46 protein-coding genes, 1 tRNA gene and 2 pseudogenes are annotated in these 43,840 nt (G+C 34.5%); 26 read left to right on the forward strand and 23 right to left on the reverse strand.

The window, feature by feature from the left end:
* Positions 1 to 344 precede the first annotated feature (344 nt).
* Together G3567_RS12490 and G3567_RS12495 are read left to right on the forward strand one after the other, a co-directional pair.
* Positions 345 to 426 (forward strand) — tRNA-Leu (locus tag G3567_RS12490).
* 344 nt (positions 427 to 770) lie between these two features.
* Positions 771 to 1,604, forward strand: a complete 834-nt coding sequence (locus G3567_RS12495; RefSeq protein WP_164005657.1) for a universal stress protein — start codon at positions 771 to 773, stop codon at positions 1,602 to 1,604.
* Positions 1,605 to 1,615: 11 nt separating this feature from the next.
* Here the strand turns inward: G3567_RS12495 and G3567_RS12500 are convergent, their stop codons facing one another.
* The 18 genes from G3567_RS12500 to G3567_RS12580 form a co-directional block, all read right to left on the reverse strand.
* Positions 1,616 to 2,272: a hypothetical protein gene (locus G3567_RS12500; protein ID WP_164005658.1), complete on the reverse strand. Its 657-nt coding sequence runs from the start codon at positions 2,270 to 2,272 to the stop codon at positions 1,616 to 1,618.
* Positions 2,273 to 2,274: 2 nt separating this feature from the next.
* Positions 2,275 to 2,721, reverse strand: a complete 447-nt coding sequence (locus G3567_RS12505; RefSeq protein ID WP_164005659.1) for a hypothetical protein — start codon at positions 2,719 to 2,721, stop codon at positions 2,275 to 2,277.
* Between the two features lie 63 nt (positions 2,722 to 2,784).
* The gene (locus tag G3567_RS12510) at positions 2,785 to 3,237 is read right to left on the reverse strand and encodes an Hsp20/alpha crystallin family protein (protein ID WP_164005660.1); all 453 of its coding nucleotides are present in this window, start codon (positions 3,235 to 3,237) and stop codon (positions 2,785 to 2,787) included.
* A gap of 106 nt (positions 3,238 to 3,343) precedes the next feature.
* Entirely contained in the window at positions 3,344 to 3,763 is a 420-nt protein-coding gene (locus G3567_RS12515; RefSeq protein ID WP_164005661.1) for a hypothetical protein, read from the reverse strand.
* 11 nt (positions 3,764 to 3,774) lie between these two features.
* Positions 3,775 to 5,148, reverse strand: coding sequence for an MBL fold metallo-hydrolase RNA specificity domain-containing protein (locus G3567_RS12520; RefSeq protein ID WP_164005662.1), 1,374 nt, complete (start codon positions 5,146 to 5,148; stop codon positions 3,775 to 3,777).
* A 9-nt stretch (positions 5,149 to 5,157) separates the two neighbouring features.
* Positions 5,158 to 6,000 (reverse strand): ATP cone domain-containing protein, encoded by an 843-nt coding sequence (locus G3567_RS12525; RefSeq protein WP_164005663.1) that lies wholly within the window; start codon positions 5,998 to 6,000, stop codon positions 5,158 to 5,160.
* A 41-nt stretch (positions 6,001 to 6,041) separates the two neighbouring features.
* Positions 6,042 to 6,407 carry a hypothetical protein gene (locus G3567_RS12530; protein WP_205521232.1) on the reverse strand — a complete coding sequence of 122 codons (366 nt, stop codon included), beginning with the start codon at positions 6,405 to 6,407 and terminating at the stop codon, positions 6,042 to 6,044.
* A gap of 51 nt (positions 6,408 to 6,458) precedes the next feature.
* On the reverse strand, positions 6,459 to 6,686 hold the full coding sequence (locus G3567_RS13495; protein WP_235923594.1) for a hypothetical protein: 228 nt from the start codon (positions 6,684 to 6,686) through the stop codon (positions 6,459 to 6,461).
* A 78-nt stretch (positions 6,687 to 6,764) separates the two neighbouring features.
* Positions 6,765 to 7,295: a universal stress protein gene (locus tag G3567_RS13500; protein WP_317164184.1), complete on the reverse strand. Its 531-nt coding sequence runs from the start codon at positions 7,293 to 7,295 to the stop codon at positions 6,765 to 6,767.
* Between the two features lie 83 nt (positions 7,296 to 7,378).
* Positions 7,379 to 8,212: a universal stress protein gene (locus G3567_RS12540; RefSeq protein WP_164005664.1), complete on the reverse strand. Its 834-nt coding sequence runs from the start codon at positions 8,210 to 8,212 to the stop codon at positions 7,379 to 7,381.
* 68 nt (positions 8,213 to 8,280) lie between these two features.
* Positions 8,281 to 9,126 carry a universal stress protein gene (locus tag G3567_RS12545; RefSeq protein ID WP_164005665.1) on the reverse strand — a complete coding sequence of 282 codons (846 nt, stop codon included), beginning with the start codon at positions 9,124 to 9,126 and terminating at the stop codon, positions 8,281 to 8,283.
* A 19-nt stretch (positions 9,127 to 9,145) separates the two neighbouring features.
* Complete coding sequence (locus tag G3567_RS12550; protein ID WP_164005666.1) at positions 9,146 to 9,994, reverse strand: universal stress protein; 849 nt, start codon at positions 9,992 to 9,994, stop codon at positions 9,146 to 9,148.
* A gap of 78 nt (positions 9,995 to 10,072) precedes the next feature.
* Entirely contained in the window at positions 10,073 to 11,788 is a 1,716-nt protein-coding gene (locus G3567_RS12555) for an adenosylcobalamin-dependent ribonucleoside-diphosphate reductase (RefSeq protein ID WP_164005667.1), read from the reverse strand.
* 13 nt (positions 11,789 to 11,801) lie between these two features.
* Positions 11,802 to 12,008 carry an HPF/RaiA family ribosome-associated protein gene (locus G3567_RS12560; RefSeq protein WP_317164182.1) on the reverse strand — a complete coding sequence of 69 codons (207 nt, stop codon included), beginning with the start codon at positions 12,006 to 12,008 and terminating at the stop codon, positions 11,802 to 11,804.
* Positions 12,009 to 13,099: 1,091 nt separating this feature from the next.
* The gene (locus tag G3567_RS12565) at positions 13,100 to 13,486 is read right to left on the reverse strand and encodes a hypothetical protein (protein WP_164005668.1); all 387 of its coding nucleotides are present in this window, start codon (positions 13,484 to 13,486) and stop codon (positions 13,100 to 13,102) included.
* Positions 13,487 to 13,498: 12 nt separating this feature from the next.
* A complete protein-coding gene (locus G3567_RS12570; protein ID WP_205521233.1) occupies positions 13,499 to 14,341 on the reverse strand; it encodes a universal stress protein in 843 nt (280 codons plus the stop codon).
* An 84-nt stretch (positions 14,342 to 14,425) separates the two neighbouring features.
* A complete protein-coding gene (locus G3567_RS12575; protein WP_164005669.1) occupies positions 14,426 to 15,478 on the reverse strand; it encodes a response regulator in 1,053 nt (350 codons plus the stop codon).
* A complete protein-coding gene (locus G3567_RS12580; RefSeq protein WP_164005670.1) occupies positions 15,475 to 16,980 on the reverse strand; it encodes a sensor histidine kinase in 1,506 nt (501 codons plus the stop codon). Before G3567_RS12580 ends, G3567_RS12575 begins: the two co-directional genes overlap by 4 nt.
* A 150-nt stretch (positions 16,981 to 17,130) precedes the next feature.
* Between G3567_RS12580 and G3567_RS12585 the strand changes: the two genes are divergently transcribed.
* The 13 genes and pseudogenes from G3567_RS12585 (at position 17,131) to G3567_RS12645 (ending at position 24,817) form a co-directional block, all read left to right on the forward strand.
* The gene (locus G3567_RS12585) at positions 17,131 to 17,541 is read left to right on the forward strand and encodes a hypothetical protein (protein WP_164005671.1); all 411 of its coding nucleotides are present in this window, start codon (positions 17,131 to 17,133) and stop codon (positions 17,539 to 17,541) included.
* A gap of 1 nt (position 17,542) precedes the next feature.
* Entirely contained in the window at positions 17,543 to 17,941 is a 399-nt protein-coding gene (locus tag G3567_RS12590; protein WP_164005672.1) for a DUF302 domain-containing protein, read from the forward strand.
* Positions 17,931 to 18,227 (forward strand): thioredoxin, encoded by a 297-nt coding sequence (gene trxA / locus G3567_RS12595; RefSeq protein ID WP_164005673.1) that lies wholly within the window; start codon positions 17,931 to 17,933, stop codon positions 18,225 to 18,227. The genes G3567_RS12590 and trxA overlap by 11 nt, the downstream gene beginning before the upstream one ends.
* Before the next feature lie 9 nt (positions 18,228 to 18,236).
* A complete protein-coding gene (gene deoD / locus G3567_RS12600) occupies positions 18,237 to 18,935 on the forward strand; it encodes a purine-nucleoside phosphorylase (protein ID WP_164005674.1) in 699 nt (232 codons plus the stop codon).
* 108 nt (positions 18,936 to 19,043) lie between these two features.
* A complete protein-coding gene (locus tag G3567_RS12605; protein WP_164005675.1) occupies positions 19,044 to 19,658 on the forward strand; it encodes a WG repeat-containing protein in 615 nt (204 codons plus the stop codon).
* 20 nt (positions 19,659 to 19,678) lie between these two features.
* Positions 19,679 to 20,764, forward strand: coding sequence for a site-2 protease family protein (locus G3567_RS12610; RefSeq protein WP_164005676.1), 1,086 nt, complete (start codon positions 19,679 to 19,681; stop codon positions 20,762 to 20,764).
* 2 nt (positions 20,765 to 20,766) lie between these two features.
* On the forward strand, positions 20,767 to 21,849 hold the full coding sequence (locus G3567_RS12615; RefSeq protein ID WP_164005677.1) for an efflux RND transporter periplasmic adaptor subunit: 1,083 nt from the start codon (positions 20,767 to 20,769) through the stop codon (positions 21,847 to 21,849).
* Positions 21,846 to 23,108 carry an ABC transporter permease gene (locus G3567_RS12620; RefSeq protein ID WP_164005678.1) on the forward strand — a complete coding sequence of 421 codons (1,263 nt, stop codon included), beginning with the start codon at positions 21,846 to 21,848 and terminating at the stop codon, positions 23,106 to 23,108. The genes G3567_RS12615 and G3567_RS12620 overlap by 4 nt, the downstream gene beginning before the upstream one ends.
* A gap of 1 nt (position 23,109) precedes the next feature.
* Complete coding sequence (locus G3567_RS12625) at positions 23,110 to 23,784, forward strand: ABC transporter ATP-binding protein (RefSeq protein ID WP_164005679.1); 675 nt, start codon at positions 23,110 to 23,112, stop codon at positions 23,782 to 23,784.
* Positions 23,785 to 23,862: 78 nt separating this feature from the next.
* Positions 23,863 to 24,075 carry a YgaP family membrane protein gene (locus tag G3567_RS12630; RefSeq protein WP_164005680.1) on the forward strand — a complete coding sequence of 71 codons (213 nt, stop codon included), beginning with the start codon at positions 23,863 to 23,865 and terminating at the stop codon, positions 24,073 to 24,075.
* Positions 24,076 to 24,205: 130 nt separating this feature from the next.
* Positions 24,206 to 24,382, forward strand: a pseudogene (locus tag G3567_RS12635) (DnaJ domain-containing protein); the annotation flags it as partial.
* A gap of 6 nt (positions 24,383 to 24,388) precedes the next feature.
* Positions 24,389 to 24,634, forward strand: a complete 246-nt coding sequence (locus tag G3567_RS12640; RefSeq protein ID WP_164005655.1) for a hypothetical protein — start codon at positions 24,389 to 24,391, stop codon at positions 24,632 to 24,634.
* A 45-nt stretch (positions 24,635 to 24,679) separates the two neighbouring features.
* The gene (locus tag G3567_RS12645; RefSeq protein WP_164005656.1) at positions 24,680 to 24,817 is read left to right on the forward strand and encodes a hypothetical protein; all 138 of its coding nucleotides are present in this window, start codon (positions 24,680 to 24,682) and stop codon (positions 24,815 to 24,817) included.
* Positions 24,818 to 24,831: 14 nt separating this feature from the next.
* Here G3567_RS12645 and G3567_RS12650 read toward each other — a convergent pair whose 3' ends face one another.
* A complete protein-coding gene (locus tag G3567_RS12650; RefSeq protein WP_164005681.1) occupies positions 24,832 to 25,464 on the reverse strand; it encodes a DUF4136 domain-containing protein in 633 nt (210 codons plus the stop codon).
* A 116-nt stretch (positions 25,465 to 25,580) separates the two neighbouring features.
* On the opposite strand from G3567_RS12650, the gene G3567_RS12655 reads away from it, so the two are divergent.
* A complete protein-coding gene (locus G3567_RS12655; protein ID WP_164005682.1) occupies positions 25,581 to 27,545 on the forward strand; it encodes a heavy metal translocating P-type ATPase in 1,965 nt (654 codons plus the stop codon).
* A gap of 126 nt (positions 27,546 to 27,671) precedes the next feature.
* Positions 27,672 to 28,115: an RsiV family protein gene (locus tag G3567_RS12660; protein ID WP_164005683.1), complete on the forward strand. Its 444-nt coding sequence runs from the start codon at positions 27,672 to 27,674 to the stop codon at positions 28,113 to 28,115.
* A 308-nt stretch (positions 28,116 to 28,423) separates the two neighbouring features.
* On the opposite strand, the gene G3567_RS12665 is transcribed toward G3567_RS12660, so the two are convergent.
* The 3 genes from G3567_RS12665 to G3567_RS12675 are packed head-to-tail and all read right to left on the reverse strand — an operon-like array spanning position 28,424 to position 30,962.
* Entirely contained in the window at positions 28,424 to 29,416 is a 993-nt protein-coding gene (locus tag G3567_RS12665; protein ID WP_164005684.1) for an MlaD family protein, read from the reverse strand.
* A 5-nt stretch (positions 29,417 to 29,421) separates the two neighbouring features.
* Complete coding sequence (locus tag G3567_RS12670) at positions 29,422 to 30,183, reverse strand: ABC transporter ATP-binding protein (RefSeq protein ID WP_164005685.1); 762 nt, start codon at positions 30,181 to 30,183, stop codon at positions 29,422 to 29,424.
* Entirely contained in the window at positions 30,180 to 30,962 is a 783-nt protein-coding gene (locus G3567_RS12675; protein ID WP_164005686.1) for an MlaE family ABC transporter permease, read from the reverse strand. The genes G3567_RS12670 and G3567_RS12675 overlap by 4 nt, the downstream gene beginning before the upstream one ends.
* Before the next feature lie 142 nt (positions 30,963 to 31,104).
* Between G3567_RS12675 and G3567_RS12680 the strand changes: the two genes are divergently transcribed.
* Genes G3567_RS12680 through G3567_RS12695 form a run of 4 tightly spaced genes read left to right on the forward strand, consistent with a single transcriptional unit; the run spans position 31,105 to position 33,902 of the window.
* Positions 31,105 to 31,896, forward strand: coding sequence for a patatin-like phospholipase family protein (locus G3567_RS12680; RefSeq protein ID WP_164005687.1), 792 nt, complete (start codon positions 31,105 to 31,107; stop codon positions 31,894 to 31,896).
* Positions 31,897 to 31,948: 52 nt separating this feature from the next.
* Positions 31,949 to 32,218: a heavy-metal-associated domain-containing protein gene (locus G3567_RS12685; RefSeq protein ID WP_164005688.1), complete on the forward strand. Its 270-nt coding sequence runs from the start codon at positions 31,949 to 31,951 to the stop codon at positions 32,216 to 32,218.
* Between the two features lie 5 nt (positions 32,219 to 32,223).
* Positions 32,224 to 32,961, forward strand: coding sequence for a peroxiredoxin (locus G3567_RS12690; protein ID WP_164005689.1), 738 nt, complete (start codon positions 32,224 to 32,226; stop codon positions 32,959 to 32,961).
* Positions 32,958 to 33,902 (forward strand): L,D-transpeptidase, encoded by a 945-nt coding sequence (locus G3567_RS12695; protein ID WP_317164183.1) that lies wholly within the window; start codon positions 32,958 to 32,960, stop codon positions 33,900 to 33,902. The genes G3567_RS12690 and G3567_RS12695 overlap by 4 nt, the downstream gene beginning before the upstream one ends.
* 7 nt (positions 33,903 to 33,909) lie before the next feature.
* Here G3567_RS12695 and G3567_RS12700 read toward each other — a convergent pair whose 3' ends face one another.
* Positions 33,910 to 34,401, reverse strand: coding sequence for an NAD(P)-dependent oxidoreductase (locus tag G3567_RS12700; protein ID WP_164005690.1), 492 nt, complete (start codon positions 34,399 to 34,401; stop codon positions 33,910 to 33,912).
* Here G3567_RS12700 and G3567_RS12705 point away from each other — a divergent pair.
* The 5 genes and pseudogenes from G3567_RS12705 to G3567_RS13605 form a co-directional block, all read left to right on the forward strand.
* A complete protein-coding gene (locus tag G3567_RS12705; protein WP_164005691.1) occupies positions 34,359 to 37,382 on the forward strand; it encodes a histidine kinase dimerization/phosphoacceptor domain -containing protein in 3,024 nt (1,007 codons plus the stop codon). The genes G3567_RS12700 and G3567_RS12705 overlap by 43 nt on opposite strands.
* Entirely contained in the window at positions 37,375 to 38,043 is a 669-nt protein-coding gene (locus tag G3567_RS12710) for a response regulator transcription factor (protein WP_164005692.1), read from the forward strand. The genes G3567_RS12705 and G3567_RS12710 overlap by 8 nt, the downstream gene beginning before the upstream one ends.
* Before the next feature lie 500 nt (positions 38,044 to 38,543).
* A partial coding sequence (locus G3567_RS12715) for a putative Ig domain-containing protein (RefSeq protein WP_205521234.1) occupies positions 38,544 to 40,877 on the forward strand: 2,334 nt, incomplete at its 3' end.
* Between the two features lie 41 nt (positions 40,878 to 40,918).
* Positions 40,919 to 41,621: pseudogene (locus G3567_RS13600) on the forward strand (hypothetical protein); the annotation flags it as partial.
* A 2-nt stretch (positions 41,622 to 41,623) separates the two neighbouring features.
* On the forward strand, positions 41,624 to 43,840 hold a 2,217-nt coding region (locus G3567_RS13605; RefSeq protein WP_394351410.1), incomplete at its 3' end, for a YDG domain-containing protein.

The raw sequence follows: 43,840 nt of genomic DNA on the forward strand, positions 1-43,840 counted from the left end.
TAACCCGAAGGTCACTGGTTCGAGTCCAGTCCCCGCTACTAGTAAAGACAAGCCTTTCAAGAAATTGAAGGGCTTTTTTTATTTTAGCTAGTACAGAATAAGTACAGAATTCTCGGAATTTTAGCATCAAATAAGTTTTTAGCTTAATTGAGTTTGTTTATTGTCAAAATATATTAAATACTCATTTTTTTGATCGTTATTTATACACACTGAAACTTTTAGTACTCATCAAGCTTCGGATTTAATCAAGTAAGGTTTCAACTTTTTTAATAGTGATATGCTGTAATTTTTAATCACACTAGACTTAGGACTTATGCAAGTAAAAGTCTAAAAAAAATAAAAATGCAGGTGTGGTGAAATTGGTAGACATGCCAGACTTAGGATCTAATGCCGCGAGGTGTGTGAGTTCGAGTCTCGCCGCCTGTACTTATTTAAATCGCATTTGTTGCGTACAAGAGCTTCTCTTTTTGAGAGGCTTTTTTGTTTAGGTACAACAAATGGCTTTTCTAGGTAGTCAAATTTGGTTTGGTCAGAAATGGACCCAAAGAGCTTCATTTCTACTGTAATTAAACTGTTTTTCTTGTATTTAATAAAATTTGTTTCGGTTTAGTACATTTTGTTAGGAATAAAAATATTTGATAATATTAGTAAGTGTATTGTTTATTTTTATTCTAAAAGAAGTTTTAAAGATCCACTAAGTTTAATGGGATGATCAATATCAGTTTTTTTTAGAATAACTTATTCTATTTTCATAATCTTAAATCATTATTATGAAAAATATACTCTTGTTAACGGACTTCTCTGAAAATGCTTTAAACGCAATTGAATATTCAATGAATTTATTCGAAGGCGATAGATGTCATTTTTTTATACTTCACGTTAAAAGTCCTGCTGCATACACAACTGATGATATTATGGCATCAGGAAACGAAAGTATCTATAATATCATTGTTAAAAATCCAAAGGAAGAATTAGAAAGTATGGTATTAGACTTGAAAGCATATTTTAAAACTGAAACTTTTGAGTTTGAAACTATCGTAGACTATGATAATTTAACTGCTGCTATAAATCAAGCTGTAAATGTCAAATCAATAGATTTGATTGTTATGGGTACAAACGGCGTTACTGGTGCAAAAGAAGTCATTTTTGGCAGTAATACTGTCAATGTCATTAGAAATATCAATTGCCCTACTCTCGTAATTCCCGAAGATTTTGTTTTTAGGAATACAAATGAAATTCTATTGCCATTAGATGTTCAAGATGCTTTAAGTGGCAAAGCATTTAGTAATACTTCAAAATTTGCTGAAAGGTTTAGTAAAAAAATACATGTGCTAAGGATTAAACCCAATAGTGAAAATTCACCAGAAGAGAAAAAGGATATAAAACAATTGAGCTATTTTCTTAAAAAAATAAATTCTGAATACCATATAGTTAGCGATATACCTATGAACTATGTCGTGGATTGTTATATACAGACACACAAGATTGATCTCATAGTTTTGTTGGTGCAAAAAGAAACGCTTTTAGAGCGCTTTTTTATAGGCTCACCAACAACTAAAATCAGTAATTCGATTAGGGTTCCGCTTTTAGTATTCCATGCCTAATTTTACCAAGACTAATCAAGCTGAAATTGCTCTCTAGGTTTCTTTGAAATAAACCCTTCTTTTTCCAGAGATTTTATAACCACTTTTACATAATTATTAATGGATTTATTGATGTCTTTTGGATTTACCAAGTCATAAGTCATATACCATATTCTAGGGATGTCTGAGTCATTTTTAAGACTGTATAATGAGGTTTCTATGGTATATACGTTGTATCTGTCATAGAAATTTTGCTTAAAATAAGCATCTTGGTACGCCAGGAAATAACCAATAAATTTCCGTAAACGGTAGTCTAGCTTGGAAGACTTTCCGCTATAAGATATATTGTTCTCTATACCTTTTACTACGGAAATAAGAATGGCATCATACCCAACTTCTATTAATTTATCAATTTGTGCTTCAATTTCCAGCTCGGTTTTTTTTGAATCTTGAAACGATTTCTCAAAAACAACATGACTTTGCAGTGCGTTAACACTTCTGGTATTCAGTTCTTTAATAGTTCTAAATTCGAAAGCTTTACGAGTTTCTGTGTCTGGTGTAACACCAATTACTAGTATGTTTTTAGGAACAAAAGTGGGATATTCTGGGTTTTTACAACTTTTAATGAGTGAAGTTGAAACACAGTTAAAAAATAATGGGATTAATAATATGGGAATAAAGACTCTCATACTTATTCCTTTCTATCTAACAAGTGCCTGTTTTTGTCTTCTTTCTTAATATTTTTAATAATATCGAAAAGTTGTGTCTTGAGTGATTTATATTCTTTTAAGAATTCTGTAATAGCAACGATTAAATCACTATGTTCTTTGGTATAAGCCTTCTCTTCTTCTAACTGATCAATTCCATCGACCATAATTTGCAACTCATTTTCATGAATTTTAACAGCCTCAATAAGTGTGTTGTTTTGTTTTTGTGATCTGTTGATGGCATCAATAATTTCCTTGTTGCTAGAGAATTTACCATAGGCGATTAATTGGGGTGTAAATTTTGTTACCAAATCTTCAAAGAATACGTGTTCATCTTTAATAAAATTCAATTCAGATAACCATTCTTTTGAAGCCTCATGCATTTCCTCAGCGTCTAACCATTCTACGTATTTTAATTGAGATGTTTTCATGATAATTTTATTTAATAAAAAGGCAGAATATATTCCCTCATAATTATATTCTGCCTTTCTTAATTACAAGACTTCAATAACTTTTTTTGGTTTTGCTTTAGCTTCCTCTTTTTTCTGAAGATTTAGCTTAAGGATACCATCTTTGTAAGTTGCTTTTATATTTTGATCAGTATTAACTGATTTAGGCAGTTGCAATGATCTTTTAAAAGAATTGTAACTAAATTCTTTACGAGTGTAATCTTCTTGCTTTTCTTCAGTTTCTTTCTTTTTTTCACCGCAAACATTTAGTATGTTTTCATTGATGCTAACTTCAAAATCTTTTTTTGAAAAACCAGGTGCCGCAAATTCAATTTCAAAGTCTTTTTCATGTTCTTTTACATTCATTGCTGGCATTAAGCTATCTTCTTCAAAAAAATCATTGTTGAAAAAATCGTCGTTACTTAAAAAATTTTTTAAGCTGTCATTATTCCAAGAAGGGAATAGTCTGTTTCTGTTGTTAAATTTAATGAGTGACATAATTTTATAATTTTGGATTAAACATTATTACTGTCACTAAATTACTTACTCAGGCGCTATATTAAAATGATAATTATCAGTTTAATAGAAAATTATATATAACCAATCAGGTATGTTTAATTGTACTTTGTAGATACTGAAATAACTGCGATTTAAAATTGCTTATTTCTGTTAAAAAATCAAAGGCACGTTGTTCTAACTTATCTTGTTTTTTTGTAAAAAATACATCACAATCTAAATCATCACATTCTATTTTATTTGAAATATCATTGTAGTGGCTAATTAGATCGACTAATAAGCTTTCTAGAGTGTCAATATATAAATCAATTTTTTTATCATAGACCATTAACGTTTCGAATAGATTTATGACTTTAGGCTTAAAATTGTTTGTTTCAATTAAGAATTTACAGAACCTCAATTCGTCACGTAATTCTTTGAGCCTGATCTTGTACAGGTCAATATTGTAAAGTAGCTCATCAATATTTTTATCATTGTTAAAGCTGATGTATTCTATATTTGCTTCCATAATTATATGTATTAAACAAGTTCTTTAATTGCATCCGTTAGCTTAGGAATTTTAGCATCCCAATTGTAGGTATCTTTCAGTTTAACTCTAAAGGCGTCAAGTGCTGTGGGTTCGCCATGAATGAGATATACATTTTCTGGTACGTTTTTAATATGGCTAACCCAATCCAATAAATCCTGTTGGTCCGCATGAGCCGACAGACTTTCAATATGTTTAATAGTGGCTCTTACAGGATAATACTTACCGAAAAAACGAATTTCGTGCGCACCTTCTTGAAGTTGCCTGCCGCGAGTGCCTTCTGCTTGATAGCCAACTAATAAAACTGTGGTCGATGGCTCATCAATAAGTTGCTGTAAATAGGTTAAAACTCTTCCGCCTGTAACCATGCCACTTCCGGCAATTACAATTTTAGACCGCTTGTCGTCAATAGTTTCCCAAGTTTCTTTGTAAGATTGAATGATATTAACATGTTTACACATGGCATTATAGTCTTGAACTGATAATTTATGCCATTTCGGAAAACGTTTAAAGACATCCAAAACATTATTGCCCATTGGACTATCTACAAATATTGGTATGTTTGGAATTCTGTTTTTTTGATACAATTTCCATAAAATAAACATTAGTGTTTGTAATCGCTCAACAGCAAAGCTCGGAATAATGAGGTTGCCCTTTTTATGTATAGTTTCTAAAATAATTTCCGTTAGTATATCTTCAATATTTTCTACTGGATGTAATTTATTACCATAAGTACTCTCAATAAATAAAAAATCTGCCCATTCAGGTCGTTTAGGATTATTTAATAAATAATCGTTAGTTCTACCTATATCACCAGAAAAGACAAACCGCTTACCGTTAATGTCTAATTCTATAAAGGTTGCACCTATAATATGACCATTGTATTGAAACCGGAAAGCAATATGTTCTGATAACTGAATCCATTTATCTCCTAGCTCAACTTTAAATCGCCTTATGGCATTTTCGGCATCTATAATGGTGTAAAAAGGTAAAGCAGGATAATGTTTGGTGTATTTTTCCTTGTTTGCCTTTTTAGCTTCTTCCTCATGTATTTTAGCACTGTCCTTTAATATAATTTCTGCTATGGCCAAGGTTGGTGCGGTACCTATAATCTTTCCCTTAAAACCTTGTTTTATTAGTCTTGGTAGGTAGCCAACATGGTCTAAGTGGCCATGAGTCAATAAAACTAAATCAATAGATGAAACATCAACGGGAAGATCTTCCCAATTGAGTTCTCTCAGTTCCTTCAAACCTTGAAACATCCCGCAATCTATGAGGATGTTTTTTTCTGAGGTTTCAATTAAAAATTTTGAACCTGTTACAACACCTGCTGCACCTAAAAAAATGACTTTTACAAATTTTTCCATATTACTATTTTATGAACTGCATAATTGAGATATCTCATCGAGAATTTTCTTTTTTCTAGTTTCTGAAACGCCTAGATGATCTAAATAAAATTTATCATTGATTAATTCTCTAGATAGCACAACAGATCTACTTAAGAGAAATTGTTTTTCACGTTGAGTCAATAATGTAGATACGGTTATGGGATATAATCCCAAGCGGTCAATCCTATCTTTGAGACCGTTGTTTTTTGGGTAATCCCAACTCAATAAGTACAGGCCACAGCAGTTGCCGTATTCTAAAGCGTCTTGGGTAAATCTTGTATTGGTAACAACCCAGCCTTCAGTGAGCGATGCTTTGTCCTTGGATGTCTTGGTCCAATTAGCCTTAACATCAAGATATCTTGAGTTGATATATAAAGGGATTTTAACATTGCAATTAGGGCCTTGATCGCTATGAAATTTACATTCTATAAGCGTTGCTTCAGAATTTTTATGTGCTATAACGTCAATTTCGTGCGATACACATTTTCCTTGTAAAATTGTACCAACTTCGGTTTTGTAGCCGGAATAATCTAAAATTGCACTTACAAAACGCTCAAATGGGAAACCTGTAGGTCCTAACTCGTAGATTGCTTTTTTGAGTTTATATTTTGAAGCAAAATGGCTTTTGTTTTTTTTAAGTAAAGCAAAGGCTCTATTGTATATTTCTTTGGTAGATATGCCTTGGTAAAGCTCATCATGGACTTTGTCTAAAATTTGATTGACAACGTGCTCATCTGCACCAGATCTTTTTAGTGAAGCACGTAATTTTTCTAATGAAAATTTTACTTTTTCACCAGAGGATTTGATAATATCTATATTAGAAATGTTCATAATTTTGTTTTACTGTTTTAATTAACAAAATTGTCAAACCATTACTGACTTGACGCAAAGAAGTCTCTTACCCAAGCTTTAATTCGGTTGTCTGTCATACTATCCGCTTTTTTTACGGCTTTAATTTTCATAGCCAAAGTATCATTGTTTTCCTGTAATGTTTTAGCAAATCGCTCATTGGTTTTCGCGGGACCAAAAAGGACTATTTCACTAGAATCATTTACCTTGTCAGTAATGGCTTTCAAGTAGGCTTTAAACTGATGCTTTTCACGCTCTAAATATTTGCTGTCTTGAACCACATCTTGGGGACTACCTTTAAATCGTGTTCCAAAACCACCATGGATTTTATAATGTTCTATATTAAATTGAACGGTTTCAAATTTCTCAGTTTTACCATCAATCGTCACAATATGTGCTTTGTCCTTATCTAGCCAAATGCCTGTTTTTTTTCATAATTTCTAATTTCTTAAATCGTGCATAACCAAAATCGGGACTTTAGCATGAAACGATATGCTTTTTACTAATGGATCAGTTAAGATACTTCCAAAAAAAGCGCGTTTTTTATTAATAAAAGCAACCATATCACTATCTCTGCTTTCAATAAAAATATTTATAGCTGTTTCAACCGAGTTGTGCGATAAGAAATGTGTTTTGTACTTTGTACCCTCTAGGATTTCTTCTAACAACTGTTTGTTTTCTTTTTGTTCTTTACTTAATTTGTCTTCTTCAGAAATATGAAGTACTATTATGGTTGCATCAGATTTTTAAGCGATATCTGTTAGATAACTTAATTCTCTTTTTTTATAATGGGTCTTGTAACTGGTTGGGAATACAATTTCCTTAGGTATATCCGATTTTGCATGCAGTGGCACAACAATTACAGGGCAATTACGAACCTTTTCCATTACGTAGATTGCTGTGCTGCCAAAAGTGGTTGCTCTAGAATAAGTTTCGCCTTTGGTGCCCATGACAATCATTTCAATATCTTTTTTTTCTACAACATCTTTAATTGCTTCTATTGGATTGTTAAAAACAGAGATGGTTTTAAAATGGTGCTTGGGATTGCCATCCTTGGATAAGGCAACCATATCAAAAATTTTTGATAAACCATTTTCGGAATCTGATTTTCTTCTTTCATACAATTCGCTTCCAGGTTCCATATTCATTAAGTCTTGCATTATGTTACCACCTGCTGTGAACACGTTTAACAAATAAATGTCACATGCATCATTTTTATAAAGTTCTATGGCATAGCGCATAGCTTTTACAGCGTTTTTAGAAAAGTCTGTAGGGATTTAAACTTTTCGTCTCATTGCTAAAATGTTTTTATTGTTAAGATAAAATTAGTCTATCAAACCTTAGATTTAAATGATATATATCAGATTGAACAAGGAATAACCAATACAGGAACAATAGGCTTGAAACCTATTTTTTTAATGATAGGCTCTTTTACTATTGATTCTATGAGACTGTGCTTATAGTTAATCATCGCAAGCATATTGATGTCTAGTTCTTCAATAAAATCATTTATTTCCTGAGTTTTTTTGGCATAATCTGGCATCCAATGAAAACTACATTCATAATTTTTAAGATAGCTTTTTAACATCTCAAGATTATATTCTTGTATTTGGGTTAGCTTATCTTCTTCGTTTATATGAAGAACTCTTATTTTAGAGTTGTAGAGTTCTGCCAAATGTTTTATAGGTAATAGTTCTTCACCATAAAACCGATTAAAATCTGTTGGAAATGCAATCTGCGTTGGCTTAACAAAGTCAAATTCGTCAGGTACAATAAGTATAGGACAGTTTTTTATTTTTTTAATCATCCGAACCGTAATGCTTCCTAATAGAAAACCTTTTGCGCCAGTAGTACCTTTAGTTCCCATGACGATGATGTCGATATTGTATTTCTTCATAGCGGTATCGATAGCGCCTTGCAAACCTTCCGTACTTAAAATGATCTCAAATTCATGATTGGCATTAGCGTTAGAATTTTCTGCTATAGACTTTAAATCACTTAATTCTTTTAGCGCATTATCAGAGATGACTTTTAATAGCTTGTTTGAAAAGTTGGACATCGTCGAGACGGTCATCTTGGTAGAATGAAGAAAAAAGAATTTACACTCTTTTTCTTTATAAAGCTGAAGTGCATAAACTGCCGCAGACCATGCATTGTCTGAAAAATCTGTGGGTAATAGTATGTTTGTTTTCATGGTTAAATCAAATAATTATAATAGTTATATTTTATCAAATTTTGAGGGAATGATGTAAATCTTATGATTTATGTTTCTGTAGGAATAACTAAAAAAGGCACGTTTAAATGAAACCCAATTTGATTAATGGTATTCTTGAAAAATATATTCTCAAAAAATGAATGTTTGTTGTTTATCATAGCCAAGAGGTTGATTTTATGCTTAATTTGAAACTCATTGATGGCATGGGTGATTTCCATCGTATGAATATCATGAAATAAATAAGCTGAGCCTTTAAACATGGATTCCAATTTGTCTTTATTCCGCTGTTGTTTTTCGTTAAGTTCATAGCCAGACGATACGTGCATGGTATTAAGCCTAGCATTATTTAATTTGACGATTTCCTTTAAGATTTTTAAAGAAGAGTGTTTATACAAAGCTTCTAAATCAGTTGGGAATAATATTTCATGAGGTGCTTCATAAGTAAAGTCAGATGGTATAGCTAAAACAGGGCATTTAACATCTTTAAATATATGAACCGTATTTGAGCCAAACAGAACTTCTTTAGCACCTGTGGCACCTTTAGTTCCCATAACTATAAGATCAATCTCAAGTTGTTTTACAGAATCTCTAACACTAGAAAGCAAAGTGTCAAATTTTGCATGGGTTTGAAAATGGTGTTTCTCGTTTTTTGTAAACTCAGAATTAATTCTTGAAACCACTTTGAATAGGTTTCTTCTTGATGTGTTTCGAACAGCATCAACTAAACCAAATTGCTCAGGATATTTGATAACGTAATCTAAACGGTATATGGCAGGTGTATATGCATTTAATAAATGAAATGCACACTCTTCATCTTTAAATAATTCAAGTGCGTAAATGATAGCATTCCATGAGTTTTCTGAAAAATCTGTGGGTAAAAGTATCTGTTTCATGATGATTGATTTTTAAGCATTAATAGCGTGCCATATTTTGCATTGCTAGTAATGGTATTTTTAAGTCCATACTTACCTTATCAATATTTGATGGGAAAAGCATATCTTCTAAAAAAGAATGTTGGGTATTGACCATTGTAATCATGTCAATATTTTTTTCTTTAATATAAGTTTTGATGGTATCTGCTATTTTTTTGCTGTCCTCATGACAAAAGTTCACTTCATTATCACATAGTACATTAGCTAAAAAGTCCTTATTGTCTTCTTGTCTGATGGATAGTTTTCGACTAGTAGATACGTGCAAAACATCTATACAACTTCTGTACGATTTGGCAAGAATTGATAACAGTTTTAGTTCGCGACGTTTGTAAGGCATCATATAATCTGTTGGGAACAAAATACGTTTAGGTTGCGTATTGTTATAACCAGAAGGAATAGCTAAAACAGGGCATTTTACATATTTTAAAACCTGAAATGTTTGACTGCCAAAGACAATATGGCGTTCATCTGATTTGCCTTCAGTTCCCATGACAATTAAATCTAAATTTTTGCCATCGGCAATAAGATTTGCTTCTTCTACAAGCGTATTGTAAGCTGAAATGGTATGATAAATAAATCTAGGATTTGGTCCTATTTTTTTTACTTCTCTTATCAGGTTTTCTAAATTGGTATTCGATTCATTTCTAATGCCCTCTAAAACATCATTAAATACTTCGCGAGAGGTCAAGTCATCGTGGTCGTAAAACTCATTCTGATAGGCGTGCATGAAGTAAAACGTTGTTCTTTGATATTTAAAAAATTCTAGCGCATATGTGATGGCGTTCATAGAATTTTCTGAAAAATCTGTTGGAAGCAGAATGGATAGCATGATAATTGTTTTTAGATTTCATTGATAAAATTAAAGTGTAAAAAGTCTAAAAACTATGATATATATCAGATGGTCATTTTAACAATCTTTGCTGTTATTTAGGCTACATTTTTGAAGTATTTGATGGTCCTTACTACCATATCTATATATGGTGATGCCTTTTAATTTTAAATTCCAAGCACTCATATAAATATCTGAAACCTCTTCAATTGTTGCTGTCTCTGGAAGATTTATGGTTTTTGAAACTGCATTGTCGGTATAGTTTTGAAAAGCTTTTTGATGTTTTAAATGGTATTCCCAGGGTATATCCAAGCTGGTTTGAAAAATTGCTTTTATGGATTTTGGTATTGATGTTAAGTGTTGAATGCTTCCAGTGTTTATGACTTCACGTTCTATGACATCAGACCATAGATTTAAAGCTTTCATTTTCTGAAGAAAAAGCGCATTGACTTCGGTTTGTGTTTTTCCACCTAATATGCCCACTCTGTTGTAAGCCAAAGCGAATAAAGGTTCAATTGAGTAGGATGTATTCGCTATTACTGAGATAGTACCCGTAGGTGCAATGCTATTGCAGGTTGCATTGCGTAGTTTTTGACGTGGATAATGTAAACTGTCTTTCCAATTAGTAAAAATATCACGCTCTATTGAAAGCTGTTCTGAAGCTTTATAGCTTTCTTTTTTAATAAACGACATGAGTTTTTCAGCTAATTGAATGGCTTCCTCAGATGCATAAGGTGTTTCTAATAAGATGAGTAATTCTGCCCAACCCATAACGCCTAATCCCATTTTTCGGTTTGCCATTGTTATGGACTTTATCTGTGGTATTAAATAATGGTTTACCGTAATAATATTATCCAAAAATCTAACAGATAAATGGATGGTTTTAGCAAGCGTTTCCCAATCTACTTTATAAACACCATCATGAGATTTTAATATTTTGGATAAGTTGATTGAGCCTAAATTGCAGCTTTCATAATCAAGAAGTGGTACTTCGCCACATGGATTAGTGCAGGATATTGTTCCCGCTTTTGGTGTTGGATTGCTGCTATTTATGGTGTCCAAAAAAATAAGCCCTGGATCGCCAGATGACCACGCCTCTTTTATAATCAGTTCCCAAATGGCTTTAGCGCTAACGGTTTTTTTCACCTTTTTGGTTCTAGGATTTACGAGTTGCCAATTGAGATTGTGAATAACGGCATTCATAAAAGCATCAGTAATACCAATCGAAATATTAAAGTTCTCAATGGCTTTTTTGCTCGATTTAGACTGTATAAAGTCCATAATGTCAGGATGGTCAATATTGAGTATTCCCATATTGGCACCACGACGTTTGCCGCCCTGCTTAACTTGTTCCGTGGCTGCATCATAAATTGTCATAAAAGCTAAAGGACCAGAAGACGTCCCGCTGGTAGAAGTTACTAAATCGTCTTTTGGTCTTAATTTTGAAAAATTGAAACCTGTGCCACCACCACTTTGGTGTATCAATGCTGCGTTTTTAAGTGTGGTGAAAATGCTATCTAAACTGTCTTCTATGGGCAATACAAAACAAGCGCTTAATTGACCATTTTTGCAACCTGCATTCATGAGTGTTGGTGAGTTGGGTAAGAACTTTAAGCTGCTTAAAAGCTCATAAAATTGTGCTTTGTGGAATGATTTTTTTTCTTCATTACTCGATACAAACTTTGCAACGCGCCTTAACAAAGCTTGAGGTGTTTCTATTAATCTACCTTTTTTATCTTTTAAAAGGTAACGTTCTTCTAAAATCTGAATGGCATTTTTGGAAAAAACACTCATGATATTTTTGGCGTTATAAATAGGGTTTTAAAATCCCTTTTCTTTTTTTGAGCTGTTTTTCTAAATCACTAATGGTGTTTTTAACAGCCATTTCATAATTTTTTTCGTTAGAAGATGCAAATAGTCTTGGACCAAAAAGACTCAATTCACATTCACAAATTCTGCCGTTTCCTTTGGGATCATTTTCTTTCTTAAAAAATACTTCTGCGTTAATAAGCATGTCGTATTGGCTTTAAGACTTTCGCTTGTTTGCATATTTACAAATTGGATATTTATTTTCATATTTAGATTCTTAACAGGTTCTGATATAAATCTATGGCATGAGCTCATATAATGAAATGATAAATATCATTCAGAAAACTAATTATTGGATTGTTGTGCGATCTATGCTTTTCGTAATCTTGAATTTTCATTTGTATAAAACAAAAAACGGGAAGCGTGAACTTCCCGTTGCAGAAGCGATTAAATTGCTATAAAACCCATTTCGATTAGATAACACTTAAAACGCTTCATGACCTCTTAATCATCTCTAATTGATAATCAAGCAGTTTACTTTAAAAGAAACGGGAAGCTTAAGCTTCCCGTTTCAACTGAAACATTCAATTTTATTAGTTAACCTTTTCTTATCGCTTGTTGTTAATCCTGATGGATTTCAATAAGCTTTTCAGTTAAAAAATAGCTTCAAACATTTCATAACGTTAATTTTCATTTCGCAACAAAAAAAAACGTGTAATTTATAAAAGCAGGAAACCTAAGCTTCCTGCTTTCTGGAAAAGTTTAATATTATTGATTCTCTCACAGCACTTCCGATAGAATTTTTTATTGCTAAAAAAGACCGGAACCATAAGCCAAACAATAGCTTAAAACTATCCATAACAGATTTTACATTTTGCAACGATAAAACCTGTGTTTTGTTAAGAAACAGGAAGCCGAAACTTCCTGTTTCCTGACTAGAGCTTAATGTCATTATCTGCTGGATTTCATTTTAAAACAACTTTATTTCAAAAGCTATTTTTAAAGTCGATAACACCACATAATAGTTTTAAACCCTTTGTATGGTCTATAAAGTCTTACGATCTATAAACCTATATTTTTAAAGTTTTTTAGTAACTCAAAGAACGTTTTCTAATTATAGCATAAAGATACACTAGCTTTAGGGTTTAAAATATGATATATATCAGTTTTGGAAATTTTATTAAAAAAACATCCAACTAATAGTAGTTAGATGTCTTTCTGATTAATAGCAAAAGAGTTTTAAATCCTCATAATTATCAAATCAAAGTAAAACGTTTCATTTTGTGTTATTTAAATTTATACAGGCACAATCCCATAAACCTCATTCAGTAAAAAGATACCAACTAAAAATAATAAGGTATAAATGACTTGCACCATTTTAATGTTGATAATTTCTAACCATTTAACTGTTTGCTCGGGAAACATGAATAAGGCTAATCCTAAAAATAGCGATGTCCAACCTATAAGTGTAATGATGATTTTGTAGCTAGGTTCCCAAATATTGTGGAATAGCGTATTGAGTAATCCGACGATAATAGCCATAAATGAAAAAATAATCAAAAATTTTTCATCCTTTAAGTCATTGAATATTTGTTTAATACGTTTTGGATTGACACTTAATATAAAAAAGAAAATGATAAGATACCATCCCCAAAATTTTGCTAAGAATATTGAACTGTCCATAATAAAAGTGATTTATTCGTGCAACACCAAAAATGGTATATCTGTGTGATACGTTATTTTTTCAACCTTAGTGTGAAATAGGATATTTTGAAAATAATTTAGGTTTTTAGCGACCATAACAATCATATCAATATCTCTGCTTTCTACAAAGCATTGTATGGCGTCCTTGACTTTTTTATTGGTAAGAAAATGGAAACTTGGACTAAACTCTTCAAAATAGTCATTGAGTAATTCCCTGTTGTTTTGTTGTTCAGGATTTAATGATGCGTCTTTGTTTTGAATATAAATAATTCTTAGGTTGCTCTTTACGTCTTTTAAAATATCAGTCAAGGGTTGCAGTATATTGATATCATATGAAAGGTTAAAATCTGACGGAAATGCAATTTCCTTCAACGCATTGTACTTTGCATATTCTGGTACAACCAATGTGGTGCATTTTACTTTAGTGATAACATCACCAGTATTACTACCTACAATATATTCCTTAAGGCCTGATGCGCCTTTTGTACCCATAACAATCATGTCTATTTTCTTTTCTTCAACATGTTTTCTTATAGATTCTAAAAAGAAATAGTTATCAGTGAGGGTGTAAAAGCGGTGTTTTTTATTAGGTCTATGATTCTCGCTAATTTCCTTTAGCAGTTGTCTTAATTTATTTCTTGAAGGTTTTGTGTAATTCTCTTCGATAACCTCTGCTGTTGGCATATAACTTTCTAAACCAGCAACCATGCCTTCAATTCTGTTAACATGAAGCAGGTAAAAATTACATTCCGAAGATTCAAAAAAATCGATGGCATAAGAAATGGCATTCCATGCGTTTTCAGAAAAGTCCGTAGGTAATAAAATATTCATCATTTAAATTTCTTAGTATAAACAAATCTAAAATGATGCTAACTTTTAAAATATGATATTGGTCATATTAGTTAAATAAGTGAAATACTAATAGATATCTTGTAATTTCTGTAGATCTAAAACTTTGATGTTCCTTCCTTCCATTTCTATGAGGCCCTGCTTTTTAAAATCGGACATGATTCTGATCAAGGTTTCTGTGGCTATACCAGCAACACTTGCCAAATCATTACGCGAAATTTTGATAGGATCTTCTGGTTTTGAATTGATTTTTTCTGCAAACCTTAAGATGGTCGAAGCTGTTTTTCTTTGTACAGAACTGTAAGCCATTTGCAGCAATTGGTCTTTAACTTCAGTAAGATCATCGGTTAATAGTTGGATGACCTCTAAGGTAACTTTGTGGTTTTTATCCAATATGTCTTTTAACTCGGTTTTAGAAACACCAACCATCTCAACATCCTTCATAGCGGTTGCGGTTTCCCTATAAGGAATGTTTTGGGTAAAGGACGTATAGCCAAAGAGGTCATCTTCTTTATGCAATGCAGTAGTTAGCTCTTTTCCGTTTTCGTCAAATTTGTAACATTTCACAAAACCCTTTAAAACCAAATAGATATAATTAGAATTTTGTCCTTCCTTATAAATAACATCGTTTTTACTATAGCTCAATAATGTTCCGTTATCATCAAAGAAGTTTTTTAAATCATTTAAGGTTCTTAATTCGTCTTCTGTATTAGCAGAATTGTTTTGAGAAGATTTTCTTTCATCTTTTAAGATTGCTGCTTTTGCAGTCCTACTTTCAATTGCACTTATTATTTCATCTTCACTAAAAGGTTTTGTGATATAATCGTCAGCACCCAAATCCATACCTTTTCTAACATCTTGTCGCTCTGTTTTTGCAGATAAAAATATAAAAGGTATAAACTTGGTGTCATGATGCTTTGATAATCCCTCAAGAACACCATAACCATCAAGAACAGGCATCATAATGTCGCATATAATAATGTCTGGTTTAGTCTCTTTTGCACGGTCTAGACCTATTTTTCCGTTGGCTGCCGTTAGTACTTCATAGTCTGAAAGCTCTAAAAGTTCTGCGGTATTTTCTCTTAATACGGTATCGTCTTCTATAAGTAATACTTTTTTCATGCTTGTGCTTTGTTGGGAAGTTCTACAATGAACGTTGATCCTCTATTTTCAATGCTTTCAAAAGATATGGTTCCATTTAGGTTTTCTAGATGGTCTTTTACTATGTTAAGTCCAATCCCTGTGCCTTGCATCAGTAATGCATTTTCTGCTCTAAAATATCTATTGAAAATATTCTTTTGGTCGTTCTCTGGAATACCTATACCATTATCCTTAATTTTTAAAATCGTAGTAGTTTCATTTTGATCAATATTGATATCTATAACTGTATCTTCTGGCGAATACTTAATGGAATTATATATTAGGTTAGACAGAGTCAGTTCCAATATTTTTTCATCTTGATGTAATGAGATATCATCTATGTTTTGAGGGTAATTAATTTGTTGCCCATTTTTTAACAACATATTGGCATTATAAATAACTTCATTTAAAACTTTGCTTAATTTAAAGGTGGTAAATTTATAATTGATTTTTCCTTTTTCTAATTTTTCCACAGAAAGGAAATCATTGAGAATATTATTGAGGTAGTGTACTTTTTCTGAAATTGTATTGATATGCTTTTCACGTTTGTCTTGCTGTTCTGTTAACTTATATTTAGTCAGTAGCATAGTTGAAGTTAAAATACTACTCAAGGGTGTTTTAAACTCATGCGAAACCATAGATAAAAATTTTGTTTTTAGTTCATTGAGTTCTTTCTCTGCTGCAAGAGCGGTTTGTAGCTCTTTTGTTCGTGTTTCAACCGTTTTTTCTAATTTTTCTGTATGGGATTTCTGTTCGGTTATATCCAATATGATAGCAACAAAAACATCTCTATCGCCCAATTTAGAACGTTGCAAGTGTACGTTCACAGGATAAGTACTGCCTGATTTACGTTGGTGTACGGTCTCAAATTCAATTTTTTCAACATTGCCTTTAGATAAAAGTTCTATTTCCTCTCTAAATTGTGCTTCATTATAATCGGGTTTTATATCTAAAGGTGACATGGATTCCATTTCCGCTAATGTGTAACCTATATTTTTTTGCGCACCATGATTGACATTGATAAATTTTAAGCTTTTGGCATCAAATACGTAAATCTCATTGAGAGATTCTTCAAATATCTTAGCCAAATGCGTTTTTTCCTGCTCTAGTTTTTTTCGTTCTGTAATGTCAATCACCAAAGCCATGATATAATTTTTGCCATAAATCCTAAACGGATTTAAACTCGCTTCAATTGGGAAGACACTGCCATCCTTTTTAGCACCATAAATATCGCGTCCGTGACCCATACGACGTTGCTCACGGTTTTTTATAAAACCTTTAAAATGTTCACCATGTTTAGCGTGATAATTTTGAGGAATCAGAATATTTAAGGACTGGCTAGGTAGTTCATTTTTCTCATACCCAAACATTTGCTCAGCTGCTTTATTGACTTCAACAATATTTTGATGTTCATCAACTATAACAACGCCCTCAGACACTGAGTCTAAAAGAATGTTAAATATTTCTTGGTCTTGTTGAAACATAATATTGGTAGAATTGAATACTAAAGATACTCAATCCAATTAAAATATTAGAGTCAAGTTTGTTAGGGCCTATAATTTTTTAGCTGATTAATATCATTCTTTGTGACGAACGAGATTTTTAATTTTACTCAATAATTAAAACTCAAAAAAATGACAACTGCAAAGAAAATGACCCTACAGTTCTATCGAAATCTCGGTAAACTTTTTTACGCTATTGCAGCAATAGATGGTAATGTTAGACCTGTAGAAATTGATAAATTAAAAGAATTTGTTAAAGAACATTGGTTGGATATAGATGATATTGATGATGTTTTTGGGACAGATGCTGCTTACCAAATTGAAGTTGTTTTTGACTGGCTCAATTACGACGAAGAAATTGATATTAATGCTTGCTACAACGATTTTGTGGTGTACAAGAACAAACAAAGTCATCTATTTACCGATGAGGTAAAAAAACTGATTTTAAAAACAGGTTCAGGTATTGCGCATGCCTTTTCTGGCATTAATAAGTCGGAATTGATGCTCATGGCAAAATTGGATATGGAATTAAAAAAAGCTTAGGATGAATTACTACTTCAGCAAAACCGTAAACGGTAAATTTGAAACTATCGAAAGTAAGGTAAAAGCTTTATTGAAGCATCAAGGTTTTGGTGTACTCACAGAGATAGATATGAAAACTACTTTAAAAGAGAAACTCAATGAAGATTTTAGGAAATACAAGATTTTAGGAGCTTGTAATCCGCCTTTTGCTTTTAAAGCGTTACAAGCAGAGGATAAAATTGGGACTATGTTGCCATGCAATGTTATTATACAAGAGCATTCCCATAATAAAATAGAAGTGTCTGCCATAAATCCTATGGTATCTATGAAAGCTGTGGAAAATTCTGCATTAAAATCTGTTGCGCAAGAGGTAAGTTCTAAACTTGAAAACGTGATAAATACATTAGAAAATGAAAAGTAGCTTTAATAACATTATTAACTCTAAGACACCTGTTTTAGTAGATTTTTTTGCCGATTGGTGTGGACCTTGCAAATCATTAGCGCCAATATTAAAAGCTGTAAAAGAAGAGCTAGGAAATAATATAAAGATTGTGAAAATTGATGTTGATAAAAACCAACCTTTGGCATCGAAATATCAGGTAAGAGGTGTGCCAACCATGATTTTGTTTAAAGACGGAAAACAAGTTTGGAGACAATCTGGAGTGCTACAAAAAAGTGAAATTATAAATATCATCAGTTCAAATTAATTTAAAATTATGAGCACGCATATAGAAGCTAAAAAAGGAGAGGTTGCCAAAACAGTTTTACTGCCAGGAGACCCAATGCGTGCTAAATGGATAGCCGAAACATTTTTAGATAACCCAAAATGCTATAATGACGTACGTGGTATGCTTGGTTTTACAGGTGCTTATAAGGGTAAACGCGTTTCTGTACAAGGTACAGGTATGGGTATTCCATCCGCGCTCATCTATTGCCACGAACTTATTAACGATTATGGTGTAAAGAATTTAATTAGAGTTGGTTCAACAGGTTCCTTTCAAAAAGATATAAAGATTAGGGATATCGTTATTGCTACGGCAGCATCTTCAACTTCAGGCATCAATAATTCCCGTTTTATAAATGCCGATTATTCGCCAACCGCAAATTTTGAATTGTTTATGAAAGCAGCACTTTACGCCAAAGAAAATAATACACCTGTTAAAGCTGGTAATGTCCTATCTGCTGACGAGTTTTACGAGGACGACTATGACAGTTACAAGATTTGGGCAGATTTTGGTGTACTGTGTGTAGAAATGGAAACCGCAGGATTATATACCATTGCAGCAAAGTTTAATGTCAAGGCACTTTCCATTTTAACCCTATCAAATTCTCTGGTAACTAAGGAACGTACTTCAGTTGGCGATAGAGAAAGTACTTTCGGTACGATGGTAAAAATTGCTTTAAATACCTTTTGATTGTCAAAAAAGCTTAACATACAGATCTCGTTTTTTATATGATAAATATCATTTTATGAGTGCAAGTTTATCACTAATTTTAAGGTATAATTCTTAAAATTTGAACTCATGAAAAACGCAAAATTCATCTTAATAATTATACTCACTATCCCAATTTCGGGACTTTCGCAATCTCTTAAAAACCTTGATTATGTTTCACCATTCCATAATGGTTATGCAGCAATCAAAAAAGATAATCAATGGGCTTTTATTAATACCAAAGGTGCTATTGTTGTAGATTTCAGGGATGATTTAGTGGCTACATCAATTGAGAATGTGAACTATCCAATTTTTAGTGAAGATCGCTGTTTGGTTATCGAAGTAAAAAATGGCATATCCTATTTTGGCTATATAGATACTTCTGGAAAAACCGTCATTGAACCTCAATTTTTGAACGCCACCAATTTTAGTAAGGGAGAGGCTATTGCATTAAAATTGTTTAAAGAAACTGTGGGCAAAAATAAGGCTTTAGGAAAGGACGTGGTTTATTATAAATATTTTGAGGTTACCATTGATACTACAGGTACTGTGGGTAACCATTTGACTCAAAAAGGTGTTAATGTGGTTCTGGATAAATCATACTTAAAAAAGCCACCTCAAATTACTTCAAAACATATTTCAGAAAATTTATATGCTATTAAGCATAAAGACAAGACTTGGACAATAATCAATTACAATGACTAACGTTTTAATCTGCGTTATAAATGAAAGCTAATTTAAACTTAGGTAGCATTTCTGGAATTAAACTAAAAATCCATTGGACATTTTTTCTGTTATTTGCTTGGATTATTTTTGATGAACTTAAACGTGGTGGTAATACAGACAGTATATTGTTTCATATAGCTTTTGTGTTGGCAGTTTTTTTATGTGTTGTACTGCATGAATTTGGGCATGCGCTAACCGCAAAACGTTTTGGCGTTAAAACGGAAAAAATAATCCTACTTCCCATTGGCGGTATGGCGAGTTTCGATAAAATCCCTGAATCACCAAAACAAGAACTGCTCATTGTTATTGCAGGACCTTTAATTAATGTGGTTATAGCAATTTCGCTGTATTTTATTGTTCCAGTGGAAGCGCTTTTTAACCACAGTTTTACAGATGCCTATGACATTTTTGCAAGCTTTTCATTTCAGAATTTCTTGTTCTTTTTATTTATCGTCAACGTTGCTTTGGTGGTATTTAATATGATACCTGCGTTTCCAATGGATGGCGGAAGATTATTAAGAGCACTACTAGCCCTTAAAATGAATCGAGCAAAAGCCACCCAAATCGCAGCGAGTCTTGGCCAGTTTATAGCTGTTGTATTTTTATTGGTTGGCTTGCTGTACAATCCATTTCTTGTTTTTATAGCCTTATTTATCTTTTTAGGTGCGTATGGAGAAAACCAAATGGTTCAGCAAATGGAATTACTTAAAGATCATACGGTTGAGGAGGCGATGTTACTCAATATCACAACTTTTAAGCCCAATGACTCTATAGATTTAGTGATTAACAAAATTATTTCAGGTACCGAAACCAACTTTGCTGTAGTTAAAGATGGCATCATTGAGGGTATTTTACACTACAGAAAAATAATAGAAAATTCCAATAAGAATGTATTGGTTGAGGCGGTTATGGACACCTCTTTTAAAACTGTTAAACATACAGATAACCTCAAGTGTATATACCAGCTTATTTATAGTGGCAAACAGAAATATATTCCAGTAGTCAATGAGGGAAAACTTATGGGAGCAATTGATGCCACTAACTTAAATGAATATATAGCATTACAATCTAAACTAGCGTATTAAACATGAAAGCATTGTTTTTTATTAGTATTCTATTGTTAGCTTCATCTTGCACAGATAAGCAAGATAAAATTTTGCCTACAGAACAAGCATTGACGGAATCTGTGTATGCTTCAGCAACTGTTCAGCCAGATAGTCTATATCAAGTTTTCGCAATTGTTTCAGGGATTTTAGATGAAGTTTTAGTAGAAGAAGGTGATACCGTTTATAAAGATATGCCTTTGTTTCAAATCATTAATAATGCACCAAAATTTAACAGTCAAAATGCCAAATTTGCATTAGACCTCGCTAAAGAAAATTATAATGGTAGTGCTGCAATTTTGAGCAGTATAAAAGACGAGATTGATGCTGCCAGGCTTAAGTTTAAAAATGATTCCGTTAATTATTACAGACAAAAAAATCTTTGGGATCAACACATAGGTTCAAAAATGCAATATGATACTAAAAAGCTTAATTATGAATTGGCTTCAAATCAATTAAAGCTTCTCGAAAATAAGTATAACAGAACTAAAAATGAGCTAAAAACCGCAGTGAAACAGGCTCAAAACAATTATAACATTGCATCCATAGCGAGTAATAATTTTACAGTTACCAGTAAAATGGATGGAAAAATATATGCAATTTTTAAAGAGCCAGGTGAGATAATAACAAGTATGGAAGCCATAGCAGCAATAGGAAGCGTCAGTCGTTTTGTAATAAAACTGTTGGTGGATGAAGTGGACATTGCTAGGATCAATACAGCTCAACACATTTTAATCAATTTGGAAGCTTATGCAGATACTGTTTTTAAAGCCCAAGTATCTAAAATTTATCCAAAAAAAAATGAGCGCAATCAAACGTTTACAATTGAAGCTATTTTTATAAAACCACCTGAAATATTATATCCAGGACTTTCTGGTGAAGCTAATATCATCATAACCCAAAAAGAAAAGGTACTAACTATTCCAAAATCCTACTTAATGGACGACAACAAAGTAAAAACTGACCAAGGCATCATAGAGATTAAGATAGGTCTGAAAAATATGGATGCTGTCGAAATCCTTTCAGGAATCAATAAAGACACATATATCTATAAACCAGATAAATGACTAATTGGAGCATCATATTAGGTATTGCAAAAACGCATTTACTCACTAAAATAAAGCAAACATCCATTGCAGCATTGGGTGTTACTTTTGGTATTGGTTGTTATATAACGTTAGTCTGTTTTATGACAGGTTTAAATACTATGCTTGACGATCTAATATTAAACCAAACACCACATGTTCATATTTATAATGAGATTGAACCTGCAAAACAGCAACCAGTGTCGCTATACGATGATCTTAATAATGGTTTCAATGTCATACACTCAATCAAACCAAAATTAAGTCAGAAAAAAATCCATAATGCCATACCTATTATCCATTATTTAGAAAACGACGATAATGTGCGTGGTGCAGTTCCGCAGGTAAAAACCCAAATTTTCTATATCGCTGGTTCGATAGAAATTGGTGGTAATCTCACAGGTATCAATGCAATTGACGAAGCAAAATATTTCAATATGGGAGATTATATTATAGAGGGTTCTGCAGAAGCATTACAAAATACAGATAATGGTATTTTATTAGGTATTGGTATTGCAAAAAAGATGGCTTTGAAAATTGGAGACCGCGTTCAAGTAAGCCCAATAAATGGCGGCATTTTTCCTTTGAAGATTGTAGGTTTTTATCAAAGCGGTATTGCAGATTTAGATGCCATTCAAAGTTTTACAAACATTAAAACGGTACAGCGTATTTTAGGAGAAGCCCATAATTACATCACAGATATTAATGTGAAGTTGTTCGATATAGAGAAGGCTGTGCCATTGGCTAAAACAATAGAGCAACAATTTAATCTTAAGGCTATAGACATCAAAACGGCTAATGCGCAATTTGAGACCGGAACAACTATTAGAAACCTCATTACTTACGCTGTATCTATTACACTTCTTATTGTTGCTGGCTTTGGTATTTATAACATACTAAATATGCTCATCTATGAAAAAATGAATGACATTGCTATTTTAAAAGCTACAGGGTTTTCTGGTAATGATGTGCAACTTATTTTTATGAGTCAGGCTATGATTATAGGTTTTGTTGGTGGTGTTTTAGGATTACTCATAGGTTTTGGATTAGCAAGTTTAATAGAAACCATTCCATTTCAGACCGAAGCCTTACCAACGGTTGAAACGTATCCTATTAATATGAACCCGTTATATTTTGTAATCGGATTTTTATTTGCGATGCTCTCAACATTTTTTGCTGGTTATTTACCCTCAAAAAAGGCAAAAAAAATAGATCCTGTAAAAATCATTAGAGGCCAATAGTATGAGTATTGTTTTAGAAGCTAAACATATCAATAAATTTTTTAAGAAACCTGTAAAGTTTCATGTGTTGAAGGATATCAGTTTTCAAATTAAAAAAGGAGAGTTTGCGTCCATTATGGGAAAATCAGGTTGCGGAAAATCGACCTTACTTTATATTCTATCTACAATGGATACAGATTATGACGGTGAGCTTTATCTCAATAATGAACTTATTACTGGGCAAGATAGAACACATTTATCTCATTTGCGGAATAAGCACATAGGTTTTGTATTTCAGTTTCATTATTTGCTTTCAGAATTTTCGGTATTGGAAAACGTGATGCTTCCTGCAAAGAAACTAACGGAAAAAACAAATCAAGAGATTGAAAATGATGCCATGCAAAAATTGAAAATTCTAAATATTGAGCATTTAGCTAAAAAAAGAGCGTCGCAAGTCTCTGGTGGAGAAAAACAACGTGTCGCCATTGCTCGAGCTTTAATCAATAATCCGTCAATTATTATGGGAGATGAACCAACAGGAAACCTTGACAGCTATAATGCCGAAAATGTCTTTAACATTTTTAAACAGTTAAGTGATGAGCAAGGCTTGTCACTTTTGGTAGTGACTCACGACAAGGATTTCGCCAATAAAACGGATAGGATTATTCAAATGAGAGATGGTCGTATTATAGGTTGAAAAACTATTTTCTATAGAGTGATATTTATCATATTTATTCAACTATTTGCATGCTATTTTTAATAAAATATTTTAATTATGAAAAAAAATATGGGAAAGGCAGATAAGACTATTCGATTTTTAGTCGCTGCAGTAATCGTTATCTTATTCGCAACGAAAGTCATTTCTGGAACTTTAGGTGTCGTCCTGTTAATTCTTGCAGGAGTATTTCTACTCACAAGTTTTATTAGTTTTTGTCCTTTATATGCGCCATTTGGTATAAGCACATGTTCTTTAAAAGATAAGCATTAGGGTCTGATATCAATTGACTATTTTTTTACTTGTAAGAGTAATTGTTTTTGGAGGAAAGTGAACAATTAGGTTAAAAAATCATAAGAATTCTGTTTTTGTAAACTTTGGTAGAAATTTTAAAAACATCTAAATGGCATATATCGATTATTATAAAGTACTCGGCATTTCAAAGACTGCCACTGAAAGCGATATCAAAAAAGCCTATCGGAAACTGGCACGTAAATAGCATCCGGATCTAAATCCAAATAATAAAGATGCAGAGCTAAAATTCAAGCAGATTAATGAAGCCAACGAAGTATTAAGCAATGCTTTTGTGTTTAAAGGACCAATCTATAATTATTCACAAGATTTTCCGTTTATATGGGATCAATTCAATCTGCCAATTCGCTATGGCTCTGATATGGACCTTGCAAAATCCTTTGTTATAACCATTGCTTCAGAAACACTTTCAGATTATACTAGAGCATCCAAAGCAGAATGGGAGGCAGTCGTGAAGAAATATTATATTGAAGATGCTGAAGTTGAGCCTACACTTGCCATTAGGCTTACCGATAATTGAGTTGAGTACAATTTACGATATATTGTAGATTACAAAAAAAGACGAATGACGAGACATATTCTTCACGATAAAATTTGTAAAGCTTTTGAACAAACCAACGAAAAAGTAGTATGGGCATCTACAACTCTGGAACTCATTAAAATCCCTGAGTTAAAAGTAACTTCAGAGGAGGCCAAAAAATAATAATCATTAGAAATTTAGTCACCATCAATAAGCTGATGTTCTTCTAAAGATTTGATAATAGCTTTCACATAATTGGTTACTGTAGTGTTGACTTCACTTGGGTCGACAATATCATAAGAAGCAATCCAAACTAAAGATTTATCATTATTTTCTTTTAGGTTGAACATGGATGCTTCAATATGATAAACCTTATACTTAGAATAGTAACCCTCAAGGTGGTAAATATTTTGATACCTGTAGTAATAAGGTCCAAACTGTCGCCAGTTATAATAAACTCTAAAGTTGTCGCCACTATAATTTACTTTCTCATCAACACCTTTTACAGCAGAGATTAATACGGTATCAAAACCCTCATTGGAAAGTCTTTTTATTTCGTTTTCAATCTCTTCTTCAGTTTGTTTAGAATTTGTAAATGTTGGTTTAAATACAGCGTAGCTTTCAACAGCTTCAACGCCTCTATTGGTAAACTCTTTTTTTAGTTGCTCTTCAAATAGTCGTCTTCCGGAAATGTTATCGGTAAGACCAATTAGTAATACTTTTTTTGGCTTATATTCTTTATGAGCTTCACTAACCCAACTGTCAGTAACTCTAGCAGAAGAACAACTTCCTAATAATAGTACAGCGATAATGTAAATAGATACTTTCATGATTTTTAATGTTTTATCACATAAAATTATTTGATTAGCAATTCTATTACAATGATAATTATCAGTTCAATTCTTTTTAGTATTGTTAATTTTGAAAGAAGAACACACGACTGTAAATGGTAAAAAAGGAACAAGCAACACACGTACATCAAATTTTAGGTAAACGAACAGAACTTTATTTTTCCATTTTATGTGGAGTGCTTTTGCTCATAGGGTTTTTATCAGCAAAACTGTTTGATACAGCAGGTTGGATTCCTCTAACCAGTTACATCATGTCCTATTGTTTTGGAGGCTTCTTTATCACCATAGAAGCATCTAAAAAAATCCCAAAAGGGGAATTTGATATCGACTTTTTAATGATTGCAGCAGCAGCTGGTGCAGCCTATATTGGTAGTTGGGCAGAAGGTGCGTTACTATTGTTTCTGTTTAGTCTTGGGCGTGCTTTAGAGCATTATGCCATGAATAAAGCCAAAAAATCAATTAAAGCATTGGGCAATCTTTCACCAAAAACGGCTCTTGTCAAGAGAAACGGAAATTTGGAAGCCATACCAATTGAAGATCTAAAAATAAACGACATTATAGTTGTAAAATCAAATACAAAAATAGCAGCAGATGGTGTTATTGTTAGTGGTATCAGTAGCGTCAATCAGGCGCCAATTACAGGTGAAAGTATTCCAATAGATAAAACCTATATTCAAAGTACAGACAATTTACCAGACATTGAACACATCGATAAAATCCATGTTGTGTTTGCAGGTACTATTAATGGAGATAACAGTCTAGAAGTGCAAGTACTTAAGCTAAGCGAAGATTCTACGGTTTCGCGTTTAATTAAAATGGTAAGCGAAGTGGAAGCTCAAAAATCACCAACTCAACGTCTTACCAAAAAGTTTGAAAAATGGTACGTACCCATAGTAATCATCGTAGTATTTTTACTGTGTTTTGCATTTCTAATAGTAGATGAAAGTTTTGAAGCCAGTATATACAGAGCTATAACTGTATTGGTAGCAGCCAGTCCTTGTGCATTGGCAATATCAACACCAAGTGCTGTTTTGAGTGGGATTGCAAGAGCTGCTCAAAAAGGAGTTCTTATTAAAGGAGGGAAAGCCTTAGAGGATTTGGGTGAAATCACAACCATAGCATTTGATAAAACAGGCACGTTGACTGAAGGGAAACCAAAACTTACAAACCTCATTTCGTTACGATATTTCGATGAGGAAGCGTTGGCTAAGTTAGTTTCGGAAGTTGAAAGTTTAAGTAATCATCCATTAGCCAAAGCGATAGCCAACGATTTAAAGATAAAGTACAGTATTAAATTTCAGAATAAAGCTTCAAACATTAGTGCTTTACAAGGGAAAGGTATTCAAGCAGATTATGATGGTGGTAAAGTATGTATTGGCAATGTAAAATTGATGGAAGATTCTGGTATCGAAGTAGATGAAATCATTCATTCTAAAATGGATCGACTTCTGCAAGATGGACATACGGTAATGTTGGTAGCTTTTAAAAATGAAATTATTGGATTGATTAGCGTTATGGATGTTCCTCGAAAAACTGCTGCTTCGACACTAGAGCGATTAAAACAAATTGGCATTAAGCACATGATTATGCTCACAGGTGACCATCAAAACGTAGGAAATGCCATTGCAAAGCAAATAGGATTGAAAGAGGCCAAGGGGAACTTACTGCCTGAGGATAAAGTTATAGCAATAAAAGAACTCATTAAGCGTGATAAGAAAATTGCTATGGTTGGTGATGGTGTTAACGATGCACCTGCTATGGCCTTAAGTACTGTGAGTGTGGCCATGGGAGCTGCAGGTAGCGATGTCGCTTTAGAAACAGCCGATGTTGCTTTAATGTCTGATAAAATAGAAAATCTAACATTTGTTATCGGTCTAAGTAGAAACTCTAAACGCATTATTAAACAGAATATTTTTATCAGTCTTGGTGTCGTGGTGCTATTGGTTCCTGTGACTATTTTAGGGTTAACAAATATTGGAATAGCAGTAGCATTTCACGAAGGTTCAACCATTGTTGTAGTTCTAAATGCACTTCGGTTGCTTCGATTTAAGATGAATTGATTTCAGTTTTTCAAATAACAGAAGTGTAAATATTTAGCTGATATTTTAGAAAGTAAGTTGCTGTGTGACAGCATAGAAACCTAAACATTTAGGGAAGAGCGGTTTATAGATTATAAAATTTACAATGTGAATGATCAGCTCGTAAGTGTGTTGTTTTACAAAGAGAATTTTTATAGTGGAGCGATGCATCCTAGCTATTCTTTTGACTGTTTTAATTTCGATTTAAACAGAGGTGTTTTTATGACTTATGAAGACTTCTTTAATCAAGGGTCAGAAGAATTGGTAAGCATTATAAACGAAAGTATAAATACCAAAATTGGCAAAGGCGATATGTATTATGAGTGTTGGGAGGTATCTTCAGACGATTTTTTTACCAGTAAAAACAACTTTGTTCTCAATGACACCTATGTCGAATTCTATTTTGATGATTGCGTGATTTGTCCATCGTACACAGGCACCTATTCTATCAAACTTCCTTTAACAGATTTGTTATCTGTTTTAAAAAAAATACGATTTAAATCCGTTAGTTTTTTGATTAAAATTAAGATGAATTATGAAGACAAAAACTGAAACCATATTTAAAAATAATTCAAAAAGACCAATATCATAGGTTGTATTATAACTATCCAACAAATAAGTTCCTTTGGAAAAGAATCAAACGTAATATTAACAGCTTCGTTAGTTCCAATCCAATTAAGTTCTTGTATTTTCAAACCAATGTCATATCGTTTACAAACCGAGTTAAGGGTTGTTATAATTAATGACTTTGTCTTGGTTTGCCAAAGCGTTTTTTTATCGACTACAGTTTTTATGAATATCTTATAATCCTCGATGTGTTCTTCTAAATGTTCAATTTTCATTTTAAAAAGGTCTGAACTTTAATCATTCTTGTTTTTAGCTTCTTTTTTCTCTTGTCGTTCTAATTTTCTAAAATAACCTCTTGTCAAAAAATTATGCTTCAAGGCTTCCATATTCTGATTGAATTTATCCGTACCCTCATTGATATTTTTTAGGGTTGATTTTAAGCTATTAATCAAAGACGTATCCTTTACAATATAATTATAAGCGCCTTCGCTAGAATTAAAGTCATCTACAATTACATTAAAATTGCCTAATAAAGTCTCAATTTCTGCACTTGATGTTTCAAGATTAGTGACGATTGTTTTTAGTTTGCCTGCTGAAATAGAATCATTTAATAGCATACCTAAAACTGTATTCTCATCTGTTTTTATTGAAGACAGAATACTGTTTAATTCAGCAATAGTATAAGAAGCACCTCGACTTGCCGATTTTAGATTGCTGATGGATTGCTTTAAATCCTGCGCCATAATCGTGTCATTCAATAAAACGCCAATGGTGCCTTTACCTTGTGTAATACTGTTAGTTATTTTAAGTAAATCTGAAGTCAGTATGGCAGTATTTTCAGAGCTTGTATTTAGGGTGTTCAATATATCATCAGTCCCAATTTTACTGTAAGATGCTATAATGTCTTTATTCTCTATAGATTTAGAAACACTTTTTCCTGGAACAATGTTTACAATCATGTTACCAACCAATCCATCAGATCCAATTGTGGCTATCGCATTTTTTTTAATATTTGAAATAATCTTTTCTTCGATAACCATGTCTACTTTTATTGTAGAATCGTTTATTATTTCAATGTTTTTAACCGTACCAATGTCAATACCAGAATATCGTACATTATTACCTTTCTGTAATCCATTGACATTTTGAAAATAGGAACTTATAGTGAAAGTTTTTTTGAACATGTCTTCACGTTGTCCAATAAGGTAAACAGCTGCTATAAAGAAGATTGTACCTATAAGGACAAAAATGCCTAATCGTAGTTTTTGAGAGTTGGTGTTTTTCATTTTTATTAGTTTTTAAAAAAGGCTCTAATCTTTGGGTCTTTAGAAGCTGATAATGTTGCAAATGAACCAACAGCATAATCGATACCATCAATGAGCAATAACATTCTATCTGAAATGACACGCGCACAATCCATATCATGTGTAATAATGAGGGATGATGTGTTATATTTTTTCTGAATGTCTTGCATAAGTATGATGATTTCCTTTGCTGTAATTGGGTCTAATCCACTTGTAGGTTCATCATAGAGGATAATCTTTGGTTGTAGAATGAGCGTTCTAGCCAAAGCCACACGACGTTTCATTCCACCAGATAATTCTGAAGGCATTAAATCTATAGCGTGAGCCAAACCAACGCTGGTTAAAGCTTCCAATACAAGTGCTTCCGTATCAGCGTTTTTAGAAAATTTTTTAGAGTGGCGCCTTAAAGGGAATTCTAAATTTTCGCGAACCGTCATTGAATCGTACAAGGCGCTACCTTGAAACAGGAATCCGATATCTGCTCTCAAAATATCTAAAGCTTCTTGTGTTAATTTGGTAATGTCATTTTTCATAACGGTAATCGAACCACTATCGGCTTCCATTAAGCCTACCAAACATTTTATCATTACAGATTTTCCTGAACCGGATTTTCCTATAATAACTAAATTTTCACCTTGATATAATGACATGTTAAATCCTTTGAGCACATGGTTATCACCAAAGCTTTTGTGCAAATCCTTAATTTGAAGCACTATTTCTGAATGTGATATGTTTTGTTTGTCATTCATAAATCATAAAAAATATCCGTTACAAAAACAGCAATAAAGTCGATGATAAATAACAATAATGAGCTTACCACTACAGCAGAATTGGCAGCTTTACCAACACCCTCAGTACCTTTAGCACAGTAATAGCCTTTATAACAGCCTACTATGCCGATGGCCAATCCAAAAAAGGAAGATTTGATGATGGCTGGAATGATATCACCAAATTCAATGGAATCAAAAACCTGATTAAAATAAAGTGTAAATGACACGTTCCCTTTTAGATTTTCAACTAAAAAAGAACCAAAGAGTGCAATGGCATCACCAATAATTACCAATAGTGGTAACATTAATGTTACTGCCAATACACGAGTAACTACAAGGTATTTAAAAGGATTTGTGCCAGAAACTTCCATGGCATCAATTTGTTCAGTTACCCGCATCGAACCCAATTCGGCACCAATGCCAGAGCCAATCCTACCAGCGCAGACCAAAGCAGTAATAATTGGCCCAATTTCTCTAACTATAGAAATACTAACCATGGATGGCATCCAAGATACCGCACCAAATTCCATCAATGTGGGACGTGTTTGCAAATCCAATACCAAACCTATTATGAAACAAGTTATACCAACTAATAATAAGGAACGATTGCCCATATTATAGCATTGGCCCAGCAATTCTTTTATTTCAAAAGGACGCTTAAATACTTCCCTGAAAAAGCGACCTGTAAAATACGACAAGTCGCCTAGTTCAATTAAGAACGCCTTTAATCGGTCTTTAATTTTCGAAATACCTGACATACTTTATTTTATAGTATAACCAAATGTATTGGAATGATAAGTTTTATAAAATGATATAAATCATATCAACAGACTGATATAAATCATTTTATAGGAAACTTTTTCAAACTAATTTTAAACATCATATAATACATCTTAAATAATGAATATTGGCTTGGTGTTATCTGGAGGAGGTATGCGAGGAGCTGCACACATAGGTGTTATTAAGGCTTTAGAGGAACACGGTATTTTTCCAACCCATATTTCTGGAGCGAGTGCAGGAGCTATTGTTGGTGCATTGTACGCTTATGGGTATGATTGGGAAACTATGTTTAAATTCTTTAAAACCTTTCAGTTATTGGATTTTAAAAAATATGCACTAGGAAAACCAGGTATTATTGATGCCGAAAAGTTTTATCCTCAATTTAGTGCTCTTTTAAAAGACGATAATTTTAGCGCACTTAAGAAATCATTAACCATTACTGCTACAGATATTTTAAAAGGAAACCTTAAAACCTTTAGCGAAGGAGAACTTATAAAACCCATTCTGGCATCTGCAGCTTTCCCAGGCTTTTTTGCACCTGTAAAAATTGAAGATTCTTTTTATATAGATGGTGGTGTACTTAATAATTTTCCTATTAGTGTATTGAAGCCAAAATGCGATATCATCATTGGTAGCTACGTTAATGGTTATGATGCTATTAGTATTAAGGATTTAAAACATTTTCATAATGTTGTGGAGCGTACGTTCAAATTAAAATCAGTTAAAGAAGATTATAAAAAATTTAAGCATTGTGATTTAGTAATTGTGCCAAAAGCATTAGGCAAGTATGGCACGTTTGATAAAAAGTACCTTAACGACATATTTAATATAGGTTACAGCGCAACCATAAAAGCACTCAAAAATGATATATCGCTTAAACTAAAATTTCCTAATAAATTCGCTCAAAACTGATACTTATCATTCCTAAATAGCTTCTCTAACCCTAATTTTATTAGAAATCAATATGAGAACTACGGTTCATATACAAAACTTAAAATGTGGTGGTTGTGAAAACACCATTATTAACAGACTTTCTGAAGTCAAAAATATCAGTGAAGCAGAGGTTAATCAAGATGATGAAACCGTATCATTTGATTACCATACCAAGCATGATTTTGAAAGCGTAAAACATGTGCTTTCGGGCATTGGTTACCCGATTGTTGGAGCAGATAATGAATTGAAAACAAAAGCGCAGTCTTATATAAGTTGTGCTATAGGAAGAATTAAAAAATAAAAATTATGGAAACACTACAAGAACATGAGCAAATAATAGCAATGCCAAGAATTGGTGATAAAGCACCAGAATTTAAGGCAGTAACTACACAAGGCGATATTAATTTTCCTTCAGATTATAAAGGAGAATGGGTTATCTTATTTAGCCACCCAGCAGATTTTACACCTGTTTGTACAAGTGAGTTTATAACTTTTGCTCATCTCGAAGATAAGTTTGATAAAGCCAATTGCAAATTGGTTGGACTTTCAATAGACGGTTTATACAGCCATATTGCATGGTTGCGAACAATTAAGGAAAAAATTGAATTTAATGGAATGCAAAATATTGAAGTCAAGTTTCCATTAATTGAAGACATTACCATGGAAGTCGCCAAAAAATATGGTATGATACAGCCTGGTGAAAGTAAAACACATGCAGTAAGAGCTGTGTTTTTTATTGACCCTAAAGGCATGATCAGAGCGATTATTTATTATCCTTTAAGTCTTGGTAGAAATTTTGATGAAATCTATCGCGCTTTAATCGCAATGCAAACATCTGATAAATTTGAAGTGGCTACACCTGCCGATTGGAATCCTGGTGATGATGTAATTATTTCACCAGCAGGTTCTTGTGGTGTTGCAGAAGAACGGATGACATCTACAGATGAATTAAACTGTAAAGATTGGTTCTTTTGTACCAAACCATTAGATAAGAAAGACGTGTTAGATAAGATTCTTAAAAAACCTAAACTTCTTGCAAAGTGAAAAAACTTATAACGTTTTTCATTATAGGCATGGCTATCATTTTATTGTTTACCCTTAAACTTTGCTGTCCAAAAGATGAAGCTCTAAATCTGTCTTCAAAACTGGTAAATACTGAAGTATTTTCAAAATCTAATTCTGTAAAAAAAGTATTTGTAAAGAAAAAGGTTTTAATAGAGAATTACTTCAACTATTTAGATTCTATCGTTGAAAAATATCAGCATTTAACACCTTATGATTTGAACGAACATGTATTGGTAAGAGCCAATCCTTGGATTATAGATACGCTTCAAAATACCGATTATTATAGGATGATGGCAAAAGATTCTTTTGTGTACAATCAAAAAAAGATGATAGCGTTGCCTATGGGAAATACACTTGTTATTCCAAACTCTATTCAAGCAAAAAAAATATCAGATAGGTTTCAAAACACATTAATAGATATCAATATTCCAGAGTTTAAACTTCGTATTTATGAGGACTCAATCAAACTTTTTGAATTTCCTATACGCGTAGGAACAAATGAAAAGAAATATTTAAAAATGTCTGGAAGAATTCAGGATTTAAAAACAAAAACTGGAAAGGGTTCTATTATTAGCCATGTTCGTAACCCAAGATATGTGAATCCGGTCAATAACCACGAATACTTTGTAACCAAAAGAGATGATGGGAAAGTGACCAAATTGCCTCAAATCCCTTTTATAGAAACAGAATTGAACGGACTACGCCACGGACAGCTCATTCATCCAACAACAAACCCAATAACTTTAGGTAAGGCATATTCCAATGGTTGTATTGGAACTAAAGAAGCCGATGCTTGGGTTATTTATTATTATGCGCCGATTAACACCGAGACACAGATTCGGTACAATTTAAGTGTAGTTAATGACCGAGGTGATACGATTAGATTAAAAGATATTTATGAATTCACTAAAAAGAACTAATCGTTAATTAGTCAATTTCAGTTAGCTCATTTTCTGTTGCTTTTCCAGCTTCGTAACAATCTAAATTATAAATAGTAGTTTCTGCAATATTAGTCAATGCTTCGTCTGTAAGAAAGGCATGATGCCCAGTTTTCAACACATTTGGCAAAGTATTTAAAAGCATTAAGTTGTCATCGTTTGGTATATCTTGTGAACGGTCTTTGAAGAAAACACCTTTTTCATTTTCATACACATCAATACCTAAAGCACCTATTTTTTTACTTTTAAGGCCAGCGATGACAGCTTCAGTATTGATCCCACAACCTCTAGCGGTATTAATGGTGATAATACCATCTTTCATTTCATCAATTAAATCGATCGTTTTTCTAAATTCATCAAACCAATGAGAAATGATTTGTTCTAAGTTGAGGAATGTTTTTTTACATTTGATTATTGGACACTCATAATACTGTTCTTTTGAAACCCTTATTCCTTTTTCTTTTTTTATACGGCACAACATTGTTTGCACAGCAGGAAGCTTCTGTAGTTCTTAACACAAGCACCTTTACCTATAGAGATGGATATTTGATATCTAATCCGTTTGATGCCAAATATGATAGGGACGGATGGCTTTGGATTTTGGGAGAAAGCAGAGAGTCTAATCCTAACCTTTTTGGCGATAAGAGGATTATTATTCAGCGGTTTGATGGTGCTAATTTTTTCACTTTAAACATCCCAAATACTTCAGATGAAAAAATTAAGGACGGTCTTTTTTTTAAGCATGAAAAAGGACTGTATCTAAAATTATTCTATAAAGCTTCTAGCGCAAAGATATATCATATAGATACTCAGACTTTGAAATTCTCGCCTGTTGACGCTTATAATACGTTGAAAAAGGAATTTATCATTTCTAAAGAATACGAAACAGGCGATACAACAAGACTGTTGATTACCTCAAAAAATAAATTGTATAGTGCGGAAATTGATGACCTGCAATTAAAGTTCATAGACTCATTATCGTTTAACGGTCCTGTGGAACAGCCTCTTCTTTCTGAGGTTAGTTCTACAGATCAATTCTCTATCGTAAAGTTATCATTCAACAAAGAATTATTGCTTCTGGATTCCCAGGGTAAAATTAAAAAGAAACTGTCTAAAAGTGATTTTATCACTAAAGATGGAGCACATTTTTATCCCAGTGACATCCAAAATTTCTTGGAAGTCAATAATCAGTATTACTATTATCTGGAGGATTATGAAAATGTTTTTAAATACCAGAATGGGCAGTTTATAGAAGTGCCAAAAACAGGTGAGTATCATCAATTAAATCGAGATCTAGTATTCAATACCGATTTTACCAAAGCTTATACAAAGAAAAACGTGGGTGACTACAGTGAGTTCAAACTTTATAACTTCACTAGTTTTAAACCCAAGCTCCATACAACACTAGAGTATAAGAATTTCTCTACAACGGCTTATAAAAAATTAGGCAAAGATCTGGTCATACTCAATGATGAAAAATTATCAGTCTATATTTTTAACAACACTAAGGTCAAAACCTTTCTTAAGGGCAAAAGTGTCAGAGCCATTCAACAGCTTCATGAAAGCACCTATATGGTTTCCTCCGATGAGGATGGGTTTTATCTAATCGATGTAGAAGCTGACACAGCCCAAAAAATAAATTTTTCATTACATGAGAAAGACTTCTCCATCAATCATGCACGTGATATAGTTATAGAATACGATAACATGCTCATAGGGAATCTCAATTCTTTATTCACCTTGAATTCAAGTTTTGATATTTCACAGGATAAGATGCTGGACATTGCAGCTGAAGAAATGATCAAAATTAAGGATACCATTTTTACAACAGGTCAAGGTGATTTTATTTATAAATACAGCATTAACGAAAATAAACACACTAAAATTCCAAATAGCAACACCTTTCAAGTGAAAGAGTTTGCAACGGATGGTGAAACCCTCTATGCCACTTCATCGCAAGGCCTTTTTGAATATAGAAATGGCAGAGTCCAAATACATAGCTTTGAAAACGAGGATGCTAAAAACTTGCTATCCATCCATTATTCGGATAATTATGGTGTTCTGGTATCCTCCAAACAGGGTGAATTGTATGGATTCAACACAACCACCAAAAAACTGGACTTTATTTATGACGATTACTTCAATGCCGCTATTGTAGGCATGGTTGAAGATGACAATAACAATTTGTGGCTTAATACTCATGTCGGTATTGTTTCCTTTAACCCGGCTACCAAAAAAATACTGAGGTATGGTTTAAAAGATGGACTTTATGAACTTGAAGGAAACCAGTACAGCACTTATAAAGATTCGCATGGGAATATTTTTATGGGGAGTTCTAACGGGCTAAGTTTTTTCAATCTGAGAAAATTGAGCAAAAAAAGGATTGATGTGCAACCCAGGTTTAGCTCTATATCATTTTTTAACAGTGAAAAAAATAGGTGGGAAATAAATACGTCGCCTCAATTTTTAAACAACACTAAAGAAATCGTTCTGCCATCAGAATACAGAAGGTTTTCTGTCAATACGTCCGTTTTTGAAAGCTTAAACCCTCAGGATGTAAATTATCGATTTCGTTTACTCAATGAAGGAATTGAATCTGAATGGTACGCCACTTTTCCTGGTAAGGAATTGTTGTATGCTAACCTTGCACCGGGCAAGTACACCCTGCAACTTGAAGCCTTAGACAGTTCTAATACTAAATTAGGAGAAACCTTGGAACTCACTGTCATCTCTGAACAGGTGTTTTATAAAACCTGGTGGTTCATTAGCTTAATAGTGTTCACGATTATAGGGGTTCTGATCTATTTGTTCAATCAGTACAAAATCAAACAAGACTTATTTGCAAAAAACGAACTGGCATTGAATGAAGCGATGGTAAAAAATAATATGATGTTAGAAATACATCACCGGATTAAAAATAATCTTCAAATCGTTTCAGGGTTTTTAGAGTTGCAAATGGCTGGTAGCGACGATAAATTTTTAAAAAGTGTTTTAGAAAATAGCCAGGGAAGGATAGAGTCCATAGCGGGTATTCACGAATTGCTCTATCACACTGATAATGAAAACAACGTGGCAGTAAAAGAAAACGTGGAACGTATTATAACCTATTATAAAAAATTATTTTTATTTAGCATTGAATACGAAGTGGATATCGATTCTTCGATTATGGGTATTGATCAGCTAACTCCTTTTTCCATTTTATTCAACGAGTTGATCAGTAACTCTAACAAACATGCGTTTGAAAGAATTGATCATCCAAAAATTACCATACGTTTTCATAAAAACAAAAACGTGTATGCATTTGAATATTTTGACAACGGTGATTTTAAAACAGAAAACAATAATGCCAACACCATGGGCATGAGAATCATAACTATGATGAACAAACAACTCAAAGGAAGATTAAGCATTAAGAAAGATAATCATTTTCATTTAACCATGTTTTTTCCAATCAATGGCTAGATTCAACGTATATATATTAGAAGACGAAATAGTAACCCAAGAGTTATTAAAGGAAGCGGTTCAAAAATTAAAGTTTAACGTGTGTGGAATGTCGTCTGATGCAGAAACTGCATTTAAAGAGATTAAAGTATTACAACCTGATATTGCGATTTTGGATATTAAAGTGAAGGGTGCGAAAACAGGAATATGGTTGGGAGATCAACTGAAGATACCTGTTATTTATCTCACAGCATTTAGCGATACTACAACCATAAAAAAGGCGATATCCACAAAAGCTGCGGGTTACATAGTCAAACCTTTCAAGGCAAATGACCTGTTTATCGCACTGGAATTAGCAGTTGATAAAATAGGTAGTGTTCCACAGGTAATCGTTAAAGACCGTAACAAGAAAATTGTGATTCAAGGTAAGGATATTTTATATGCAAAAAAAGAAGATCAGTATCTCATACTCTATTTGAAGGATTCACAAAAAATAGTGCGATCCAGTATCACTGATTTTTTGGGTAAAATCAATTCCGATTCTTTTATTCAGGTACATCGTTCCTATGTTGTGAACCTGGACCATCTCACTGGGTTTTATGCTAAAGAGATTATCATAGACAACATTAGCATTCCCATTTCAAAATCATTTTCCAAGGAAGTTAAGAAGAGAATAGCTTAAAGAAAAGCAATGATTTGCCCCTCGGCAAATAAGCGGAGTCAGAAAAAATAAAGATTTTACTGTCCAGACCTAGTCATTTATAGGCTGTTTTAGGATTTAGGTAATCCGCTTTTTCAAAAATGGTTAACATTCCCTGTTTGTGTTTTAAGTAAATCATGCATTGCCCCAACTATATGGCGATGGCTTTTCAATAGATGAATGAAATACCTCAAAAGAGAGATAAACAGCTATCACATATGACCAGTTCGTCTCTTTGGTATGCAGGTCATGGATCTTTTGTCGCAGTGATGTACCCAACTTCAAATTTCTTACAGTGATGCATATCAATCGCGTATGCCTTTCAACAATTCTTAAAAAAATCCGTTCACGACAAAAAAGTAGTGGTTCACGACATTTTTTATAATCAAAATACGCTATTTCTTAGTTTTACTCTTAAAATGCGAATTGAATCGATAAATACGTGTATTGATACTTCAGCAATGTTAAAAATAATCATACCTATGAAAAAAATCTACACAACACTTGGGATGCTTTTAATGAGCTTATCCATCTTCTCTCAAACAAACACAGCTCCTACTTTTACATCAACACCTATTACATCAGTAAATGAAGGAGATCCCTACTCCTACAATGTCACCACTAACGATGCAGATGGAGATGAGGTCAGCGTCTCTGCCACCACCTTACCCTTCTGGTTAAGTTTTACAAGTGGTAAAGTTGTAAGTACCTTTGCAGGAAGTGGTGCTTCTGGCTTCGCAGACGGCACAGCTAGCTCAGCACAATTTAGCCTTCCACTTGGGGTCGCCGTTGATGCTTCAGGCAATGTCTATGTAGCAGATTATGGTAACCATCGTATTCGTAAAATAACCCCGGCAGGAGTAGTAAGCACCCTGGCAGGAAGTACTCACGGTTTTGCAGACGGCACAGGTGGCTCAGCACAATTTAACCTACCAGTTCGGGTTGCTGTTGATGCTTCAGGTAATGTCTATGTAGCAGATTATGGTAACCATCGTATTCGTAAAATTACCCCGGCAGGAGTAGTAAGCACCCTGGCAGGAAGTACTCAAGGTTTTGCAGACGGCACAGGTGGCTCAGCACTATTTAACCTACCAGTTCGGGTTGCTGTTGATGCTTCAGGTAATGTCTATGTAGCAGATTATGGTAACCATCGGATTCGCAAAATTACCCCGGCAGGAGTGGTAAGCACCCTGGCAGGAAGTACTCAAGGTTTTGCAGACGGCACAGGTGGCTCAGCACAATTTAACCTACCAGTTCGGGTTGCTGTTGATGCTTCAGGTAATGTCTATGTAGCAGATTATGGTAACCATCGGATTCGCACAATTACCCCGGCAGGAGTGGTAAGCACCCTGGCAGGAAGTACTCAAGGTTTTGCAGACGGCACAGGTGGCTCAGCACTATTTAACCTACCAGTTCGGGTTGCTGTTGATGCTTCAGGTAATGTCTATGTAGCAGATTATGGTAACCATCGGATTCGCAAAATTACCCCGGCAGGAGTGGTAAGCACCCTGGCAGGAAGTACTCATGGTTTTGCAGACGGCACAGGTAGCTCAGCACAATTTAATAATCCACATGGGGTTGCTGTTGATGCTTCGGGTAATGTATATGTAGCAGATTATTCTAACCAACGTATTCGTAAAATTACACCGGCAGGGGTAGTAAGTACTTTAGCAGGAAGTGGTATTTCGGGTTTTGCAGACGGTACCGGTAGCTCAGCACAATTTAATGACCCATTTGGGGTTGCTGTTGATGCTTCGGGTAATGTCTATGTAGCGGATTTTAATAACCATCGTATACGTAAAATTACCCCGACAGGAGTGGTAAGCACCCTGGCAGGAAGTACTCAAGGTTTTGCAGACGGTGAAGGAAGCTCAGCACAATTTAGATCTCCAACTGGGGTTGCTGTTGATGCTTCCGGTAATGTATATGTTTCTGATCGGGGTAATCACCGTATTCGTAAAATCACACCTACAGGAGTGGTAAGCATGCTGGCAGGAAGTGGTGTAAGTGGTTTTTCAGACGGCACAGCTAGCTCAGCGCAATTTAATACTCCGTATGGGGTTGCTGTTGATGCTTCGGGAACTGTATATGTAGCAGACGCCTTTAACCATCGTATTCGTTTAATTTCACAAAATGTGTTAACAGGAACACCTACAAGTACAGAGGTAGGAGATCACCAGGTGGTATTAGAAGCCAGTGATGGTAATGGAGGTACGGTAACACAAAGTTTTACGGTCACTGTAAATGACATTACTCCCCCTGTATTTGAGAACAGTACCCCAGCTTCATCCTCAATCACTCAATCCGGCTTTACACTTGCTGTTGATCTTGATGAAGCAGGAACGGCGTATTATGTGGTGTTAGCCGATGGCGCAACGGCACCAACGGCTGCAGAAGTAAAAGCAGGTACCGCCTCCGGCGGGGCAACGGCTGTAACCAGCGGTAACGAAGTAGTAAGTTCAGCTGATTTCAGCACGACTGTCAGTGTTACCGGTTTGACAGGAAATACGCTTTATGATGTATACGTGGTAGCAGAAGACGCTGCAGGTAATCTACAGGCAACTCCTTCAAAAATAGATATAACTACATTAAACACGGCTCCTACTTTTACATCAACGCCTGTTACATCAGTAAATGAAGGAGATTCCTACTCCTACAACGTCACCACTAACGATGCAGATGGAGATGAGGTCAGCGTCTCTGCCACCACCTTACCCTCCTGGTTAAGTTTTAACAGTGGAGTAGCTGTAAGCACTCTGGCAGGAAGCACATTGGGTTTTGCAGACGGCACAGGTAGCTCAGCACAATTTAATAATNTTCCTGGTTAAGTTTAAACAGTGGAGTAGCTGTAAGTACCCTGGCAGGAAGCACATCGGGTTTTGCAGACGGCACAGGTCGCTCAGCACAATTTAGTAAACCATATGGGGTTGCCGTTGATGCGTCAGGTACTGTCTATGTTGCAGATTATAATAACCATCGTATTCGTAAAACTACCCCGGCAGGAGTGGTAAGCACCCTGGCAGGAAGTACTCAAGGTTTTGCAGACGGCACAGGTAGCTCAGCACAATTTAGTAAACCATATGGGGTTGCCGTTGATGCTTCAGGTAATGTCTATGTTGCAGATTTTAATAACCATCGTATTCGTAAAACTACCCCGGCAGGAGTGGTAAGCACCCTGGCAGGAAGCACATCGGGTTTTGCAGACGGCACAGGTAGCTCAGCACAATTTAGTAAACCATATGGGGTTGCCGTTGATGCTTCAGGTAATGTCTATGTTGCAGATTTTAATAACCATCGTATTCGTAAAACTACCCCGGCAGGAGTGGTAAGCACCCTGGCAGGAAGTACTCAAGGTTTTGCAGACGGCACAGGTAGCTCAGCACAATTTAATTACCCAATTGGGGTTGCTGTTGATGCTTCAGGCACTGTCTATGTAGCAGATGCTAATAACCATCGTATTCGTAAAATTACCCCGGCAGGAGCGGTAAGCACCCTGGCAGGAAGCACATATGGTTTCGCAGACGGTACAGGTATCTCAGCACAATTTGCCAACCCAACTGNCATTCCACTTGGGGTTGCTGTTGATGCTTCAGGTAATGTCTATGTAGCAGATAATGGTAACCATCGTATTCGTATAATTACCCCTGCAGGAGTGGTAAGCACCCTGGCAGGATGTACCAGAGGTTTTGCAGACGGCACAGATAGCTCAGCACAATTTACCCGCCCAACTGGGGTTGCTATTGATGCTTCAGGCACTGTCTATGTAGCAGATTATGGTAACCATCGTATTCGTAAAATTACCCCTGCAGGAGAGGTAAGCACCCTGGCAGGAAGTACCAGAGGTTTTGCAGACGGCACAGGTAGCTCAGCACAATTTAACCGCCCAACTGGGGTTGCTATTGATGCTTCAGGCACTGTCTATGTAGCAGATCAGAGTAATCATCGTATTCGTAAAATCACTGCAGCTGGGGAGGTAAGTACGTTAGCAGGAAGTGGTGTTGCGGGTTTTGCAGACGGTACAGGTAGCTCAGCACAATTTAGAGATCCATTTGGGGTTGCTGTTGATGCTTCTGGTAATGTCTATGTAGGGGATCGAGCTAACCTTCGTATTCGTAAAGTTACCCCGGCAGGAGTGGTAAGCACCCTGGCAGGAAGTGGCGTAAGTGGTTTTGCAGACGGCACGGGTAGCTCAGCACAATTTAGAACTCCAACTGGGGTCGCCGTTGATGCTTCTGGTAATGTTTATGTAGCAGATGCTAATAACCATCGTATTCGTAAAGTTACCCCGGCAGGAGTGGTAAGCACCCTGGCAGGAAGTGGCGTAAGTGGTTTTGCAGACGGCACAGGTAGCTCTGCTCAATTTAGATTTCCCTATGGGGTTGCTGTTGATGCTTCGGGTACTGTCTATGTGGCAGATGCAAGTAATCATCGGATTCGTTTAATTGAACAAAATACATCGGTAGCAGGAACACCTACAAGTTCAGAGGTAGGAGATCACCAGGTGGTATTAGAAGCCAGTGATGGTAGTGGAGGAGTCGTCAATCAAAGTTTTACGATTACCGTCAATGACATTACTCCACCTGTAATTACTAGTGTTTCTGTTCCTACAAATGCAACCTATACTGCTGGACAAAATTTAGATTTCACGGTGAATTTCAATGAAAATGTTACTGTAGATACGGCCTCTGGCTCCCCACAATTGGGCATTACTATAGGAACGGATACGCGTCAGGCGGTTTATCAAAGTGGTTCAGGTACTGCAGCCTTAGCGTTTAGATATACGGTACAGGTAGGGGACATCGATACGGATGGTATTGCTGTAGGTACTTTAGCTGCCAATGGAGGTACACTAAGAGATGCCGCTGGCAATGATGCTGACTTAACATTAAACAATGTCGGATTAACATCTGAAATTTTCGTAGATGCTCCAGCAACATTAAATGTCATAGGACTTGCAGCAACCAATAAGCCTTATGATGGAAGTACAGTAGCAAGTGTTACAGGTACAGCAGTCCTATCATCAAATGTTCAACCCGGTGATGAGGTAACACTTACAGGTACACCAGTCTATACCTTTGTTAATGCTAATGTAGGAACTGCAATTGCCATTAGTACTACTGGCTTTTCACTATCTGGTGCTGATGCAGGTAAGTATACCTTGACACAGCCAGTTTTCTCTGCTGATATAACTGCACGACCTATTACGATCACCGCGCAAACGCAAAGTAAAGTCTACGGCACTGCTTTAACGCTGGACAACACCGCTTTTACGGTAACCGATTTAAATGGCGATAGCGTATTGCCCAATGGAGAATTGATCGATGTGGTTAGTATGTCATCAGCCACTGGTGTTGCTGCGAGTACGACAGCAGATATAGGAACCTATGCAGATGAGTTAATAATCTCATCACAAACAGGTTCTAACGGATTTGATGCTACAAATTATTCCTTGACTTATGTCGCAGGTGATTTGGTGGTCACTCCGGCTACACAAACCGGATTGGTATTTGCTGACAACAGCTTTACCTATGATGGGTTGGTCAAATCACTGGTAGTAACCGGTCAGGCATCTGATGCTACAGTAACCTACACCAATAACAATCAGATCGATGCAGGGACCTATACAGTTACGGCAACGGTAGCAAGACCGAATTACACCACGGCCGTGCTGAATGCAACACTGGCCATCAACAAGGCAGAAGCGGTGATTACTGCAAATGCGGTACAAACCTTCACCTTTGATGGAACTGTGAAAAATGTAAACGCTAGTCTGAACCAT

The sequence above is a fragment of the Psychroflexus aurantiacus genome, assembly GCF_010820555.1.
Taxonomy (GTDB): Bacteria; Bacteroidota; Bacteroidia; order Flavobacteriales; family Flavobacteriaceae; genus Psychroflexus; species Psychroflexus aurantiacus.

Bases quoted from the DNA above. Each gene is read 5' to 3' on its own strand.
- trxA (WP_164005673.1), top strand. From the start codon at position 17,931: ATGAAAAGTAGCTTTAATAACATTATTAACTCTAAGACACCTGTTTTA.
- G3567_RS12525 (WP_164005663.1), bottom strand. From the start codon at position 6,000: ATGAACATTTCTAATATAGATATTATCAAATCCTCTGGTGAAAAAGTA.
- G3567_RS12615 (WP_164005677.1), top strand. From the start codon at position 20,767: ATGAAAGCATTGTTTTTTATTAGTATTCTATTGTTAGCTTCATCTTGC.
- G3567_RS12680 (WP_164005687.1), top strand. From the start codon at position 31,105: ATGAATATTGGCTTGGTGTTATCTGGAGGAGGTATGCGAGGAGCTGCA.
- G3567_RS12605 (WP_164005675.1), top strand. From the start codon at position 19,044: ATGAAAAACGCAAAATTCATCTTAATAATTATACTCACTATCCCAATT.
- G3567_RS12570 (WP_205521233.1), bottom strand. From the start codon at position 14,341: ATGATGAATATTTTATTACCTACGGACTTTTCTGAAAACGCATGGAAT.
- G3567_RS12665 (WP_164005684.1), bottom strand. From the start codon at position 29,416: ATGAAAAACACCAACTCTCAAAAACTACGATTAGGCATTTTTGTCCTT.
- G3567_RS12580 (WP_164005670.1), bottom strand. From the start codon at position 16,980: ATGTTTCAACAAGACCAAGAAATATTTAACATTCTTTTAGACTCAGTG.
- G3567_RS12515 (WP_164005661.1), bottom strand. From the start codon at position 3,763: ATGGAAGCAAATATAGAATACATCAGCTTTAACAATGATAAAAATATT.
- G3567_RS12575 (WP_164005669.1), bottom strand. From the start codon at position 15,478: ATGAAAAAAGTATTACTTATAGAAGACGATACCGTATTAAGAGAAAAT.
- G3567_RS12645 (WP_164005656.1), top strand. From the start codon at position 24,680: ATGACGAGACATATTCTTCACGATAAAATTTGTAAAGCTTTTGAACAA.
- G3567_RS12585 (WP_164005671.1), top strand. From the start codon at position 17,131: ATGACAACTGCAAAGAAAATGACCCTACAGTTCTATCGAAATCTCGGT.
- G3567_RS12565 (WP_164005668.1), bottom strand. From the start codon at position 13,486: ATGGACAGTTCAATATTCTTAGCAAAATTTTGGGGATGGTATCTTATC.
- deoD (WP_164005674.1), top strand. From the start codon at position 18,237: ATGAGCACGCATATAGAAGCTAAAAAAGGAGAGGTTGCCAAAACAGTT.
- G3567_RS12620 (WP_164005678.1), top strand. From the start codon at position 21,846: ATGACTAATTGGAGCATCATATTAGGTATTGCAAAAACGCATTTACTC.
- G3567_RS12650 (WP_164005681.1), bottom strand. From the start codon at position 25,464: ATGAAAGTATCTATTTACATTATCGCTGTACTATTATTAGGAAGTTGT.
- G3567_RS12610 (WP_164005676.1), top strand. From the start codon at position 19,679: ATGAAAGCTAATTTAAACTTAGGTAGCATTTCTGGAATTAAACTAAAA.
- G3567_RS12495 (WP_164005657.1), top strand. From the start codon at position 771: ATGAAAAATATACTCTTGTTAACGGACTTCTCTGAAAATGCTTTAAAC.
- G3567_RS12630 (WP_164005680.1), top strand. From the start codon at position 23,863: ATGAAAAAAAATATGGGAAAGGCAGATAAGACTATTCGATTTTTAGTC.
- G3567_RS12510 (WP_164005660.1), bottom strand. From the start codon at position 3,237: ATGTCACTCATTAAATTTAACAACAGAAACAGACTATTCCCTTCTTGG.
- G3567_RS12655 (WP_164005682.1), top strand. From the start codon at position 25,581: ATGGTAAAAAAGGAACAAGCAACACACGTACATCAAATTTTAGGTAAA.
- G3567_RS12505 (WP_164005659.1), bottom strand. From the start codon at position 2,721: ATGAAAACATCTCAATTAAAATACGTAGAATGGTTAGACGCTGAGGAA.
- G3567_RS12540 (WP_164005664.1), bottom strand. From the start codon at position 8,212: ATGAAAACAAACATACTATTACCCACAGATTTTTCAGACAATGCATGG.
- G3567_RS12670 (WP_164005685.1), bottom strand. From the start codon at position 30,183: ATGAATGACAAACAAAACATATCACATTCAGAAATAGTGCTTCAAATT.
- G3567_RS12625 (WP_164005679.1), top strand. From the start codon at position 23,110: ATGAGTATTGTTTTAGAAGCTAAACATATCAATAAATTTTTTAAGAAA.
- G3567_RS12550 (WP_164005666.1), bottom strand. From the start codon at position 9,994: ATGCTATCCATTCTGCTTCCAACAGATTTTTCAGAAAATTCTATGAAC.
- G3567_RS12685 (WP_164005688.1), top strand. From the start codon at position 31,949: ATGAGAACTACGGTTCATATACAAAACTTAAAATGTGGTGGTTGTGAA.
- G3567_RS12545 (WP_164005665.1), bottom strand. From the start codon at position 9,126: ATGAAACAGATACTTTTACCCACAGATTTTTCAGAAAACTCATGGAAT.
- G3567_RS12560 (WP_317164182.1), bottom strand. From the start codon at position 12,008: ATGCTTATTAACGCAGAAGTATTTTTTAAGAAAGAAAATGATCCCAAA.
- G3567_RS12700 (WP_164005690.1), bottom strand. From the start codon at position 34,401: ATGTTGTGCCGTATAAAAAAAGAAAAAGGAATAAGGGTTTCAAAAGAA.
- G3567_RS12675 (WP_164005686.1), bottom strand. From the start codon at position 30,962: ATGTCAGGTATTTCGAAAATTAAAGACCGATTAAAGGCGTTCTTAATT.
- G3567_RS12710 (WP_164005692.1), top strand. From the start codon at position 37,375: ATGGCTAGATTCAACGTATATATATTAGAAGACGAAATAGTAACCCAA.
- G3567_RS12520 (WP_164005662.1), bottom strand. From the start codon at position 5,148: ATGGAAAAATTTGTAAAAGTCATTTTTTTAGGTGCAGCAGGTGTTGTA.
- G3567_RS12590 (WP_164005672.1), top strand. From the start codon at position 17,543: ATGAATTACTACTTCAGCAAAACCGTAAACGGTAAATTTGAAACTATC.
- G3567_RS12555 (WP_164005667.1), bottom strand. From the start codon at position 11,788: ATGAGTGTTTTTTCCAAAAATGCCATTCAGATTTTAGAAGAACGTTAC.
- G3567_RS12690 (WP_164005689.1), top strand. From the start codon at position 32,224: ATGGAAACACTACAAGAACATGAGCAAATAATAGCAATGCCAAGAATT.
- G3567_RS12500 (WP_164005658.1), bottom strand. From the start codon at position 2,272: ATGAGAGTCTTTATTCCCATATTATTAATCCCATTATTTTTTAACTGT.